We start from the raw sequence: 57671 nt of genomic DNA, 5'->3' as shown, positions 1-57671 counted from the left end.
CCGTGAGGAGAAAAAGGGCTTTACCCGCTTTAGTGGTGAGGCTGAACAACTCATCTTAGGGCACCGTTGGCCGGGCAATGTGCGGGAGCTGCAAAATGTCATTCGCCATGCGGTGGTGCTCAATGATGGCACACTGCTCGAAGCGGCTATGCTGCCGCCACCGGTCGGGGGCAGCATGGGGAGGCACATGACGGTGCCCCCCCAAAACAAGATGCTCCTGCAAGAGGGCGCTACCGATGATGAGATCCTGCCCTTGTGGGTCGAGGAGAAACGCATCATCGAGCGGGCCTTAAAACAGTGTGGGGATAATATTCCCCAGGCCGCCGCCCGCTTGCAGATTAATCCTTCTACCATCTACCGCAAAAAGCAGTTATGGAAAAGCCGTGAGGAGGAAGCGTAGCACACCCTTACGGGGGCAGAGCCGATTAGCCCTACACCAACCCCTTTACTAGCACGGTTCTTGCTAGATCTGTGTGACGTATCGGGTTTGGTGACGTGAATAAGGACGCTAAACTGGCAATGCAGGCGAGCCAGTTACAACGATTAGGGTGGATCCATGGTCAAGGGTAACAAGATTTTCATGCTGGTGGGTGTGTTGTGGATGCTGGGTATCCCCCCTGTCCAAGCACAACGCCCTGACCACTCTTCTGAGTTGATTTTTAAAGATGATTTTGAACGCACCGAGCTCAGCGGTGACGATCAGCAATGGTATATGACCCGCATGAGTGGGGTTGGCTGCGGTCGGGTCAATCCCGCGAGCCGTCCGGTGCAGGAGCAGGGGCAGGCGATCCTACAACCCCCGGTGCAGATTCGCGATGGTCAACTGTTATTAAGCGAAGCCTCCAGCGGGGCACCTGTACAGGCCTATCGGGTGATCAATCGTCCTGTACGACGCATTGGTTTTGAATTTACCCCACTCAATGTCATGGGCGGTATGGATGACCGTGCTTGGGTTGGTGCCCGCATTCAGTTTATGGACCGCAATAATGGGTTATTGGGCGAGTTATGGTACTACTTTTACAACCGCCATTATGAGCGCCCCTCCAACACCTCAACCCGTTATGCGGTGGCGGTCAAGGGCGCGTTTGATGGGGTCAAGCGCCGTCTCTCTATTGAGGTAGAAGAGCTCATTCGCCGCTATCTTAAAGGGGTTGATCCCGATCAAATTGCCCGCACATTGGTTATTTTTGAACTAGGGGCGGGCTGGTGTGGCTCAGAGGTGGCGGGCACCTTTGATAATGTCGAGGTGTTTGCGGGCCGGTCTGAGGAGTATACCTTAACCCAGCAAGAGGTGCTGGCGATTGGTCGTTCGGTCATGCCCTCCTTTTTGCGGGATCATGCCTATTTTCCTGAAAACTGGATCCGCCGGGTACGGGCCAAATACCAAGCCAAACGTGTGGATAGATGGCTGGACGCCATTGAGCGTCACATGCAAGCCCACCCCACCGGCTTTGTCCCTTTGGTGGAACGCATGACCGGCGTCTCCGACAACCAGATACCGCAAACCGCTTTTGCGGTACGGGTGATGGTGGATAACCGCAAGTTGCCCGGTTTGGATGACCCCGTACAAGGCCCGATGACACGTATTGAAGAGGGCGAACCCACCACCATTGATCTCAACGCCGAACGCTAACCACGGCGCACGCCCCTGACCATAGAGCGGTCAGGGGCCTACTCCACAAACCTGACACACAGCCCAGCCCCATGGAACCAGCACCCAATCCAAGCGGCCCCTGGTGGGGGGGAAGGCTGCGGGTCTCTCTGCCCTAACCCCGCAAGCCGCGAAAAAAGGGCTCTAGCGCCGCTGCCCCCGCTTGGTCAAACAGATCCAGCGCCGCACTGCCCACCACAGCAATCTCTGCTTTACCCTTGAGATAGTCCACATCCTCGGCACTGCGCACCCCAAAACCCACCGCCAAAGGTACAGGGGTAGCCTGCCGACAGCGATGCATAAAGGCACCCACATGCTCATCAAAGGAGGTCTTGCTACCGGTCACACCCCGGCGGGCGACACAATAGACAAAACCATCCGCCGCCGCGCCAATCTTGCCTAACCGCTCATCCACGCTGGTGGGGGTCATTAACCCGATCCAATCCATACCCTTGGCCCGGCACTGTTCAATGGCTGCCTGTGCCTGCTCCAAAGGCAGATCGGGAATAATCAACCCTTTAACCCCGATGTCCGCCACCTCATCAATAAAACGCTCCACACCATAGGCCATGAGAATGTTGGTATAGGTCATAATCAAGAACGGAATATTAAACGCGGCCACCACCTCACGAATAAAGGCCAACCCCTCGCGCACCTTAAACCCCCCATCCAGGGCCGCTTGGTTGGCCCGCGCGATGGTGGGACCATCGGCGATGGGCTCGGAAAAGGGAATCTGCAACTCCATGAGATCCACCCCCCCCGCCACCATGGCACGGATCACCTCTCGGTTGGCCTGTAAAGAGGGGTAGCCCAACACAATATGGGACATCAGCAGAATATCCTGCTGCTGCAATTTATCTTTAATGTGGCCCTCCAGGGCGCTTTTGCGACTCATGACCGCTCTCCCTGTTCCGCTGCGTAGATGGCGGCTCGCTCCTGAATGTAGGTCTTCCATTTGGCATCGCCCAGCGCCTCAGCAATGGTGAAAATATCCTTATCGCCCCGCCCGGAAAGATTGATAATCACCACCGCATCCTCTTTAAGTTGGGGCAGCTCACGCAGGGCACCGGCCACCGCATGGCTCGACTCCAACGCCGGAATAATACCCTCAGATTTGACCATGCGCTTGAGTGCCTCCACCACCTCCACATCGGTCGCCGCCTCAAAGCGTACCCGCCCTTGCTGGTGCAGATCGGCCAAAATGGGCGACACCCCTACATAGTCCAGACCCGCCGCCACCGAGTGGGTATCACGCATCTGACCATCTTCATCCTGTAGAAAGCAGGTCTTATACCCTTGCGCAATGCCCACTGTGCTCTTGCCCGAGGCAATGCGCGAAGCGTGGTTATGGCCGGCCAAACCCAAACCTCCGGCCTCCACCCCAATCAGCTCAACCTGGGGATCCTCAAGAAAGCCCTGGAAAATACCCATGGCATTAGAACCCCCGCCCACACAGGCATAGACATGGTCTGGCAGACGCCCCTCCTGTTCCAAAATCTGCACCCTGGCCTCTTGCCCAATGACCGACTGAAACCAAGAGACCATCTCTGGAAAAGGATGCGCCCCACACGCCGTGCCCAGCACATAGTGGGTGTTATCCATACTGCCAACCCAATCACGCATCGCCTCGTTAACCGCATCTTTAAGGGTCTGCGAACCCGATGTAACGGGGATGACGGTGGCCCCCAGCTGCTCCATCCAAAACACATTGGGGCGCTGACGGGCCACATCTTTGGCCCCCATATAGATGGTACAAGCCAAACCCAACCGTGCCGCCATGGTGGCGGTCGCCACCCCATGCTGACCAGCACCGGTTTCAGCAATAACACGGGTTTTGCCCATGCGACGCACCAATAGCCCCTGCCCCATGACATTGTTGGCCTTGTGGGCACCGGTCTGGTTAAGATCCTCCCGCTTGATATAGATGCGCCGTTTGCCGTGGGCCAGGGAGAGGTTTTCCGCAAAGGTCAAGGGGGTTGGACGGCCCGAGTAGTTGCGCATAAGCTCAATATAGTGTCGCCAAAACGCCTCATCCGCGCGGGCGGTTTCGTAGGCCAGGGTCAACTGGGCAAAGGTTTCGTGCAAAATCTCAGGAATATATGCGCCGCCGAAGGCGCCAAAGTAACCCTTGGACATGATAGCTTCAAAGCCTCAAAATAGGAGAAATCTTCCGCTCCACAGCATAACCCCACCGACCATGAGAGCCAAGCTTTTCTGCCACATGGTACGTTGAACCTAACTTCAATGGCTCTTTTACCGATTTTTTATACCCGGCTCCCATTCCAGAAATCGCCCGGATACATAACCTTACATACCGGAGTGGGAAAACCGCCACCAACCGTTTAACACAAAAAATAAGGATGTCATGGCTTTTTGACAGACGATGCGTTATAAGAACCATGATTGTGGCCCATTTAGGGGAATCGCTTTAAGAAGCGTGATATACACGGTTAATATGTGTTATGCTGGGTTATCCCTGGTGATTGAAACACCCTAACTTCCTGTAAAGGAAAGGGGTGCGGGTATAGAGGATGATCTCTAAAGGCTGCTTTCAAGTTACGGGTAGGTTCGTACCTTCTGGCACAAACCCTTCGGTTTGGTCAGAGGGGGTGGCTTTTAGATCGTTCTGAGCATTTGCGAAGAGAGGATACTCAAGATGGCAAATAAAGTTGGTATGCGTTCCCTGTTGGCCGGTGCGGCTCTGGCTCTAGGTCTAATGAGCGGTAGCGCGGTTGCCTCTGAAATGCAGGAGATGACCTTTAAGGAAGATGTCTATCCCATCATCACCTACCGCTGTCTGGAGTGCCATGTTCAGGGCGGCCCCGGCATGGTCTACAGTGGCTTGGACCTGCAAAGCTATGAAGGTCTCATGCGCGGCACCAAGCATGGTCCTGTGGTGGTAGCCGGTAAACCCATGTTGAGCAACCTGCTGGTTTTGGTGAGCGGTAAGGCGGGTATTCGTATGCCCCACAACCGTCGTCGCCTGACCAAGTGCGAAATTGACATCATTAGCAAGTGGATTCAACAAGGCGCCAAAAATAACTAAAACGCCACGTTTGAGCCAAGAAATAAGCACCCATAAAACGCCTCGTACCTTGTTACGGGGCGTTTTGTTATCTATGGTCTATTTATGGTGATGGTTTTTTTGCGCCATCGTAAACCAACATAAGGATAGATCATGATGAAGGTTCGTAAGGCCGTTTTCCCCGTAGCAGGCTTAGGTACTCGGTTTCTACCCGCCACCAAGGTGGTCCCAAAAGAGATGCTCTCGGTGGTGGATACGCCCCTGATTCAATATGCCGTGGAAGAGGCCTGGGATGCAGGTATTGAAGAGGTCATTCTCATTACAGGACGTGGCAAAAGCCTGTTAATGGACCAGTTTGACCACATGTATGAGCTGGAAGATACCCTGCGCCGCCAAGGCAAAGAGGTGTTGCTCAGCGTTTCTCACGAACCCATTCCGTTTCCCGGTACGGTGGTCGCCACCCGCCAGCAAGATCCCTTGGGATTGGGCCATGCCGTATGGTGCGCCCGCTATCTGGTGGGGGATGAACCCTTTGCCGTTATCCTGCCCGACGATCTGGTACATGCCCAAAAACCGGTGCTCAAGCAGATGGTAGAACGCTTTGAGGAGCTGCAATCCAGTATCGTAGCGGTCATGGAGGTCGCCCCAGACCAGACCAACAAATATGGTATTCTGGACAGCGAACCAGAACAAAATGGGGTGTGGCGCATTAAGGGGTTGGTGGAGAAACCGGATCCGTCCGTGTCACCCTCCAATTTAGCCATCATTGGGCGCTATATTCTCACCCCAGAAATCTTCTGTCTGCTGGAATCCATTCCTCGTGGTGCAGGTGGTGAGATTCAGTTGACCGATGCCATGGCAGCCTTACTCAAACATCAATCCATCTACGGCATGCGCTTTGAGGGCACCCGTTTCGATTGTGGTGATAAAGCAGGTTTTCAAATGGCTTCATTGGCACTCAGCATGGAACGCCCAGAGTTGAAAGATCAAATGCTGGCCTTTATTCAGGAAAATCTGCCCAAATGGCAAGCTTAACCGCCATGTCAACGAGCAAACCAGCTCCGGCTTCCCATTGGATTCAGTATGGCTGTGGTCTGGATGCCCCAGCAGGGTGGCTTAATTTTGATGCCAGCCCTACCCTGCGTTTACAGCGGCTGGCCCTAATAGGGGCGCTGTTTCAGTACCGCACGCCATTTCCCCCCACTGTGCGCTATGGGGATATTGTGCGTGGCCTACCCGTGGCGGATGCCTGTGCAGAGGGTCTCTATTGTTCTCACGTGTTGGAACATTTAAGCGCCGACGATGTGGCAACGGCCCTCCGTCACAGCTACCAGATTTTACGTCCGGGGGGCACCTTTCGTCTGGTGCTGCCCGATCTAGCCCATATGGTGCGTGGCTATTTGCAGGCGACAGACGCCATGGCCTGCCAACAGTTTATGCGGGATAGTGGCGTGTTGATCAACAAGCGCAGCCATGGTCTAAAAAGCTTTCTGATCACCTGGTTTGGAAATAGCACCCATTTAAGCCTATGGGACTATGCCGGCATGGCCCATATGTTGGAACAGGCGGGTTTTATGGAGATCCGTCCTGCCCGTTGTGGGGACAGTGGCCTCACCCAGTTTAATCAGGTCGAAAATCCAAACCGTTGGGAAAATGCCCTCGGTATTGCCTGTCGTCGCCCTACCCATCGGTAACACCCCCCCTTATATGGGGGCTAACGCCGTGTTAGCCCCTTTTGTCTATCAGTGTCAATCGTGACATCCTGTTCATAATATTAAAATTTTATCCATATTTTCTTACGCTTGAGTCGCATGCATCCAACATTTTTCATCAAGGTGTCACCCCATATGCATGGGTCTGTAGATAATGGACATGGAAAAGGTACACTTCCAGCCATTGAGACCGGGCCGCGCTAAAGGTATGTTAACTGCATACACGCCTCAGCGTATCCGTCGGTTTCACTGCGAGATCGATGTAAGCTTACCCTTCAACTAAAACGAGTAGAGTCGCCATGCGCATCACCATGATAGGTACCGGTTACGTTGGCCTGGTTTCCGGGGCCTGCTTCTCCGAGTTTGGGGTGGATGTCACCTGTGTAGATAAGGATGTCTCCAAGATTGAACGCCTCAATAAGGGAGAAATTCCCATTTTTGAGCCAGGTTTAGATCAACTGGTGGTGCGTAATAAGGATGCCGGTCGCCTGCACTTTACCACCGACACCAACACCGCCGTGGCCAACAGTGATGTGGTCTTTATTGCGGTGGGCACACCAGAGCGGCGTGGCGATGGTGCCGCCGACCTGCGCTATGTGTTCGATGCCGCGCGGGATGTTGCCCGCGCGATGCAGGGCTTTACGGTGGTGGTGACCAAATCCACTGTCCCGGTGGGAACCGGGGCACGGGTGGCGGAAATTATTCGTGAAACCAAGCCCGATGCCGATTTTGCCATGGCCTCCAACCCCGAATTTTTGCGTGAGGGGTCTGCCATTGAAGATTTTATGCGGCCTGATCGCGTTGTGGTGGGGGTGGATTCTGACCGCCCGGTGGCCCTGCTCAAAGAGCTTTACCGCCCACTCTATCTGATTGAGACCCCCATTCTGTTTACCAACATCGCCACCGCAGAGTTGACCAAATATGCGGGCAACGCTTTTTTAGCCACCAAGATTATGTTTATTAATCAGATTGCTAACCTGTGTGAAAAGGTGGGCGCTGATGTGCATGATGTGGCCAAGGGCATGGGCTTGGATCGCCGTATTGGCCGTAAATTTTTACACCCTGGCCCAGGCTATGGTGGCTCCTGTTTTCCCAAGGATACCGCCGCGCTGGCCAATACCGCGCGGGATCACAACACCCCCATGACCATTGTGGAGAATGTGATTGAGGCCAACAAATGGCAAAAGCAGCGCATGATCACCAAGATTCGCGATGCCATGCAGGGCAAATTACGGGGGAAAACCATCGGAGTGCTGGGCCTGACCTTTAAACCCAATACCGATGATATGCGTGACTCTTCATCCCTAACCATTTTGCCGGCGTTGGCCGGGGATGGTGCCCGCATCCAAGCCTTCGATCCCGAGGGTATGCATGAAGCGAAACGCATGATGCCCGAACTGCACTATTGTGATGACGCCTATAGCGCCTGCCAAGGGGCGGATGCGGTGGTGATTTTGACCGAGTGGAACCAGTTCCGCAATTTGGATCTGGACCGTATTAAAGCGGGTATGCAGACCGACAGCGAAGGGTTGTATCCCTTTTTTGATCTACGCAACATCTATGTTCCGGCTGATATGCGGGCCCAGGGATTTGCCTACGTTGGGGTGGGACGATAACACCATGACCTTTGCCCCCAGTCACATGTTTCGTGAGTATGATGTTCGTGGTATTGCCCACAGTGAGCTATCGGAAGAGGTGGTTAAACATTGGGGTGCGCTGTTTGCCGAACGCATACGTGATGCATACAAGGGCAAAAAATTTATGCCCCATGTGGTGGTGGGACGGGATGGTCGGCTCTCCTCACCCGCCTTGGCCAACGCCCTGATGGCAGGCTTGGCCGAGGCAGGTGCGCGGGTCTCGGATGTGGGGTTATTGCCCACCCCGGGGCTCTATTACGCCTCCCACGCGCTGCATGCCGATGGGGCGATTATGGTGACCGGTAGCCATAATCCAGCTGAGTATAATGGCATGAAGATGATGTTGGGGGGATTATCCTTTTTTGGACAGGATATCCAAGATCTGGCCCAACGCTTAATGCTGGGGGAGCGGCCCATGCCACGGATGGGGGGCTCCGTTAGCCGGGTCGAGCTGCGACGCGACTATATTAATCGGCTGGTGGCCGATTACCGTCCGGGTCGCCCCCTCAAGGTGGTGCTGGATTGCGGCAATGGCGCGGCGGGGGCCGTCGCCAAGGAGCTGCTACAGGCCCTTCCTGGAATCGAGGGCGAAGTGCTGTTTGCTGAGGTGGACGGCACCTTTCCCAATCATCATCCCGATCCAACGGTGCCGGCCAATCTGGAGGATTTAAAAAATCGGGTGCTGGCCTGGGGGGCCGATCTGGGCATCGCCTTTGATGGCGATGGCGACCGCATCGGGGCCATTGATGGGGATGGTCGGGTAATCTGGGGAGATCGCCTGATGATACTCTTCGCCCGGGAGATTTTGGCCGAGCATCCTGGGGCCTCCATTCTGGGGGATGTCAAATGCTCTCAGCAGCTCTTTGATGCGGTGGCCGAGGCAGGTGGCAAGCCGATCATGTGGAAAACCGGCCATTCGCTGGTCAAGAGCAAGATGCGTCAGAGTGGTGCCCTTTTAGCGGGTGAGATGAGTGGGCATCTCTTTTTTGCGGATCGCTATTATGGCTACGATGATGCCCTGTATGCTGCGGTGCGACTGATTAGCCTACTGGCTGCTGAACCCACCTCTTTGGCGGCACGCTTGAGCTCATTGCCCAAGGTCTATGCCACACCAGAGTTGCGCATTGAGTGTGCCGACAGCCGCAAATTTCGCGTCATGGACCGCATCAAACGGCAGGTTTTGGATGGGGGTTTGGGTGAGGTTTCGGACCTGGATGGGGTGCGTGTCAAGCAGCCTGGGGGGTGGTGGTTGGTGCGCGTCTCCAACACCCAACCGGCGTTGGTGGCCCGGGTTGAGGCCGACTCCTTAGAGCGCCTGCAAGAGATGGCAACCGCCCTAGCCAAGATGTTAGAGGGGGAAAATGTGGTTTTCCCCGAGTGGCAGCTGGTTTAAGGTTGCATGCGCATATGGCTTGGCCCTAACCACAGCTCTGTGGGGACTCTGCACCATTGGGGGTGACACCCCCCTCCTTGGCACATTTGAGAGAGGCGTTCTATCCCAAACCCACCCATCTGCCGGTTTGGGGTAGGGGTTTTCCCGTGCAAAGCATCATCTGCGGCAGACACTACGGGTTTTCAAACCCCAAGCGGGCTACTCGGTCCGTTAACACATTCACCCGCACCGGCTTGGTCAGCACATCATCCATGCCTGCCTCACGACAAGCCAGCAGGGTCTCCTTCAGCGTGTCGGCGGTCAAACCCAACACCGGCACCCGCTCCCTGCCCTCGGCCTGCTCGAACGCCCGTAACATGCGGGTCGCCGTAATGCCATCCATGCCCGGCATACGTATGTCCATCAAGACCAAATCATAGGAGCACTCCTGCGCCTTAACCAAACCCGACGCACCATTATCCGCAACCTCCACTTTGTGCCCCGCACTCTCTAACAACTCTACCGCAACCATCTGGTTGACCGGATCATCCTCTACCAACAAAATACGCATGGGTAAAACCTCATGGACCAATTCACGCCCCATTGCCTGCCCTGGCAGATGTTCGACCAACGCTAAGGTAAGGGTAAACCTAAAGCTGCTACCCTGTCCCTCCTGACTCTCCGCCCAGATCTCCCCGCCCATCGCCTCCACCAGCCGCTTGCATATGGATAGCCCTAAGCCCGTGCCTTTATAGCGACGATCCAGCACCCTGTCTGCTTGGCAAAAGGGATCAAAAATCCGACCCATATCCTTTGCCGCTATGCCCACTCCACTATCCACCACACCAAACCGCATGGAGACCCAGCTCGGTAAGGGTACCGGCTGCTGCTCCAACCCCCATAGATGGAGTACCACCTCACCCTGCTGCGTAAACTTTATGGCATTGTTGGTCAAATTAAGCATGATCTGGCGAATACGTACCGCATCCCCTTTTAAGCCCGGGGGTATCCACCCATGCGTCTCCAAGCGCAAACCAACCCCTTTGCCTTGCGCACGCTCTGACAAGCAGGCACACACATCCTCCACCAACTGTAACGGGCTAAAGGGTATCTGCTCCAAGACCAATTCACCGGCCTCAATCTTGGAAAAATCTAAAATATCATTTAATAAATCTAATAATAAATTGGATGAACGACTAATCAAGCCCACTTGCTCCTGCTGCTTGGCATCGAGCCGACTCGCTTGTAAGGCTGTTAATAACCCGATCATGCCATTTAAAGGGGTGCGTATCTCATGGCTTAACGTCGCTAAAAATTCGCTTTTCGCCCGATTGGCACGCTCTGCACTCTGCTTGGCCTGTATCAAGGCGTGCTCGGTGCGTTTACGGTGGGTAATATCAATTATCGCCCCTTCCAGATAGCCTCCTTCTGGATAATGGATGGCGCTTATCTCAGCATAAAATCGACTGCTATCGGGACGAACCAACTCAACATCCAAACACTCTACCCGCCCATCTCTCACTAAAATATCTATAAAATGTTCCCGCATTAGGGGATCCGCATAAGATTTTAGGGGATCATGTAGCGTCACCATCTCTTCTACACTGCTATAACCAAACAGCTCTACCAAGGCCAAATTGGCCAATAGCACCCGTCCACCATCCAACGATGAACGAAACAGCGGCACCAGTGCCGCATGGAATAGCGTTCGAAATCTTAGCTCACTCACCTCCAACGCCTGGGTACGCTCATCGACCCGCTGCTCCAGCTCCTGGTGTGCGTGTTGCAGCCCCTGCTCGGCATCCTGACGTTCAGCGACCTCCTGTTCGAGCCGCTTGGCTTGCAGGACCACCCGGCGTTGTAGGGAAAGATTCCACCCCACCCCAAGCAGCATAAGCACCATGATGATCCAAAAACCCGTACGGTACCATGAGGGCATCTCTGGCTTGCTGGCTATCCCTAACCAACGATCAAACGCCTTATGAAATGCCGAATCTTTATCCGCCTTCATCACCACCAAATCATGCTCAATGGCGGATAATAACGCCATATTTTTACCCTTGGGCACAGCCACCGTCACTTCGACTGGATTAAAAAGGATCGGTGTGCCGTAAAGTCCAAAACGTTGCTGCTCGGCCCCCCCGGTTAGACGGTTAACCACCCCCGCATCCACCTCGCCCTGCTTGATACCATGCAGCACGTAACTGTAACTGTCGTACCCAACGATCTCGATAGAAACACCAAATTTTTTGACCAGCTCGGCCAAGCGATGCCCATAAATATCCCCTTTTAGCACGCCAACCCGTTTGCCCTGTAGATCTAAAAAAGAGGCCACCTTGCGCTCTTCACGGGTATAGACCTGACCCCAGTTGACAAAAAAACTCTGCTTGCCAAAATCCATGCTCAAAGCCCGCTCATCGCTATAGGCAATGGCCCCCAGCAGATCAATTTCGCCACGTTGCAGCTGCTCAAGCAAGGCACTCCACTTGCCATAGCGATACTCCAACTGCCAGCCATGACGTTCGGCTATGATCCCTAAAATATCCTTATAGAGCCCCTGAACTTCACCCTTTTCATCGAGAAAAATCATTGGCTTGTTCTGATACACCCCAACGATGATCGGATCGGGTACTCTATTCGCCAACAGTTGCGCAGGCCACGCCAACACCACCAAACACACCAATAGCGGTGCCCAACCCCAGGGTAATTTGGCGTCATAGCCCATCGCGCGACCTTTTTGCCGGGTTATCTATCTACACAGTGTTAGGGAAAGGGGGTAAAATCTGGCGCAAACGTCGCGTTGCCTCAAGATCTTTGTGCATGCCAACGGGTAAGGGATCAAACCGAGCCGCTAATTGAGCCAACGAATAAGGATGCTCAGGATGGCGCCACGCTGCGGCCAACTGGGCCATGGGTAGGGCAACAAAGGGCCGCGCCAACCAATGGGGGTCAGGGATGCGTAACAGGGGTTCATCCATGATTTGGCTACCCATCAGGGCGATGTCCAGATCCAAGGTGCGCGGCGCATTGGGATTGTCGCCCCGTTCGCGCCCCTGTTCAGCCTCGATCTGGCGCAGCAAGGCGCGCAGTGCCCAAGGCTCTGGGGCCTGTTCCAAGCGTACCGCGCCATTAAGAAAAGGGGGGTCCCCCACAGCCCCATTCACGGGTCTGCTTTGGTAGACATCGGAAATGGCGACAATGCCCAACAGCGCGTGCAAGCGTCGCAAGCCCAACTCCAGATGATACAGCGGGTTAAGGCTGGCCCCAAAGGCCACCAGCACAGGTCCATCGCATGGGACCATCGCCATTTGTCCCACGCACGGGCCCTGCTTAGCCATGCTGGCCCCGAACCACCGTCACCCCCACCGAACGGGCAAAACGTAAGGCCCCCGGTTTTTCTACCGTAACCTCACACTGTTTAACGCGACGATCTTGTAAACAGAGCTCGGCGATGGCCTCGGCCATGGCCTCCACCAAAAAAAATGCCGAGCCTTCCACCAATTGGATAATATTTTTATTTAACGCTTTATAATTAACCGTATCGGCAATATCGTCGGATAGCCCCGCGCTGCGTAGGTCCACATGCAGGGTGCAGTTGATCACCACATCCTGCAAGGTGGTACGCTCCCACTCCAGGATGCCGATGATACAACGGAGCAGCAGATCTTTAATGTGAATACGGTCCAGCGGTGGTTGATTGTGCATGGTCATAAGAGATGCTCACCTCCATCAATACAGATCATCTGCCCGGTGACAAAACCATTTTGAATGAAATAGAGTACCGCATCCGCTACCTCTTGCGGTGTTCCACTCCGCTGCATAGGAGTGGCGGCAATCACCTTAGCAAACTGCTCCAACGGCTCACCGGCCGCCGGTAAAATGGGTCCCGGCCCCACACCATTGACCGTAATATGCGGTGCCAGTTCCCGCGCGGCGACGCGGGTAAGGCTCCATAGCGCCCCTTTGGCGGCATTATAGGCCAGATGCCCAGGGGGCGGTGCCAACACCCGGCGATCTAAAATATTGACGATGCGGCCCGCCCCATCGGGGGGCTGGTCGCTTTGCCACTGACGCGCAAAGTGCTGCATCAGCAGCATAGGTGCCTCCAGATTGATGGCCATATGACGGCGCCACTGGGCTTGGCTTTGATCCACAAGGTCACTGCGTTCAAAAATGGCGGCGCTATTGACCAACACCCGCACCGGCCCCATCTGCGCCACCACCCGAGGCAGCAGCGCCTCGGCTTGCGCCCAATCGCTTAGGTCGGCTTGAAAAGCGCAGGCCCGCCGCCCCATCTTGGCCAGCGCCGCACAGCTCTGCTCAGCCCCTTGCGCTGAACCGCTGTAGTGTACCGCCACATCCATGCCCGCCTCACCCAAGGCCAAGGCGATGGCAGCCCCTATGCGACGCCCTGCCCCCGTCACCAGCGCTCGGCAGCCTGTGGTATCCATCGTTATGCCACGCTAAATGGAAGCGTGAGAAAAGATATCATGATTGTTCCACCCCAGCAGATCCAGGGCAACCCGGGTTGGCAGAAAACGCATAATCTCATCAGCGAGCTGCAAACGCCCCTCCCGCGCGAGCATTTCGACCAATCGCGCCCGGATCTCCACCAAATGGATGACATCGCTGGCGGCATATTGTAGCTGCTCTGGGGTCAACTGCTCGGCCCCCCAATCCGATGACTGCTGCTGTTTATCCATCACCACGCCCAGCAGCTCTTGGCTGACATCCTTCAGTCCATGGCTGCCGGTGTAGGTGCGTACCAGTTTTGAGGCGATCTTGGTGCAAAAAACCGGTTTGATCTCAATATCTAACCAGCGTTTCATGGTAGCGAGGTCAAAGCGGGCAAAGTGAAAAATCTTTTCCACCTCGGGGGCCTCCATAAGCGCCTTTAGCCGTGGTGCCTGATAGTTGCGTATCTGCACCACACTGACCTCACCGGTCACATCGCACATCTGCACCACACAGAGCCGGTCACGGTTAATATCCAGCCCCATGGTCTCCGTATCCACCGCCAAAAAAGGGCTTTTCATATAGCGTTGGAACTGTGCTTCATCCAGATCATCAATAAATGTATGAATGGTTAATGGTGCGGTACCCATGCTCTTGTAACCTTCTCTGTTAATGAGGTAGTGGTGATGGTAAGAATTTGCGTTGACCCTGTTTTTTGGTATTAATCACATTTTTAACCGGTACACTGTGCGCAATTTTTGCATTCATTCCGGTTGATCTGCTACCCTGTTTGATGGAAAGTTACCATAATGTAGCTATGATCGCATAGGGGCGTTTGCCATTATGTCTCCCGGTCGCGGTAGCTTATCGACTTTTTTGCCCATACTCATCATCATCTCTTACGGTTTGGAAGGTTGAGCCACATGGCACGGGACAACTTTACCCAGAAGCAACTGGATAACATTAAAAGCCAATTGGCTAAAACTCTGGGGGATCAGTCCAGCACGGCCCTGGAGAATCTGGATAATCGTTTCACGGCTCGGGAGGAAGAGGTCATCATTGAGGCCAATCCCGATGTGATGGATGATCATAGTGCCACAGGTGGCTTTAAACCGGGTGCTAAAATTGACGTGGACGAGGTGATTGCCGAGGGCAAATTGGGTCCCATGCTGGGCACCCTTGGCCCGCTGGTAAAGATTGAGGAGAAAAAGGCCGATCTGCGGCGTATGGTTGAGGCGATTATAAACCATCCTGAGATCAAGGCTTTTAATTTGGTTGAAGCATTGACCCGGGTTCGCAAAAACAGCGAGATGGTGGGTTTGTTGGTGGATCAGGTGGTGGCCCGCAAAGGGATCAATCCTTTGATTGATTCGCTCAAGGTCTCGGGTATCAATAAGCCTGCCATGCAGAAGCTGGCGGCGGGTATCGCTGAGATGGGTACCATCAACCATTTGCTACGGGCCATTGCCTCCTGCCCCAAAAATCAGGAGGAGGTGGAGATTACCTTGACCATGGAGGTTATTGGCAAGGGGGCATTGGAGCAGATGTTGGAGGCCATTAAGCTGATTGATCCCATGAGTCCTGGGGCGGTGGTATTGGCGACGGGTGTGGCCAACGTTAAAAATCTACCGGTGGAGCCCTGTGTACGGGCTTTGACAGCGGTTAAGGATAATGAGGGTGGTGCGCAGATATTGGCGAAGCGGCTGGTGGAGATGGTGGAGGTTCCGGCGCTGGTTTCGTTGTTGGAGAAGTATGTATCTGAGACCACTCCAGCGGCCCATGTGGTGGTGACGCAGCTTATTCACAAGGTGATGATTCAGCCTAGCCGCAACAAAGAGTTGATTAAGGCGACCAAGGCGGTACGGGGTGACTCTATGCCTGCCCAGATGCTTGCCACGGCGATTGTTAAGTTTTGTGATAAGGATGATTGGGAGCGCACCTTTTTACGGGTTGCGGGGCACAATTCCAAGGTGATTTTGGCCTGTGCGTATGGCAAACAGGGGGGTATGTTTGGCACCATACGCAAGTTGGGCAAGGCGGGATATGATATGAGCAAGAACGCAGCCGAGGCCAACAAGCTGATGAAGGAGGCATGGGATCGCTGCACTGAGGTTGCCCGTGATGTGCTCCAGGTCGAGCTTGGCAAAAGCAGTGATGACGAGTGATATTATCTCTTGATAGGGCGGCCTTGGCCGCCCTATCAAGGGGGTGTATACCCTATTCAGCCCCCGCCCCTAGCAGCCCCACCGCCCTAGGCTCGTGGTTCCCCCTAATGGTTCAAACCGTGCCGGTGCATGCAGAGATCATAATCGTGCGAACGCATCCTCTACGCGCTGTCTTGGCCTAGGGTAATCCCTTGTATTTTTATCGGAAGATTACCGACCCTATCCAGAAAAGTTACCAGAAAATTCTATATTTTAGGTGGGATCACCATTACCAACTTGCCCCTACCTACATCTCATTAGAGAACTGCTGGTTCTACTGGTGCTGACTTAGTAGCCATTTGAGCGGCTAACTGTAAGCGTGTCCTGTTACGCTCATTTAATCTAAACACCCCCAAACTTCTGGCCATAGTATCGATCAAGGCCCCTTCTCCTTGGTGCTCTTTAGCAAGGGTCATTAGCTCTTGAATGGCTATTTCATCTGGTCTACGTGCTTCACGCTCACCTTGTTGCGGATAACGAATCTCCGACCAACGTAAGCGCCCATTTATCCCCAGGGTTCAGTTTGATCTGAAGGTATGTCACGCTTTCTGAAATTCAAAATTTTAGGAGGCGAACATGGAAGACAAATCAATTGAGGCGTCTGTGCTGAGTGAGAAGCAGCGGTACTGGCTGGATCATTTACGCAGTTGTCGTTCTGAGGTCGGCACCATTAAGGAGTACGCTGAAGTCCATAAGCTGAGCCTTCCATCGTTGTATTTTTGGAAGCGCAAGCTGACGCAAATGGGTTTTCTGGAAGAGTCAGGATCAGGCAAGCGACGTTTTCAGCGATTGGAATTGAGTTCAAAGTCTTCAGCAGGGGTCTGCCGGATTCAGTTCCCAAATGGTATGACGGTGGAGTGGTCAGGGAATGGTGGCGAGAGCTTGCTCTCTGTCCTGCGATCTGTGGCAGCCTTGTGATGATGCGCCCATCGCCGGATATTTCTGTCGTCCATCTTTGTTTGGAGCCGGTGGATTTCAGGAAGGGGATCAACGGACTGGCTGCATTGGTGGAGGCAGAACTGGAGTTGAATCCCTTTGATGAGGCTCTGTTCGTGTTTCGCAATCGATCATTGGACAAGGTGAAAATCCTTTACTGGGAACGTAATGGCTTCTGCCTGTGGCAAAAGCGGCTGGAAAAGGACCGATTTCACTGGTTGCGCCAGGGAGGTGCCGCAGAAATCCAAATCACGGGGCGGCAGCTGAATTGGCTACTTGATGGCTACAACCTGGCGGCAATGAAGGGTCACAATAAACTGCATTTTTCTTCGATTGTATAGAGTGTTAAGGCGGTTTTTTTGGTATAATTTCGGCTATGAAAACGCTACCAAAGACACTCCCTGATGACCCTGCCGCTTTGCGGGAAATAATACTTTCCTTGCAGGCTGAAAATGTCCTTTTACAGGACAAAAGCAAGCGTATGGAGCATGAAGCCCAGCTTCTGAGGGAGAAGCTGAATATTCTCATTGCCAAGCGGTTTGGGCGTTCCAGTGAGAAGAGCGATCCCCGTCAGTTGGGTCTGTTCGATGAGGCAGAAGTGACGGCTGCCGAGGAACCTGAAGAGGATGCCGAAGAGATCCAGGTTCCTGCCCATAGCCGCAAAGTGAAGTCCAAAGGGCGCAAGCCATTGCCAGAGTGGCTACCCCGGGTGGATATCATTCATGAGTTGCCTGAGTCGGCATTGGTTTGTGGCCTGGATGGTCACCATTTGGTCGAGATTGGCCGTGAGACCAGCGAGCAACTGGATATTATTCCGGCCAAGGTGCAGGTATTGCGGCACATCCAGATCAAATATGGCTGTCCTCATTGCAAACAGGGCGTGAAGACGGCCCCTACACCCAAACGTCCCATTCCCAAGGCGTTGGCTACAGCTGCTCTATTGGCCCATGTGGCGGTATCCAAGTATGCCGATGGGTTACCGCTCTATCGACAGGGCGCCATTCTGACCCGTGCAGGGATTGATGTCTGTCGAACCACGCTGGCCAATTGGATGATCCAGTGCGGCCAACTGGTGCAGCCGTTGATCAATCTGATGCGGGACAAGATGCTGGATTACGATATCCTGCAGATGGATGAAACTACGATTCAAGTGCTTAAGGAAAAAGATAAAGTTGCAGCCAGCAACTCCTATATGTGGGTACAGCGAGGTGGTCCCCCGGGTAGTCCGGTGATTTTGTTTGATTACGATCCCACACGCGGTGCCGAGGTTCCGAAACGGCTGTTGGCGGGCTATAAAGGCTGGTTGCAAACGGATGGGTATGCAGGTTATCTGGGTGTGGGTGCGCAGGAAGATGTGATCCTGATGGGGTGTTTTGCGCATGCCCGTCGTCAATTCGACGAGGCGATCAAAGCGTTGGGAAAATCCAAAAAAGGCGTAAGCGCCCATTTATCCCCATCAACTACCCTGCCGGTTCAGCAGCAGATTTCAAATTCCACGGGAGCAACAAGTCGAACTCATCCACGGTTTGCGCTGTGGCGAGGCCCTCAAAGACCTTTGTGAGATAGACGAAGGGCTCCCAACCATTGGCTTTGGCCGTTTCAATCAAACTGTAGAGGTTTGCCGAGGCCTTTGCACCTCGAACAGAGTTGCTGAAGAGCCAATTTTTCCTGCCAATCACAAAGGGGCGAATGGCGTTCTCGGCTCTGTTGTTGTCAATTTCCAGGCGTCCATCATCAAGATATCGAATCAGAGAGGACCACTGATTGGTCAGATATCCCATCGCTTCGCCGAGTTTGCTTTTCGGTAACACCCCTGCTCGATTATCTTCCAGCCAGGTTTTCAACTCATCGATAATGGGGCGGGAACGCTCCTGGCGCACCTTGTAACGTCGCTCTGGAGTAGCCTCTTCCTCACGCAGATCCTTTTCCACAGCGTACAGTTTCCGGATCAGCGACAGTGCCTGCCCAGCCTTGCCTATCTTGCCTTTTTTGGATTTTCCCAACGCTTTGATCGCCTCGTCGAATTGACGACGGGCATGCGCAAAACACCCCATCAGGATCACATCTTCCTGCGCACCCACACCCAGATAACCTGCATACCCATCCGTTTGCAACCAGCCTTTATAGCCCGCCAACAGCCGTTTCGGAACCTCGGCACCGCGTGTGGGATCGTAATCAAACAAAATCACCGGACTACCCGGGGGACCACCTCGCTGTACCCACATATAGGAGTTGCTGGCTGCAACTTTATCTTTTTCCTTAAGCACTTGAATCGTAGTTTCATCCATCTGCAGGATATCGTAATCCAGCATCTTGTCCCGCATCAGATTGATCAACGGCTGCACCAGTTGGCCGCACTGGATCATCCAATTGGCCAGCGTGGTTCGACAGACATCAATCCCTGCACGGGTCAGAATGGCGCCCTGTCGATAGAGCGGTAACCCATCGGCATACTTGGATACCGCCACATGGGCCAATAGAGCAGCTGTAGCCAACGCCTTGGGAATGGGACGTTTGGGTGTAGGGGCCGTCTTCACGCCCTGTTTGCAATGAGGACAGCCATATTTGATCTGGATGTGCCGCAATACCTGCACCTTGGCCGGAATAATATCCAGTTGCTCGCTGGTCTCACGGCCAATCTCGACCAAATGGTGACCATCCAGGCCACAAACCAATGCCGACTCAGGCAACTCATGAATGATATCCACCCGGGGTAGCCACTCTGGCAATGGCTTGCGCCCTTTGGACTTCACTTTGCGGCTATGGGCAGGAACCTGGATCTCTTCGGCATCCTCTTCAGGTTCCTCGGCAGCCGTCACTTCTGCCTCATCGAACAGACCCAACTGACGGGGATCGCTCTTCTCACTGGAACGCCCAAACCGCTTGGCAATGAGAATATTCAGCTTCTCCCTCAGAAGCTGGGCTTCATGCTCCATACGCTTGCTTTTGTCCTGTAAAAGGACATTTTCAGCCTGCAAGGAAAGTATTATTTCCCGCAAAGCGGCAGGGTCATCAGGGAGTGTCTTTGGTAGCGTTTTCATAGCCGAAATTATACCAAAAAAACCGCCTTAACACTCTATACAATCGAAGAAAAATGCAGTTTATTGTGACCCTTCATTGCCGCCAGGTTGTAGCCATCAAGTAGCCAATTCAGCTGCCGCCCCGTGATTTGGATTTCTGCGGCACCTCCCTGGCGCAACCAGTGAAATCGGTCCTTTTCCAGCCGCTTTTGCCACAGGCAGAAGCCATTACGTTCCCAGTAAAGGATTTTCACCTTGTCCAATGATCGATTGCGAAACACGAACAGAGCCTCATCAAAGGGATTCAACTCCAGTTCTGCCTCCACCAATGCAGCCAGTCCGTTGATCCCCTTCCTGAAATCCACCGGCTCCAAACAAAGATGGACGACAGAAATATCCGGCGATGGGCGCATCATCACAAGGCTGCCACAGATCGCAGGACAGAGAGCAAGCTCTCGCCACCATTCCCTGACCACTCCACCGTCATACCATTTGGGAACTGAATCCGGCAGACCCCTGCTGAAGACTTTGAACTCAATTCCAATCGCTGAAAACGTCGCTTGCCTGATCCTGACTCTTCCAGAAAACCCATTTGCGTCAGCTTGCGCTTCCAAAAATACAACGATGGAAGGCTCAGCTTATGGACTTCAGCGTACTCCTTAATGGTGCCGACCTCAGAACGACAACTGCGTAAATGATCCAGCCAGTACCGCTGCTTCTCACTCAGCACAGACGCCTCAATTGATTTGTCTTCCATGTTCGCCTCCTAAAATTTTGAATTTCAGAAAGCGTGACATACCTTCAGATCAAACTGAACCCTGGGGATAAATGGGCGCTTACAAAAAGGCAAGATAGGCAAGGCTGGGCAGGCACTGTCGCTGATCCGGAAACTGTACGCTGTGGAAAAGGATCTGCGTGAGGAAGAGGCTACTCCAGAGCGACGTTACAAGGTGCGCCAGGAGCGTTCCCGCCCCATTATCGATGAGTTGAAAACCTGGCTGGAAGATAATCGAGCAGGGGTGTTACCGAAAAGCAAACTCGGCGAAGCGATGGGATATCTGACCAATCAGTGGTCCTCTCTGATTCGATATCTTGATGATGGACGCCTGGAAATTGACAACAACAGAGCCGAGAACGCCATTCGCCCCTTTGTGATTGGCAGGAAAAATTGGCTCTTCAGCAACTCTGTTCGAGGTGCAAAGGCCTCGGCAAACCTCTACAGTTTGATTGAAACGGCCAAAGCCAATGGTTGGGAGCCCTTCGTCTATCTCACAAAGGTCTTTGAGGGCCTCGCCACAGCGCAAACCGTGGATGAGTTCGACTTGTTGCTCCCGTGGAATTTGAAATCTGCTGCTGAACCGGCAGGGTAGTTGATGGGGATAAATGGGCGCTTACGTTCAAACCGTGCCGGTGCATGCAGAGATCATAATCGTGCGAACGCATCCTCTACGCGCTGTCTTGGCCTAGGGTAATCCCTTGTATTTTTATCGGAAGATTACCGACCCTATCCAGAAAAGTTACCAGAAAATTCTATATTTTAGGTGGGATCACCATTACCAACTTGCCCCTACCTACATCTCATTAGAGAACTGCTGGTTCTACTGGTGCTGACTTAGTAGCCATTTGAGCGGCTAACTGTAAGCGTGTCCTGTTACGCTCATTTAATCTAAACACCCCCAAACTTCTGGCCATAGTATCGATCAAGGCCCCTTCTCCTTGGTGCTCTTTAGCAAGGGTCATTAGCTCTTGAATGGCTATTTCATCTGGTCTACGTGCTTCACGCTCACCTTGTTGCGGATAACGAATCTCCGACCAACTAGAAAGATCTACCCCTCGTTTCCACAGAAAATTACCCACCCCTTCTTCATGAGTCACTTCTGCTGTCTCTTCAACGATCTGCATGACGCGCTCAACGATCAGCCGACCTGACCGTTTGAACCCATGAGCCTGTGCGATACGTCTAATGAGCAAGTCTTCGCGGATAGGTGACTCAATCTCAAGGATATGCTCAACCATCATGCGCACCGTTGGCGTGTAACTATATTCATAAAAGAGATCAGGATTAAGTTTCAGATTTAATTTCTCAAAAGTGGCAATCCTATAGTAACTACGATCTTCTTTATCAGCCTGCATGGACCGGACTTGTAACACCTTGGCATCGGTAGTACTTGTTTGTGAAAGCTCGCCTATTGTAGCGGATTCAGCCTTGAGCTTTGCACCATTCTCTTCAAAAAGGGCAGCCGTAGCGGCTTGCTTAGCTTGATAAAAAGCTTCCTCCGCCGTTTTTCTGATCTCCTCTTCCCTCGCAATTTGTATATCCACCTCTGCTAATATAGCTTGGATGCGCTGATCTAATTTTTCTAACGTATCTTTGGGGTTTACCCACCAATCTAAGGACCAAACACGCACCAAACGCCAGCCTAAACGTTCAAGAATGGCTTCTCGTACTTTGTCCCGGTCTCTAGCAGTAGCCGAACTATGATAGGTTGCACCATCACACTCAACACCTACAAAATAGTGACCCTCTCTTTGGGGATGCACAATCCCCAAATCTATTCTAAAGGCGGAAACACCTATCTGTGAATGGACCCGCCACCCTTTACGGGTTAATGCTTCGGAAACTGCTTCCTCAAACGGAGAATCATAACCACCAATAGATCCATGCGATACCTCATCCAGAGCCATTTTCCCACGATCTGCGTATCTGAGAAAATCTTTTAAATCAACAACGCCATTAGCCTGAGTTCGAGATAGATCCATTTGTTCAGGTTTTAAAGTTGAGAATACAATCAATTCACTACGCGCACGGGTAATGGCTACATTTAACCGCCGCTCTCCACCCTGTTTGTTCAGTGGGCCAAAATTCATGGTCATATGACCTGCTCGATCTGGGCCATAGGTTACACTAAATAGGATTAAATCACGCTCATCCCCTTGTACAGATTCTAGATTTTTTACAATCACCGGTTCTAATTGTTCATCCGCGAAATAGGGTTCTAAAGCTGGATCATCACGACGTGCACGATCCAACAGGTCTTCAATTAATCTTTGCTGTTCACTATTAAACGTCACCACACCTATGGATTTCCCCGCCCCGGCAAAATTGGGATCATTTAAGCGACGGACCACCTCTGTAACAATTGCTTCGGCTTCAGCACGGTTATGCCGCGCGCCACCCCGATCATAGTAACCCTCTACCGTCACCAATCTAAGTGCCCTGTCAACAGTGACAGCCGATGGAAATGTGATTAGTTTATTCATATAGTAGCGCTGGTTAGAAAAGGCTATAAGGCTTTCATGCGCGCTTCGATAATGCCAGTTAAGATGTATCTGAGGTATACTACAACCCATCATTTCATCCAGAATGGATTCTAAATCGGTGACGTCCCCAGTGTCATCGCCCTCATCTTCCGCTTCACGTCGTCCAAAAAAGCTGGTTGGAGGTAACTGTTTTGGATCTCCTGCAATGACTACTTGCTTGCCACGAGCCAATGATCCAATGGCATCCCATACTGTTATCTGCGATGCTTCATCAAAAATAACCAGATCAAAGTTCTCTTTTTCCGTTGGTAGATATTGAGCAATAGAAAGCGGACTCATCAATAAACAGGGCGTCAACTGCTTCACGACATTAGGAATCTCTCTAAACAATTGCCTAACGGGTTTGTGGCGAATTTTTTTGTGTAGTTCACGTTTTAAAACCCCATACTCCGAACTTTGGGTAACACCACTCTGGTCTGGAATATTCGCACCCTGCTTGGCACAGATATATTCTCGTGTTAGCTCACTGAATCTTTCATCCAACATTCTGAAGATGCGTATTTTATCCTCATGCTCAACTGCTGAAAATTGGCGTAAATCTGGTTCCTTTGCAAAAACAAGATGAATCCACCACCGAGCATAGTTAATCTCAAAGACCTGCTCGGCTTTGCCCGTCTTACACAACCCCTTTTCCATAGCCTCCACCAGAGGCCGTAAACCTTGTGCACACGCCTCTTTACGTACAGCTTGCCAGCGGCACCATGTGTTAAGTTTCGACTCGTTTTGAATCAGCGTAGCTGCATAGGTTTGGGCTCGGCCAAACAGAACGCCAAGGGGTAAAAATTCATCAACTTCACCACCCGTTAAACTTATCACGCGGTTGTATGTTTCCATCAATTGCTGGCGTTGCTCTTTGACCCTAGCTGATAAGGTCAGTAATGTTCCATTGGGGGCCAACAAGGTATTACTCTCTATGAGCCATCTTTGTACCACGGTTTGCAGCGTCACAAATTCTGTTGGTGTTGGCGCAATTTCCTGAATCCGTGCCTTAACCTGTTGACCGCCCTTTACCAATCTTTGGATCACCGCTAAATCACTCTCCAAACCTCGCCAATGGCGTACGCAAGTGTTTACTGCGTCTAATTCTTGTAATTGTTGGTACTTTTTCTTCATTTGTTTGATGCGTGGCAGATCGCGATGAGGTTGTGGTTGACCCACTGCCCCCCCCATATATTTAAGGGCTTTGTTCACTCTACGTTTAATAAACCATCCCCGCAACCACCATGCCTGCTGTGATTCTTGCCACTGCTTAGTCAAAGCATCAATATCCAGTGCTAGCAGCCCCTCCAGCTGATAACAACAACTCAATTGATCTTGCTCGTCTGTAAACTCCTGAACACAACGCATCCCCACATCCAATTGCTGCACAATTTGGGTAGTGTTGGGTTCAAACAAAAAACTGGCATCCTGTTCATACAAATCTTGCATGGTACCAATCAAGGCTAACAAGGGCTCCAATATTGTTATAGAGTGGTCTGGGTAACCAAAGAGAAGATATAGATCCTTTATGGATTGCTGAAACCTATCTGCCTGCTCTTTGAGCAAATGCGCGCTGGCCAAAAGATCTTTTACCCATTGTGGTGTCCAGTCATCATGGGTGACAAAGGCTAGTTCATGCGCAACAACGCTACCCAGATCTTTACTGTATAGATCCATTTTATGGCATAGCTCAGTCAGCGCTACATAGTCTGCGTGATCATGGATATCGGCATGGGCAAAGCTTAGCTCTAACTGAACAACTGTGTCCCCAAGTGCAATTTTTCCGATGGCTTGATAGGGTGTCATGCCATGGCGGCTTGGCTGATGCATGGCCTGCACATAACGATTTAAGCCATCCCTAGTCTCTTTAAGTCGGTTTGCCTCTCTTTGCCACTCCACCTGCGAAAAGCTGCTCTTAGACCTCCATGCTTGATCAAACTGATTAAGAACCTCCAATTTACGGGCTTTATTGGAGTGTAATTCTAGACAAAACTCTCCAAGGCCCTGTTCTTTTAAACGGCGGTAAACCACATTCAATGCCGCCGCTTTTTCTGATACAAATAAAACCGTACGCCCTAGTCCCAGATTGTGCGCAATCATATTCGCAATGGTTTGTGATTTTCCAGTCCCTGGTGGACCTATGACAATAAAATCTTTCCCCTCACCAGAGGCCATAACAGCCGTTTGCTGGGAAGAGTCTGCGGGTAGCGGGGTTAATAGATCCTGGGGTTTTACCTCATTATCTAGATTACGAGGCTCCCGAAAGGAAATGTCCGATGCATAGCTCTGTTGAGGCGTTTCCAATAGGTGGCGAACAACTCTATTTTCTTTCAGTTGTTCCGTACGATCGACTAAATCTTTCCACATTAAATATTTTGCAAAAGAAAAATTACTTAGAGCAACCTCCTCAACCACCTCAAACCCCTCAACGTCTCGTACATGGTGCCGCACTTTATGCCAAATTCCATGCACATCCACTCCGTGGGTATCGGTGGGCAGCTCCCCCTCTAATCCTGGAATTTCTAACCTAAAATCTTGGCGTAACATCTGCAAAAGCGTGGTATTAAAACGGGGTTCATCTTCATGTAACACCATGCGCACCCCAGACTGAATACTTTTGCGCTCTAGGGTTACAGGAATCAAAATCAACGGAGCATAATATTTTTTGTTTGGATCATTGCTGCGCCACCAGATCAAAAATCCTAAGGCTAAATACAGCGTATTAGCGCCCCCTTCATCTAGGTCAGCCTTGGATCGACGAAAGAGAGAGGTCAATCTTTTATCGAGAGCCTCTTTCTCCTCTTGTACGTAAAGCTGATTTTTTTCTAGCGCTTTAGTAACGAACTCTTCAATTAAACCACCACCTGTACGTTGTGTGTGCAACTGGGCATCTCGCCCATTATTGGATGAACCCATCTCTGGTAGGGATTCTATACTCAACTTCATCTTTTGCGCTAACTTATCTTCCAACAAGCCTGGATCTGGACAGATAAGCACAAGAGCGCTGGAACCATTTAATTTAAAATTCAATAATTTATTGCGCAGTGATAGATCCAGTAGTTTTTTCTGCCACAGCTCCAAGCGTCCAGAAGCTGTCGTAGGTTTTAACGACTCCTGCTCTGGTATTACCCCTTGATCTGAAAATTCCAATAGATCAACGCCCATGCTGCTGACTTGCTCGACATTGAGCTGATCTTTGCTTGCACATTGATCCTCCCAATAGAGAGGGCGAATTTGATACATCCGCGCACGTTGCACATCAATAGCCATATAAAACTGACCATGCTCTTCCAACTGCGCTCTACCCTTTTTTACCGCCTTGTGGAATGGTACTGGGTTGGTTCGGCTTGTGGCAAATGTTGATTCAAATACCAACAATTCTTGAAGGTCAAACCGTTTCCGAATGTCTAAAGCAGTTTTTATTAGAACCGTTGGAAATGTTTGAGGTTTTAACCAAACTCCTGGAAAGGCATGATCTTGCGTGATGATAATCAAACTATTAAGCCCAGCTTGCTCCATGGCCGAAGCGAACAATAGTGCGAGATCCAAACACGTGGCTAATCCAGTTTGCTTAATGATGCTAGGCAAACGGATTTTTTGACCGTTCTGTTCAAAGCTTGCTGGGGGTTCCGCATAAGTGATACCCAAGGCTGCGATGGCGCTCCAAATGGCCGAAACAACCTCACCTACCCGCACGGAGGAATCTTTCTGATAACCATCAAGACCACTCTCCAAGCCATTTTTTTGCAATAGGCTGGATGCACTTCGTAATATTTCTGCAATAAACGTATCATTTGGTTCAATAAATGCTGCCAACATTTCAGGCATAAATTGGCTACCACCCCACTGATGGCGTGCTAATAATTCAACTTCAATATTTTTCTCTACTAGTAGCAGATCGTCTTGATAGAGCTCCACTCTGAGATCCCCGCGTAGCGACTCGTGGAGACTCATTAAAAGCCCTGCATCCAGACGAATATCACGGTCACTCACTGTCAACCGCAAACCCGGTTCTAATTGATCCAGATGCCATGTTTTTCGAACGAGAAAGACTGGATTGCTGGTTAAAGTTAAACGTAAATTTGCTACACTCTCTTGGCCTATATTTTCAATGCTAAGTTCACGTAAAATGGGGACCGCATTTTGTTGAGTGGCAAAATTGATTTTTTCTTGAACCGACACATGTAAAATTAAAGTATCCATTATATTTCCTTATGGGGTTTTTCTGACTTAAACCTTTTCCATATACGAATTAGTATGAGCAACCGCACAACAAATAATGCTTCCCAGCCCCATGAAAAATCGATGCCGGCAGGACAAATCAGCACACACCCTCAAACCCAACCTTTGACAAAAACTTTATTCTGCGCTCACAGAGCTCGCAACTTCGACCCCTATATTTTCTACCACATCTAACCGATATTTATAAAGCATATTAAACCCTTGTACTATGCATAAATGATCCATGATGTTCACGCCGTCCGTGCACCCGCTCGTTAGCCTGCCTGGGAGCCTGTCGGCGGCTTACCCCTGTGGCATGGCACAAAACCCTGCTTACACCCACCTAGCCCATACCCCCTGCTTTTTTTTCTCCCGTTTCAGCTTGATTTCAGCTTACTGCTCTATGCTGCTCCCCATAACTCACCCTTATGGAGAGACCCTATGCAGACCGAAAATCAAACCCTACCCGTTTGGGACCTCTGGATCAGACTCTTTCACGCTAGCCTGATCCTGCTGGTGCTCACCGCTCTGCTCAGTGAAGATGAGTGGCTCAAAATCCATGTGGTCGCAGGCTTTGGCCTCTGCGGGCTGCTGCTGTTTCGCCTAATATGGGGCTTTATTGGGTCCCAACACGCCCGCTTTCGCGACTTTATCTACCCCCCTAAACAGGTCATCGCCTACCTACGCACCCTGTACCAAGGCAACCCACCCCACCACCTGGGACACAATCCCGCCGGCGGTATGATGGTCCTGCTGCTGCTGATCACCCTTACCCTGCTGGGATTAAGCGGTTTGCTCACACTGGGTGCCAGCCAAGAGACAGGCTTGCTGCATAACATGGCCGCAGCCCTCCCCCCCTCCACCGTTAAACCCATAGAATCCCTGCATGAAGGGCTGGGAGAACTGTTGTGGGCTTTGATCGCCCTCCACCTTGGGGGCGTGCTGCTGGGCATGTGGCAGCACAAAGAAAATCTCATCAAAAGCATGATCCACGGCAACAAGCAGGCACGCTCATGATATGCCTACCCCATAGCCTACGTTACGCCCCGCTGTTGTTGGGGCTACTCTGGAGCAATGGCACTCTGGCTGCTGAACCTGCGGCCAACCTGTTAGCAGGCCAGCAACTCTGGTCACAACCGGGCATTACCAAAAATCAGCTGCAACGCCGCTGCGCCACCTGCCACGGCACCAACCTGACCCAACCCGGGCAGCATATCCTGACCGGTAAACCACTGGCCCCTATGGCCGCCTCGGTTTCACCAGACCGTTATCAGGATATGGAAAAAGTAACCCTATGGCTCAACCGCAATTGCCAATGGACCTTTGGCCAGCTCTGCACCCCCCAACAACAGGCGCAATTGTTGGCCTATCTGAAATCCCTTTAATAAGAGGTGTCTACAATGCTCAATAAACGTTTTATAGTGGGTGGTCTGCTGTTTGTAACCCTGCTGGGTGGTGGCGTGATGCTGGGCGTAAAAACCGTGCTCAGTGATGATTTTCGCCGTGGCTACCAAGAGCATGCCCATGAAAAATATGAACAGGATAAAGAACACAAAAAAAACCACCCTGATCGTCATGGCGCAGCCCTTAACCCCACCTATGTTAAAGCATGTGGCAGCTGTCACTTTGCCTTTCAACCCCGCTGGCTAACCGGGGCAACTTGGCAACACATGTTGGATGGACTGGAGAACCATTTTGACGAAAATGCCCAGCTTGACCCCGCCACAACCCAACAACTGCGGGACTATCTCAGCCAACACGGGGCCAAGGGCAACCGCTCATTGGATCCCGCCTCCATGCGCATTACCGACACGCGATTTTTTCGCCATGCCCACGACGAAATCCCCGCCAAGTTGGTTAAAGATAATCCCAAAGTGGGCTCCTGGAGCCGCTGCGATCTCTGCCATAGCGATGCCCAACAGGGTAAATTTGATGAAGATCGTGCCCGCATTCCTGGCGCTGAGCACCGCGATGACTAACCGGTTAAACCGCCCCATCGTCCCGCTTTTGCTGCTTCCTCTGCTCATGGCTAGCCCAGCCTATGCTGGGGATGATGTGGATCATGAGCAGGCTTATGCCCTGGTACAACAGGGCCGCATTCTACCCCTGGCCGAGATTTTAGCCCGCCATCCCCAACTCGCCCAGGTTAGACTTCTAGAGGTGGAGTTGGAACAGAAGCATGGCCGCTATCTCTACGAACTTTCCTTTGTCACCCCCTCGGGTCAGGTGCTTGAATGGAAGCTGGACGCCCAGAGTGGCACACGTCTAACCCAACCAAGGCACCACTGACCATGCGTATTCTTGTTGTCGAGGATCATGCCAGCCTGGCCGCTGGTTTAAAAAAAGATCTCGGTGCCGCAGGCTTTGTGGTGGATTGGGCCGCCAATGCCGAGGAGGGCGCCTTCATGGGCCGAGAGGAGCCCTATGACGCGGTGATCTTGGATCTTGGTCTGCCCGATGACTCAGGCTTAAACGTCTTGCGGGGGTGGCGTGCTGCGGGGGTGGATGTTCCAGTGATCATCCTCACCGCATGGGATGCCTGGCACCAACGGGTCGACGGCTTGCAAGCCGGTGGTGATGACTATCTGGGCAAGCCCTTTCATATGGAGGAGTTGATCGCCCGCCTTAATGCCCTCATTCGCCGTCGCCATGGTGTGGTACGGCCCGCCTTGACCCTAGAGGGCATCCACTTAGATGAAACCGATCAGCAGCTCAGCTTGGCCAATGGAGAGCTCCACACCCTCACCCATACCGAATTTCGTCTGTTGCGCTACTTGATGCTACACCCTGACCAACTGCTTTCCAAAAGCCAGTTAACCGAGCACATCTACGCCTATGATGAAGATCGCGACAGCAATGTGATTGAGGTCTATATCAAACGTTTACGTCGTCTGCTTGGGCAACAGCGCATCGAAACCCGACGGGGACAGGGCTATCGACTGCGGAGTAAACCATGAGCCGCTCACTCTACGCGCGCATCAGCATTCCACTGGTGTTAATCCTGCTGTTGGTCATGGGCTTGCAGTGGTTAGTGGTCCATCTTGCCTTGCATGGTCTGGTCAAAGAATATGTCGCCAGCCGCTTGGATCATGATGCGGATAATCTGTTGGCCCAGCTTAGCATCACCGCCCAGGGCGTTCACCTTGCGCCGGAACGGTTGGACCCCATTTTTTATAAACCGTGGTCTGGACACTATTTTCAGATCGAAGTGGGTGGCCAAACCCTACGTTCCCGCTCGTTATGGGACAAGGCGCTGGTTTTGGAAAAAGTACCGCCAGGGGGGCGTCTGCTGCGTCAGCAGCGTGGACCCGATCAGGCCCCCCTGCTGGTATTAATACGCGGATACAGCAAACAAGGTCAGTCTGTTAACATGGCATTGGCAGAAGATTTTCAGGCCGCTACACAGATTGTCACCACCCTGCGCCTGTTTTATGGTGGCCTCTCCCTGGCGGCGCTGCTGCTGTTACTCTTCTTGGTACGCCACCATCTACGCCGGGCCTTAATGCCCCTAGAGAGTGCCGAAGCGCAGTTACACGCACTGGAACATGGCACCTTACAGCGGCTTGACCCCACCGCCATGCCCCTGGAGCTGCACCCGTTTGTCCACCAAATTAATAGCCTGCTGGCGATCTTGATGAACCGTTTACAGCGCTCTCGCCAAGCTGCGGGTGATCTGGCCCACGCTATAAAAACCCCTTTGGCACTGCTCAACCAGCTTGCCAACGATGCCCCTTTTACCCAACACCCCAACCTGCAACACGCACTGCGCACCCAAATCACCACCATTGCACACTTGAGTGAACGCACCTTGGGATTAGCCCGGCTCTCTGGAGGCCAAGGGCACGGGGTGTGGCTGGATCTCGCCCATGAACTGAACGGTTTGTTGGAGGTGATGCGGCAACTGCATCGTGACCGTGGGCTGACCTACCATGTTGAGCCCCTTGAGCCCCTTAAAATCCATATGGATCGTGAAGATCTGCTCACCCTGCTGGGCAATCTTTTGGATAACGCCAGCCGTCATGCCCGTCACCAGATCCATTTTGGCGCACAAACATCAGCCCAGGTTCTGCAACTTTGGGTGGCCGATGATGGCCCTGGTATCCCACCCCAAGCCCGTGAACGGCTGCTGCAACGAGGCATCCACGGCGATCAACCCCAGCATGGCCATGGTTTGGGGCTGGCCATCTGCCAACAAATCGTGCTCGATTACCAGGGTACCCTAACCCTCAACCAAGACCCTCAACTGCTGGGCTTGCAGGTGATGCTGGAACTACCCGCCCAGCTTGCCCACCTGGCCCCATCCACCCCCACCACCTAACCCTCACAAGCCAGCCGGGAGCACCACCACGAAGAACTTAGCATAACCCTTTTGCTCGGGCCTTCGACCTTGTTCTTGAAAAAACCTTTTAATCGTAACCTTTTATACTGTTTTATGTGCCCAGTGAAACCGTTCTTAACCTACCGAATCCAACATAAGTATGGTAGGATTGCGGTTTGGTTAGAGCAAAGCACATTCCAGCCTGCACGTTTCGCCTTGGTCACTGTTTATCACTTTGTAATACTACGTATAAAACTGTACCATGCCCAATTTGCATGCTTGTTAGCCAACGCGATTGGCGATCGGCAGCCTGGCAGGGGAACAGGTCTCAACCCTGACCCTATTTTGTGGGAGAGCATCACCGTGAATATTAAAAAGACCCTCGTTCTGACCAATGGCCTGCTGGCTGCAACCATTGCGCTCATCTTGGGGATCATTCTGTGGACCACTGCGGAACAACAGTCCGACAGTGTGACCATTAATATGGCAGGCCGTCAACGCATGCTCAGCCAGAAAATCGCCAAAGAGTTCGGGCTTTATCTGGCCAATCCAAACCAAACCGAAAAATCGCTCCTGCTCACCTCAGTCTGGGCGTTTGATACCACCTTGCACGCCTTGCTGACCGGTGGCCAAGCCCCAACCAAACTGGACCGAAACACCCCTGCTCTGGTACAAATTGGTCATCCCAACGATGAGATCCTAACCAAGCTCAAGGCTGTTCAAGCCCTTTGGCAACCCCTCGCCCAGCAGTTTAAGGCTTTAGAGAGCAACCCAACCGATTTAAACGGGCTAGCCAAACTCGTCACCACCCAAAATATGCCTCTGCTCAAAGAGATGAACAGCGCTGTCACCATGATGCAAAACCAAGCCGAAGGCAAAGTGTCGCGCATTATTAACACTGCTCTGTTCGGTGCCCTGCTTGGTCTGGTGATCTTTGCCTTGGCCCTTTACCAAACACGTCTCTTGAGCCAACGCTTAAAACGTGCCTTCGGCACCCTTGAACACATCTCGCGGGGATCGTTGGATCATCAACTGAGCGCCGATGACCCAACCCATGAGGTGGATCAAATCGCTGAAAAAATCAATATCATTGTCAATCAGCTCTCCACCTCGACCCAGCTGGTCATCTTGCAATCTGACTCGGTGGCGGCGTGCGCCAATGAGCTGCTCAAGCTGCGGGATATGTTGAATGACGATTCGGAGATGACTTCCAAAGCCATGGCCGCGGCCTCGGAGAAATTATCCGAACTCGAACAAGCCATCGTCTCTATCCAAGATAAAATTGGCGACGCAACCCACTCCATTGAAAACATTGCCGACTCTTCTACCTATTTATCGTCGGGAATTACCACCATGGCCTCTGCTGCTGAGCAGGCCAGCCAAAACGTTTCGACCATGGCGGCCGCTGCGGAAGAGATGACCTCTAACCTAAGTGCCGTCAACAGCAGCATTCAAAACGTCAACCAAGCCACTGGTAAAATTGGCGGCTCGCTAGATGAGATGATCTCAACCCTAGAGGATGTCAGACAGCGGTGCGTGGTTGCCAGCCATAAGTCACAACAGGCCAACCAGCATATTCACTCCACCCTCAAGGTGATGAACGAGCTCTCTAACTCCGCCAACGAGATTGACCGCTTTGTCGACCTTATCAACAATATTGCGGAACAGACCAACATGCTCGCCTTAAACGCTTCCATCGAAGCCGCTGGGGCGGGTGAGTCGGGCAAGGGCTTTGCGGTGGTCGCCAACGAGGTTAAAGAGCTGGCGCACCAAACCTCGGAAGTCACCACCTTGATTAGCGGACAGATCCGCATTATCCAAGATCACTCTAAAAATGCCCAACAGGCGACCGAGGGCGTCTCTGAAATCGTCACCGCCATCAACCAAGCCAATGATGAGATCACCTATGCGGTGGACGATCAAAACCATGCCATTCATGAGATTTCCAGCTCCTTTAACGCGGTTGTGCAAGCCTCGCAAGAGGTCACGCGCAACGTCGATGAGCTCTACCAAGCGGCCAACGAGGTCTCCCGTGCCGCACTGGATGCCGCCTCAGGCACCAATGAGATTGCGCTCTCTGCCAATGCCTCGGCGGACTCTGCGCAAAAGGTCTCTGAAAACGCCCAGATGGTCCATCAATTGGTGCAGGCTATTTTCACCGAGACCTCCACCACCATTGCCGCTGCGGAAGTAACTGAAAAGAGTATTCAAACGGCCAGCCAACGGGCCACCTATATCTCAGGCACGGTACACAACTTTGTGATCCTCATTGATGTTCTACAGGCTGCCATGGAGGCGCTTCGCGCCGCCCAGGCGGTTTATAAAACCGGCCACAAATCCTTTGATGTGCGCACCATTAAAGAGGGTCATCTGGCTTGGTTGCGTGAGCTGGAACAGGCGGTGCACGGTCGCTCTGTGCTCGATGCCAAAGAAGCCGCTAACTATCGGGGCTGTGACTTTGGTCTGTGGTACTATGGTGATGGGCAACAGCGCTATGGCAATGAGGCTCTGTTTGTCGAGCTTGGTACTGTTCACCAAAAGGTGCATGAGGCCGCCTTTGAAGTGGTTAATTTGGTGCAGTCGGGCAGTGTGGAGCAGGCCTACAAGAGCATGGACCGCTTTAAACAGCTACGCAAAGAGCTGTTTATCCTGCTCGATGGCATCTACTTTTCTGGGCTTACCATTAACGACCAAAAAATGATCGACTGGGAAGATGCGCTGGATGTCGGCGTCAAAGTTCTCAATGCCGACCATTTGAAACTGATGAATTACATCAATGATCTGCATGCCGCCATGCGGGATGGCAAGGGTAAGGATAAGCTGGCGACCATTTTAGCGGGTTTGATTGAGTTCACCCATACCCACTTTGCCCGTGAAGAGGGCTTGATGAAAAAACATGGTTATGATCGCTACGCTCAACAAAAAGAGGAACATGTTAACCTGATTGCCCAGCTTGGCGAGAAGAAAAAGCAGTTTGATGAAGGCTCGGCCACGGTGGCGCTGGATCTGCTGGCTTTCCTGCAAAATTGGTTGATCGACCATATCAAGGGCGAAGATATGCGCTATAAAACTTTCTTCCAGAGCAAAGGTGAGCTTTGACGGTTAGGGGGGCTTATACCCCCCTTGTGCAGAGCATTAACCCCTACTCTTGGCTCACCACCACCTGCTGCCCATCCTGTAACTGGTCCCGGCCCATGATCACAATGGGCATATCTGGGGTAAACAGGGACAACAGCTGGGCGCGTTGCCCCGCTTGAGCATGGGGTAATGCCACAAAATGGGCCACCTGCTGGTCGTCCACAATAAACAAGCCCAACTTGTTGTTGCGCTCAACCAGCAGATCTGGTTCTATCCAACGCTGCTCATCCTGCCACACCAACTGCCCACTGCTCCCTGGCAACGGCTTGTCACGGTCAAAACGAAAACGCACCCGCAACGTCTGAGTTGTCTCCTCCTGCCTGGGTAAGATGTTCTCCAATTTAACCTCTACCTGCCCACTTGCATGCACAAAATACCAACGCTTGGCCATCTTCATGGACTTGATGGATGCAGCAGGAATCGTCGCCTCCAGCATAACGCGTACAGGATCGACCAATTGAAACAAGGGGCTCCCAACATCCGACCACCCCCCCAGTTGAGCCTTTCGATCCAACACCACACCAGAAAAGGGTGCATGAATCACCCCCTTTTCCACCTGTTTGACCGCCTGCTCGACGGCGCTCTTGGCTTCGACAATGCGCGCCTCTAAAACCTGTTTCTCCCCACGGCGGCGCCCCATCAACGCCTCTCCCGTTGCCTCCTGCTCGCCCAGCTTTTCTACCTGCTCCAACTGCTGCTTGGCCAGCAGCAACTGACTTTCCAGCACTCCGAGAGCCGCCTTGGCCCGTGCGTGCTCTAGCCCTTGGGACCAAGTATCCTGGCGGGCCAATACGGCCCCCCACGCCACACGATCACCGGTCTCCGCATGCAACTCTAATATCGGCGCGCTCACCTGAGCCGCAACCCACGCCTCCCGCAGCGCCACCACGCTGGCCGCCGCCTGTTCCTGCTGCTCAACCAACAGCGCTGCAACCGGTTTAACCGTCACCACCTGCCCTAGCCCGGGTGTCACCTGGGCACCGAAGAGGGGTGCTTCAGGGGGGGAAAGAACAGCCTCAGGTGGCTGCTCAGGCTGCGTAACCTCTTGCCCATAACCCACGGCTGCTGCACTGGTCAGCCATGCTAAAGCGAGCCAAGTCAGACCAATTCTACCCTTAGAGATATACCTATCCATGCCACCACCTACCCATAAAAAAGGGCTGGAACATGCCCAACCCTTTTTTTCTAGCGCTTAGGTGCTTGAGGTGTAAAGCCTAGAGACCGTTACCCCTTGCGCCCTCCCCAAACATACCCGGCAGACCAGGCTGCATCCCCTCTAGGAACTGTGCCACAATCGAATCTTCGACAATCTCCGGGCGCATGCTCTGTAGATCGGATCGGCTAATTCCCCCTTTGCCATTAAGGATATCTTTAGCCACGGCATACAAACGACCATCCTTATAGTTATGCCCCAACACCACGGCATAGTTTTTGGCCTCTTGCTCCAAACCCAGTTTCAACGCGCTCAGCACCATACTAAACAGCGCCTCTTCGGTTTGCAGACTGTCACGAAATTCTGGATTATCCACAATCTCATTAAACCGTTTCATCGCCGCAATATACTCGCCCCGGTCAAAATAGTAGCGACCGACGACAATCTCCTGCTGAGCCATACGGTTACGGCAGAAGTCCAACATTTTTTGGGCCTCCCACGCATAGTCAGACTCGCCAAAGCGGTTGATCACTTCGTGGAATGCAGTAGCTGCCTCTTTGGTGCGAGCTTGATCTCGGTAGGGATCTTTAATCTGCCGATAGTGGGCAAGACCAATCATATAAAAAGCATAAGAGACCTCGGGATGGCGTGGATGCAGACGGATAAACCGTTTGGCATGCCCCACCGCCTCATCAAACTCATCCTGCTTATAGGTTGCAAAGATCAGATTAAGCTGCGCACGCACCGCCCACGGCGAAAAGGGGTGTTTCTGATCCAGATCGGTAAAGATGGTCGCCGCGCTCTTATAGTTTTTCTTTTGTACATGGTTGACCGCCATGCGATACATCACTTCCGGTGCCAAATCGGGCTGGACATCCTTCTCTTCGGTGCTGCTGCAACCGCTCAAAAGCAGCACCAACATGACCATCATGCATAACCGTTTCATGGTTCGCTTCTCTCCATCTCTCATACCCTACCCGCCCTCAGCGGGGGGTAAAAATTGCTTGGGCAGCCTGCCGACCACTCTGCACCGCCCCCTCAATGGTCGCAGGCAGACCGGTTGCGGTCCAATCTCCGGCCAGATACATATTGTGCCACGGCGTGCAACGACCGTTCGGTCGCCAACGGTTTACCCCTGGCCAACTGGCAAAGGTGGCCCGCTGTGTCTTAATCACCCGACCTTGGGGTTGCATCCCTGCCAACTGGGGCTGTTGCGCAACCACATCCTGATGCACCGCATCAATCAAACGCTGGCTCTGCCAGCTTACTTCCCGATAGGCGGCACTTATGGCGGCGCTGATGCGCCCCTCGCCCGCCGCCATGGGCCATTGGCAGAGCCACTGACTGACCGAACCGGGCATGCCCACCATCGGTGCAGGCTGTTTGACCGCCCCATCGTAGCGCAAATGCACCGCAACAATGGGTGCCGCCGGCCACTCAGTCCACCCCTGCTGCTGGGCCCATTGGGGCAATAGGCTGGCTAAGCTCCAGTGAGGTATGGCCAGTACTACCGGTAACCCAGCGGGCAGATGCCAAGTAACCCCCTCTGTAGCGCTATGCAAAATCAACGCCGTGATCTGTTGCTGGCTCTGCTCTAGCCCCTGCAAACGTAACCCCGTGCGAATAACCCCACCCCGCTGTTCTATCCAACGGCGGGCGGGTTCCACCAGCAGGCTACTTAAATCCTGAGTCGGGTAAAGAGGCTGTGCGTCAGCACTGTTCCATAAAAAGAGTCGACTGAGTACACCGGCAAACAGGTGGGCATCGGCACTGCCGGGTCCTTCGTTCAAAGTCGCCAGACAGAGCGGCTCCCACAGCCGTTCAAAGAGCTGCGGTGGTGAACCAGCCCGCTGCAACCATTGGGTGACGGTTAGGGCATGTGCTGCGCCCCTAACGTGTTCCCTCCAGAGCGCGGGCAGCAGACCCCGCAACGACCACAGCTCTCCACCACTCAACCCCGGTAACTGCGCCAACCCCCGCCCTAACCGCCAAGCCGCCCAACCCGGCCCTAACGACAGCTTATGGTGCCCATGTTGAGGGGTGTAAAAATGGTAGGCCGTGCCCCGTTGCAACCCCTCCTGCACCCCTAGTTGGGCCAACCAAGCCAGGGTCTCCTTATACGCCCCCACCAGCAGGTGGGGACCATTATCCAAAACACAGCCCCAACGTCGATCCCAGTGGCTGGCCACCCGCCCCCCTAAACGGGGTGCGGCCTCCACCAGCAGCGGACGGCGGCCCTGGCGCAGCGCCTCGCTGGCACAGGCGAGTCCCGCCAAGCCTCCACCAATGATCACCAGATCCAGCGGCCCCTCCCACTCAAAGGGCATCATACGCCCGCAACCAGCCCACCCGGCTGGCCAACCAACAGCGCAGACAGAGCCACAGCTTATAACTTTTACTCAACTGGGCTGGCTGCTGATCAACCCGATAGCCAGCGGCCCGTATGCGGCGCAACCGGGCATGGTAGACCGCGCCCATCGAACGTGCGGCAGTAAGCTGGGCAAAGTGCTCGCCTTGCACCAGCTCACGGGCTTGGGCAAAGTGGCTCTCAATACGCGCATCAACCTCCTGCAACGCGGCTACCAACGCCGGCTGCCATTCCCCGTCCAATATCCCTTGATGTTGAACCCCGTGGGCCTGCAACACGGTTTGCGGCAGATAAACACGCCCCATCTGCCCATCCTCGAACAGATCTCGCAGAATATTGGTCAACTGCAAAGCCATGCCAAGGTGATGGGCAAACTGCTGCGCCCGCTCCCCCGTTACCCCAAAGACCGGCAAAGCCGCCAAACCCACCGCCACCGAAACCTTATGGCAGTAGCCCTCTAGCTCCTGCCAGTTCTCATAGTTTCGCGGTTGCAGATCCATCTCCATACCCTGCAAAATCTCTATAAAGGGGGCCATTTGCCACCCATATTGATCTTTTAGGGCATGCAATGCCCTAGCGACAGGGTGACGGGGCTGACCGGTAAAAACCTCCACAATCTCCTCGTGCCACCACGCCAGTTTCATGTGCGCTGCACGAGGATCCAATTGCCGATCCACAATATCATCCACCTCACGGCAGAAGGCATAGAGGGCAAACAGACCCCGCCGTTTGTGCGCCGGCAACAGCCGCATGGGCCAATAAAAAGAGCTACCACTGCGTTTTACACGCGCCTGGCAATAGAGATCTGGCGTCATCGACACACCCGCCCTAGGCCCCGCAACAAGCAGCCCATTTTGGCACGTTTATCCAGGGAGGGCCGCTCCCGCAAGGTATTACCCCCCAACTGCTCAATCCGCTCCAAGACCGCCATGCCCCCCGCCCAGGTCGCCCCCAGTTCGAGATTAAGGGGCCAGGACACTTTGGTCAGCAGGGGCTCCCCCTGTAGATAGAGCGCCCGCGTCTGCGCAATTAGGTGCATCATCAGCTCGGCGGCGGCGGCTGAAAAACGCCGCTGTAAGATATCCGCCTCCTTGACCCCAAAACGGGCCATCTCCTCCCTAGGAAGATAGAGGGGACGCCCGTTCCACGGATCCTCACCCAGATCCTGCCAATGGTTGGTCAGTTGCAAGGCCGTGCAAATGGCGTCGGCATAACCCATCAGGGTTTCATCCCGATAACCCGCCAGCCGCAGCACAATGCGCCCCACCGGATTGGCCGAATATCGGCAATACTCCAGCAACTCTTGGGTGGTATCATAATGTTTGCAGGTAATATCCATACGAAACGCCATGAGCAGATCCCGTAGGGGATCAATGGGCAACTGCATCTGCTGCATGGTATAGGCTAGGGCGCGAAACACCGGATGATCGGCCTCTCCACGCTGGGCGGCCTCTAAACGGCGCTGCCAATCATCCAACTTTTGTAACTTCTCCTTAGGGCTACCCTCACTGCTATCGGCAAAATCATCGGCCATGCGAGCATAAGCATAAACCGCATGGATATGGGGCCGTAAACGCGCCGGTGCCAACAAGGAACCCACAGGAAAATTTTCACTGTTGGCACGCACCACCCGCTGGCAGTAGTCAAAATCCTGCAACAGATGGTAGGGTATGGTGGGACCTGTAAACCAGGACATAACGTTCCTTTAACTGGTGGCCTGACTGTCGGATGCTGGGGTTGGATCCGCCTGGATAACGCAGTTACGCCCCCCGCTCTTGGCCCGATAGAGCGCCTGATCGGCACGGTGGACAAAGGCTTCGTTGTTGGCATCCTGGCTGGCCCCATCATCCAATTGGGCCACCCCAAGGCTGGCGCTGATGCTCAAACTCTCCCCTTTTAACTTAAAGCGCATGGCCGCCACACTTAGACGTATCTGCTCGGCCTTCTCCATAGCTTGCGGCAAGGTGGTCTCTGGCAGGAGCGCCACAAACTCCTCACCCCCATAGCGGGCCAGGGTGTCGGAGTCCCGTAGGAGGGCGCGGGCATGACCTGCGACCTCTTTTAACACCCGATCCCCCACCGGATGACCATAGGTGTCGTTGATCTTTTTAAAATGGTCCAAATCAATAATAATGAGTGACAAGGGCTCCCCATAACGGCGGGTACGGGCGGTTTCGCGGGTTAACGACTGGAACAGCGCGCGACGGTTAGCCACCTGGGTCAAAGGATCGGTAAGGCTCTCCTCCTTGGCCTTTTTTAGGTCGTCCTGTACCTGCTGGAGCTGCTTACGGGTGAGATCCAACTGGGCCTGACTCTCCGATAAGGAGGTGGCTAACGACTGGGTTTGGCTACGCAGGGCTTCGGCCTCGGTGACGAGGGCACCGCGCAAACTTTCCAAATCCCCCAAGCGGGTGGTGGTGCGAATGCGGCTGAGGGTCTCATCCAAACGCCCGGTGGCACCGCTGGCATCCTTACGCATAACCCGCATACGGTCGGCGATCTCGGCAATGAGATCCACCAGCGCTTTACGGCTCTCCTCCCAGCGTTCAAAGCTGGAGACACCCGCCTCGCGAATCTCACTGCAAAAGCTCCCCAAGCGCTCCCAATAACCCGGCGGCAATACCCCTGACTGCTCAATCAACATTAAGCTCTGCTCTTCTGCCCACGCCTCGCCCCGGGTTAGGGTGTGCACCGCTTGCAGAATATCTGGCAACCAACGAATGGCCAGATGCATCCGGTCACTCTGTCGGGTCGAAAGCTTGCCCAGACCCGCAATCAGCGCCCGCAGCTCCTCCAACAGCGGTTCAGACTCCTTTTTGTGCTTGCCCTGTTTGAGATCCTCAACCACGCGGTCGACCCGCCCCTGCATCTCGGCATCCCCCAGGTAGGCAGGCTTAAAACCGTTGACTAAGGCGCTGACCAACAGACGAACAGCAGGATCTTTCAAGGGATCGGGACCCATGGCTTCCTGAAACACCCAATCCCGCAAAACACGCCGAGCACCATCCCGATCTTCGTGTTTTTCTTCGAGAAAGTCTAACGCATACTGGACTTTTACCGGCTCTTCGCTGAGCGATTTCTTCTTTTTTCTAAAAATCATAGCCCATCCCAATCCAAAAGCTGCTCACGGGTTACGGCAAAAACACCGCTGGCCTCAAAATGAAACTGTAGCCAATAGACCGGTAGATCTGGCCACCGCTGTTCCATGATCTCCTGGGTATCATCCCCCACTTCACACAACAGGATACCACCCGGTTCAAGGTACTCTGCTGCTTGCTGTAAAATGGGAATGACCAAATCCAAGCCATCCCCCCCCGCCTCTAGGGCCATTTTTGGTTCCCGATGGTACTCTGCTGCCAATCCAGCATAGATGCGCGTCGGCACATAAGGGGGATTGGTAAGGATCAAATCGTAACACGCCCCCGTTAACTTTTCGAATAGATTAGAGCGCACCAAACGCACCCGTTCGGTCACCCGATGACGCTTGACATTTTCCGCCGCCACCGCCAGTGCATCGGCAGAAAGATCGACCGCATCCACCTGCAACCAGGGGTAGTGCAGCGCCGCCGTAATGGCCAAACAACCACTACCCGTACAGAGATCCAACATGCGCTTAAGCGGGCGGGCGCCTTCCATTAAACCCAGCAAACCATCGGGATCATCCAGCACATTTTCGATGCGTGATCGGGGAATGAGCACCCGCTCATCCACCACAAAACGGTGGCCCGCAAACCAAGCCTCGCCGGTGATATAGTTGACCGGTTTGCGCTGCTCGATGCGCTGCTGTAATAGGGCCTCCATATAGGCGGCTTGGTCAGGGCCAACCTGCTGGGTTTTATGCCGCTCCAACTGCTCTAAATCCATACCCATGGCATGGGCCAGCAGATATTCCGCCTCCCACTGGGGTTCTTGCAGACCATTATCATAGCTAAGCTTGGCCTGTTTTAAACGGGCGGTACTCCGGCGCAACCAGCCATCCACACTATGGGCTGGATCGGTTACGGTGCGCGCAGGAGGGTTTTTTTGGCCCCCTCTTTGGGGTGCGCCTGGGCGACCTTTATCGGTCCTTTTTTTAGTGCCATCCGTCTGGTTGGCCCGATTTTTGTATTTACCCGACATGGAGGTCGTCCTTACAGAAGGGTTCGATAAGCCACTGGTCCAAGGGGGTATACCCCACATGAGCCCCTGTTTATAAGGGGGACCGACATAAAAATATAGGTTACGACTGGCACGTGTAAGAAAAACGTAACAAAACCCACATGACCGCTTGTTGTGGAACGGTGGGTGGCGTACTCTTGTGTTGGATTTTTGACGGGGCGTTAAGATCCCATAACTCCACACAGAGGCGTCAAAGAATAGACGTCGATTTTCTGACACGCACCCGTTTCAGGCGGCTCACCCCTGTAGGGAACCGCCAAAGAAGATGCAGAATAGACACATTTTCAGCATCTTGGGGAGTTTATTCGCGATGCGAATCTCGGCACACGTCACGGGCCGAGTGGCTTTGCAGGTTAGTGTACACTAAAACCGTGTGCCATGCGCAGCCCCTTTACCCGTCACGTTTGGCCACCGCATGGCACCGTCCAAGGATGGACGGATCACCGATTTGACCCAGCGGATGGTTTAACCATCGGCCTTAGGAGGGGACGTGAACGGTATTATTGGCAGCGCACCGGCAATGCGCAAACTGTTCAAGCTCATCGAGCGGGTAGCTGCGGCGGATTCCACCGTCCTTATCCATGGTGAGAGCGGTACTGGTAAAGAATTGATTTGTCGGGCTATTCACAATACCTCTCCCCGTCACAATGGCCCGTTGATTGCGGTCAACTGTGGTGCGATTCCCGAAGATTTGTTGGAATCGGAGCTGTTTGGTCACGCCAAGGGCTCGTTTACGGGGGCGGTGCGGGATCGTCCCGGTAAGTTTGTCACCGCCAACAATGGCACCATTTTTCTGGATGAAATTGGGGATATGTCCCCAAAACTCCAGGTTAAAATGTTGCGGGTTCTGCAAGAGCGTATTGTGGAGCCGGTGGGGGCACTGCGCTCGGTTGAGGTCAATGTGCGGGTGATTGCCGCCACCCATAAAAATCTTTCTAAAGAAGTGGAAGAGGGGCGCTTTCGCGAAGACCTTTTCTACCGTCTTAATGTGGTACCCATTCAGGTACCGCCTCTGCGTGACCGTATAGAAGATGTATCCTCGCTGGTTGAGCATTTTATGGAAAAATGCGCCGCACGCAGCAACTGTCCTCCTGTCAAAATTGGTGCCCAAGTGATGTCTATTTTTCAGCGTTACAGCTGGAAGGGCAATGTGCGTGAGTTGGAAAATTTGATGGAGCGGTTGATTGTGCTGGCCGACGATGAGGTTACGTTGGACGATCTGCCGGAGAATATGTTGGACACCAGCAACCATACCGAACCCCGTGCGCAAGAGGAGCGCATTCCCGTGCAAGCCTTTAGGGTCGCCTATAACGACGACGATGAGGATGAAGGGGATGGGGAGATGGTCTTGGATGATCGTGAGAGTGTCACCGACTTTAACCATCAGGTTGAGCAATACGAAAATCAACTCATTTTAAATGCCCTTAATCGAACGGGTTGGAACAAAAACAAAGCGGCCCAGCTATTAAAGCTTAATCGCACCACGCTGGTGGAGAAGATCAAGAAAAAGGGGCTGGAAGACGATAAACAGAGCGAACAACGGAGCGGCTAATGAACGCCCAGCCAAACAAACGGACCAAACCTTGGGCAGTGCCTGGGTTATTGCTGTTGGTGATGGTGCTGTTCATACCGGTACGGGGTTGGGCTTTTTCTACCGAGTTACAACATGAACCTTCACCTTCCGGCAAAGGGGACACCCTTAGCTTCGAGCTGCCGAGCAACGACCAGTTGCCCAGTTGGGAGCTGATTCGCCCTAAGGTATTGCGCTTGAAGGTGCCCAATTTGCTGGCGCTACCGCACACCCGTATTGATCCTAAAACCACCCGTTATATTCGTAATATCGTGGTTGAAGAGATTGCCGGTGAGTTGGGGCTTTATATCACCTTAGAGCTCAAGGTGCCGTTATTGACCTTTCGGCATCAAGTGACCGAGGCCAAACGGCGGCATCCTTCTCGCTACATTCTCTATATTGAACCCACCCCCATGCCTAACCCGCAGGATGTCACGCGCATTCGTGGAGCGCGTATTTTACCAGGGGCCGAGGGCACCTTGGTGGTGATTGACCATGTGGGTAGCGCTGAGATCAAAGATCAGAATATTGACCATGCCCAGCACGCCATCCGTTTGCAGTGGCAGGGTGCGGCCATGGATAAATTTTGGATCGCGCCCCAACCAGCGGGTTTGGTCACCGCCATTCACACCTACACTTTTAGCAATGACCTGTTGGAGATGGAGATTGCCTTTCATCCCCGTACGGGCAGTGTTGAGCTGCATCAAAATCCCAAGAGCGGCACGCTCATTATTGAATTACGTACCCAAAACATGAAGGATGTCAAACGCAAGCAGGATATTGACACCATTTTGACCAACCGTTTGCAAGCCGTTGCTGAAGGGCTGCCCTTGCCCTTAAACCGCATTACCCCGATCTTCAAGCCGTCGTCCGAGGTGGTTAAGTTGGCGGATCAAGAGGTGACGGAAGAGTATTTTATGAACAATGCGCTGGCGGCGGAGAAGGACCACCAGTATGGCAAGGCGCGGGGGTATCTGGATGCCATCTTACGCACCTTTCCCCAGACCCAAAATCGGGAGTTGCTGGCCTTTTATAAGGTTGATTTGGGCAAAAAAATGCAGTGGGAGAAGGCGGGCTGGTTGTTGGAGGAGCTCACCGGCGTGCTCAACACCTACCCCAACCACTATCGCTATCCTGAGTATCGCCTGCTACAGTTGCAGTTAATGAATGGTGCCCACCAATCTGAGCGGGCGTTAGCCGCCATGAACGATCCCAACTTGCCCATGAATGATGCACGGGTGGTGTTGGAACAAGCGCGTGCCGAAAAGGGTATGGGGCATGATGTGGAAGCGCTGGAGCGCCTTTACTATCTGCTGGAAAAAATGCCCGACGCCAATGTGCGTGAACGGGCGGGTGCCTATTTTGAATTGGTGGATCTAGAGACCCAGCGTAACCATTTGGAGAAGGCGGTCAAGATTTTAGAAGAGATTCCTGATCCAGAGATGACCTTCTTGGCCAATGATCCAGACCGCTACATTCAGTTGGCGACGGCTTACTACAACCATAATGATTTTCCCAAGGCGTTGGATCTCTACATACGCATTTTGGATGCCTATCCAGACACTCCGGCGGTTACACCTTGGGCGATGTTACGGGCCGCCATGTGTTACCGTTTTATGAACAAAGAGGATGAGGCCAAGCGACTGCTGGACCGTTTGGGATTGATCTATCCCAACTCTGGTGCGCAGTTATGGGGGCGCATTTTCCGGGTAGAGATGGATGGCAAGCGGGATGTTAAAGAGCGTCTCCAGGAGTTGGATGAAATTATTGCGAGCAACCCACGGGGTAAAGCGATCTTTGAGGCCTATTTTGCCAAATCGCAGTTACAGGGGGATTCTGGGGATCATGAGTCCAGTTTAAAGACCCTTAACTATCTGCTGACCATGTTGGATATTGGTTTTGAGCGCAATCGTGCCAACTTGTTACGTCGTCGTTATCTCCAGGCTGGTATGGAGCAGGCGTTGACCCAACGTCAACCAGAGTACGCCATGTCTTTAGCGGAGACCTATGGCGAGGATTGGCGTCGTTTTAATCTGTTTGTGGTGCCTCGTACGCAGCTGAGCGAGGCATTAATGCGGTTGGGTCAATATCGTGAAGCGCAGCCGCTGTTGGCGGTCAATGATGATGTTGAGAGCAAGCGTTTGCACAAGTTGGCCGATGATCTGGCCAATGGCATCTACCCCAAGGTTGATCAAGATCGGAGTTTGGTCAATGAGCGCGAGGCTCGGGTGCGGGTTGCAGAGGCAGAACGCCGCCGCGAGAAAGAGGATTGGGTGGCCATTTTGGATCTTCTTAACCGTTTACCGATAAAAGGGTTAAGTGAAGGAGAGCGGGATGAGCGGCTGCGTTTGTTGGCCAAGGCCGAATCTGAACGGGGACGTTTTCCGCAGGCGGTACAAAATCTAGAAGATTTGCTTTTTAATCGACCTATGGGTGACGGCAAGGATTATTACTGGTACGCTACGGTACAACAGGCATGGCGCGGTGATGAAAAGGCGCTACCGGTTTACCGCAAGGTAGCGGATGAAGCGGAGAAGGTACAATTCAAAGCCTTGGCGTTGATGCGTATCGGCGATATTCTACAGAAACAGCGAAATTTAACGGAAGCCAAACAGGCTTTTGAAAAAGCGGCGGAGCTGGATCCACAAGCCTCTTGGGCGCCCATGGCGCGTGAGAATGCGAAACAGCTCGAACTGGTACAGGAAATGGCACCCTGAAGACCATGAAGGATCAGACTGAAATCATTTTGCTGGGACGGTCCGATAGCGCCCTGAACAGCTTGGCGATGCAGCTTAAGTCGTTGCAATGCCAACCTGTGCTTATCGCGGACGTTACCAAGGCTAAAACCTATCTGCGCAGCCACCAGGCTGGGCTGGTCATGATCGCCATGGAGGGGGTGGATGAACCACTGGATCTACTCAAGGAGCTAACCTTTTTATTCCGTGGGTTACCTCTGTTAGCCATCGCCACACGGGGCAGTGTGCATGAGGCCAAGCAGACCATTGATGCGGGTGCGGCAGATTATCTGCTGTTACCGGTGGACAATGAGGTGCTGTCGGCACAGATCAAGCGCTACAACAATCAGTTTTTTGATCCTGAGTTGGGTCGTGGACGTCGTTTGGTGACGGCGGATCCGGCCATGCTCAAACTGTTGGGTCAGGTCCGACGGGTTTCCAACTCCAACGCGACGGTGTTGATTCAAGGGGAGAGTGGTACGGGTAAAGAGCTGATGGCGCGGTATGTTCATCAGGTTTCTGATCGGGCTAATGGCCCTTTTGTTGCCATTAACTGCGCGGCCCTACCGGAAAATTTGCTTGAATCTGAGCTGTTTGGTCACATTAAGGGGGCCTTTACTGGCGCGACCAGTGACCGTAAAGGCAAGTTTTTACAGGCCAACGGAGGTACCATCTTTTTGGATGAGATCTCCGAGATGACCCTAAACCTACAGGCCAAATTGCTACGTGTGTTGCAGGAGAAAGAGGTTGATCCGGTGGGTGGTAAACACCCTATTGCGTTGGATGTGCGGGTGATTGCCTCCACCAACCGGGATCTTAAAGAGTATGCCGCAGATGGGCTGTTTCGCGAGGATCTCTATTACCGGCTCAATGTCTTTCCGGTCTTTATTACGCCGTTGCGCCAACGTCCTAAGGATGTTGTGCTGCTGGCTGATCTGTTTCGCCAGCGTTTCATTAAAGAGCTGGGGCGTAATGATATTCCCTTTGATGCAGCGGCCATGGATGCCTTGGTACGCTACCGTTGGCCGGGCAATATTCGGGAGCTGGAGAATGTGGTCCAGCGAGCCCTGTTGATCGCCGAGGATGATGCGGTGAGCAGCCATGATTTGATGATTGAGGTAAGCGGTTCGGCGGCTCCCTCGCCCAGCATGACACGGGATGCGGATGAGATGGGTATGGCGCTGGATGGGGACCATATTCACATGCCGGTGGGTACCACGGTACGGGAGATGGAGGAGATCCTTATCCGCCGTACGTTGGATGAGGTGGACGGCAACCGTACCCGAGCGGCGGAGATTTTGGGTATTTCCATTCGCACGCTACGCAACAAGCTTAATGAGTATGCGGGCCGGATTCCTTAAATAAGAGGGTCTGTTCAATCGGTTTATAAAAAAGGCAAGCTTTCGAGCTTGCCTTTTTTATGGGTTAGGGCGTGGGGCGTTGAGAGCGTATCTCCAGAGGCACTCGTTACAATTCGCTAAAAAAGGTGAAATATCGTTGATAAAGCATGTATGATGGTGGGGTTTATTTCGCGGTTAGGTTATGAAAACGACGGTTATTGGTGAAACGCTTGGTATGGAGCGTTGTGGGGTGAGCTATTGTGGTTAAATGGCGCACAGAGGGGGTTTAAGGGGGGCGTTGGTGGAAGCTACGGTGGGCAGGACAAGCAGATTGCACATAACGGCCCCCATGCTTGTGTGGGGGGGTATGGTTGCGGTTTTGCTGGTATTGGGGGGCTTGCTGTTTGTACCGGTTGGTAATCCTGATTTACCCCCACAGGGCCTATGGTTACGGGCGCAGCATCGGTTATTGCCGGGGCTTTACTGGCAGCGCCGTTTGCTGGCGGCCCAGCAGCGGCTTGAACAGGCGCAGCTGGTGTTGGATGGTGCCAAGGCGGATTATCGGCAGGTGGTACGTGGGCGGCGCCAACAGATTGAACAGGCGCGACGGTTGGCTCAGCAGGAGCAACGCAATCCCGTTACGGCGCATCGCGCGGTGGTGGTGGCGTCTCGGGCGCGTATTCATGATTTACGCAAGCAGTTGCAGGGTGCGCAAGCACAGTTACGTCGACAACAACGTCAGTTGGAAACCATTCAACTGTTAAAATTGCAAGAAATGGGTCTCTACACTGCGGTTCCCGCTGTGGAAAGTGCAGGTCTTAAACCCGTTGGGGCGGAGTCGCGATAGCTATGGATTATGGATCGGTCACATTCCGGCATCTTTTTCTTATTATTTCCATCATTATTGCGCTGTTAGATGCCGCGTTTGTATGGCTGAACTATACGGCCGACAAGCGTGTATTGTGGCAAAATTTATCCCGCAGGGCCAATAACCATAGGGATGTTTTCAACCATACCCTAATCAGTACGGCGGGGCACATGCAGCAGATATCCACACTGCTTGCCAATACACCGGAGGTCCGTTCACGCTTTTTACAGGGTCGCTTAGCGGTGGATCGTGAGGGTGGCGGTGCGGGTGGGGTGCAAGCTGCGCGTATACGTAAAGAGCTGTATAATTTTTTAAAGCCGGGTTGGCAAGCGGTTCAAAACAGTTATGAGATTCGTCAATTACATTTTCATTTAGCTCCTGGGGACATCTCTTTTTTAAGGGTACACAAGCCGGATAAGTTTGGGGATGATCTTTCGGCGATTCGCCATACCATTGTTCACAGCAATCGTTTTCGTGAGCCGACGCAGGGGTTTGAGTCGGGGCGGGTTTATGCGGGCATCCGGGGTGTGGTGCCTGTGATTATGGCGGCGGGTGAGGATAAACCTGAAATGCTGGTGGGGTCGGTGGAGAGCGGCACCAGCTTTGTAGAGTTATTGCAAAATTTAAAGGGGCAAATGGGTGCCGATTATGCGGTACTTTTGACCACCGAGTATGCGCGTAACACGTTATGGCCCAAGGTTTATCAAAAGATGGTGACGGAGGGTCCTACGAACACGCATTATGTGACGGAGGCGACCACCAGTAATAGTTTGGCGGAATTATTTAAGGATGATGCGTTATTTAGCGATCAAGAGGGCATGTGTCGTTTACAGGTTGTACCGTTGGGGGGGCAACCGGTCGCGCTTACATGTTTTGATTTATTGGATTTTCGCAATATGCAGGACCCCCAGAGCAAGCCTGTTGGCAAGGTGGTGGTTTGGAGTCAGGCGGGTGCGGAGATGTTGGCGTTTAATGCGAAGTTTCGCGACAATATTCTTTTTGCCATCAGCACCTATTTAGCGGTGGAGTTACTGGTATTTATTTTATTACGCATGGGTACGGGGCAGTTTCGTCGTGAGGTTTTGGAGCGCACGGTAGCATTACATAAGAACAACCGGCAGTTAGCATTGGCCAAGCGTGAGGCAGAGGAGGCCAATGCGGCGAAGAGTCGGTTTTTGGCGACCATGAGTCATGAGATCCGCACGCCGATGAATGCGATTGTGGGCATGGCAGATTTGCTCAAGGATACACCGTTGGATCGGGAGCAGGCACGTTTTGTTGCGACTTTTCAGCGGGCTGGTGATCAATTGATGGATCTTTTGAATGATATTTTGGATTTATCCAAGGTGCAATCGGGGCAGATTCATATTGAGGTCGTTGAGACGGACATACGTACATTATTGGATGATTTGTCGGCGATGATGGTGGCCAAGGCGCGGGTTAAGCAGGTTGATTTATTATTTAATCCGCATCCTAATTTACCGGCTCGGGTTGGGGTTGATCCGTTACGTTTGCGTCAGGTGATGATCAATTTACTGGGCAATGCCATTAAGTTTACGGCCAATGGTGAGGTTGAGTTACGGGCGTATTTTACCAGCAGTTCTGAGGTCCCGTATGGGTTAGGTTTTGAGATTTCTGACACGGGAATTGGGATTGATGAAACCCGGTTAAAGGCGATTTTTGAAGCGTTTACGCAGGCGGATTTATCGGTAACGCGGCAATTTGGTGGCACGGGATTGGGGTTGACGATTAGTCGTCATTTGGTGGCGTTGATGGGTGGGGATATTCAGGTTGAGAGCACCATCGGTCAGGGCAGTCGGTTTTGGTTTGAGATACCCATTGACGAGCCGGTGCAGAGGCAGCCACTTTCGATTTTGGAGCCGCGTCCTGTTCTTTATTTAAATGGCATGTCGCCGAATCATGCAGAGGTTTTGCGGCATCAATTACTGCATCACTGTGAGGAGATCCGCTATTCGCATGGTGAGGGGGAGTTAGGGGCGCAGCTTATGGAGGCTGCTCCTGGTTCGGTTGTTTGGTTGGAGAGTGGGCATGATCCTACGGGGGCTTTTCGTTTGTTAGAGTCGTTACGCGGGCAGTATGGTAAGAGGGGTTTTCATTGGATTGTTGCGGGTTGGGAGTCTGTTGAGAAGTGTTTGGAGCAGGCTAATTTCTTGGGTAGTCATTATATACAGAAGCCGCACAGCATGGGGCAGGTATTACAGTTATTGATGGATGTGTTGGGTATGCAGCGGGTGGTATTGGCGCCGAGGGTTGATATGGATTTACAGACGCCGATTACGATTTTGTTAGCGGAGGATAGTCCGGACAATGTGTTATTGGTTGAGCGTTTTTTAAAGAAGACGGCGTATCGATTGGATGTTGTGGGTAATGGTCGTGAGGCGTTGGAGTCGGTGAAGAAGCATCATTATGATTTAATTTTGATGGACATTCAGATGCCGGAGATGGATGGGTTGAGTGCGACGCGCACGTTACGTTCGTGGGAGCGTGAGCAGGGGACGCCGCGCACGCCTGTATTGGCATTGACGGCGCATGCGTTTCGTGAGGATCGGGAGGCGAGTATTGAGGCGGGTTGTGATGGGCATTTGACTAAGCCATTTAAGAAGGATGAGTTATTGAAGACGATTCAGCGGCATGCTTTACCGCACATGCAGCGGTCTTAGGTAGGGGCTGATGGGTTAGCGGTGATCTTTGCGTGTGTTTGAATGCCCTTATGTCCAGGGAGTCTCATTATTAAAAGGGATTGGGGGGAAGCTCTGCTTGCCCGCCCAGCGGGGTTCGGGTGAAGCCCTGAGATCTTTTGATCTTTTGTAAGGCCCCGTACCGATGGAGCAATATTCGAGTGATCTTGAATGCCTTTATGCCCAGGGAGTCTCATTATTAAAAGGGATTGGGGGGTCTGGGGGGAAGCTCTGCTTGCCCGCCCAGCGGGTGCAGGGCGGCGCCCTGCCGGGTCTGGGCGGAGCCCAGTGGGGTTCGGGGCGAAGCCCTGAGATCTTTTGACTTTTTTAATCTTTTGCTCTTTTGATCTTTTGTAAAGCCCCGTACCGATGGAGCAAGGGTGCAGGGGTCTTATTAAGAAAGCACGGGCTGTGTAGGAGCGCGGTACGGGGCATAGGGTAGCGATGTCACGCGCCAGCGTGGCGGGCGGTTAGGCTCACGGGCGCTGGGGGGAAAACTTGGGCTCACGGGCGCTGGGGGGAAAACTTGGGCTCACGGGCGCTGGGGGGAAAACCGCTCAACACCCCCAACCACAGCCCGGAACGACCCCCCCTGGGGCATTTGGCATTCCCTAATGGGGGAACATTGAAAAAAGACTCAATGTTCCCCCATTAGGGAATTAAAAGGCTGGCTCGCTGGTCGCTAAGCTGCAAAAAGCCGCAGCTTAGCTCCCCTAGCGAAGGGCGAGCCTAAAAGCAAAAAAAAGTCAAAAGATCAAAAGATCAAAAGATCAAAAGATCAAAAGATCAAAAGCAAAACCCTGGGGGGAGACAGAGAACTTCTCCCCCCAGACCCCCCTCTAACCTTTTTTTAATCATAAAAACCATACCGTTCAGTGCCGATCCTTGAGAACATGCAAAAAAAATCAAACGATTAAAACAAAAACCCTATACCAAAATCTCAATACTCCCCCTCCCCATCACACCGAACGATTCAACAAAAATAGACTCTACCCCTAAGCCCATAGCCCCCTCATCCAATTTACGCTAAATTAACACACTAAAACCCTAGCACCCTCGATCCCCCAGGAGACCCCAATGCACGCCCGCATGCACGTCACCATCATCGGTACCGGCTTCGCCAGCATCGCCGCCATTAAACAACTGCGGAAACTGGATGCCCTAAAAAAACTACAGATCACCGTTATCGCACCCAAACCCTGCTTCGTACACCTGCCCAGTATGATCTGGATCCCCTCTGGACTGCGCCGCGCCGAAGATGTCACCGTCGATCTAACAAACTTTTTTAAACATATGCAGGTTAACTATATCCCCGCAACCGTCGCCCAAATTACCCATAAAGGGCGTACCGTCATCACCACCCAAGGGGAACATATCCCCAACGATGGCCTTATCATCGCCAGCGGCGGTACCTACCTGCAAAAAGCCCCCGGTATCGAATATACCCTCAACCCCTGCACCGGCCTAACCGCCTCCGAACGGGTGCGCGACCGCTTGCAAAAAATGCCCGGCGGTACCATCGCCTTCGGCTTTGCCGGTAACCCCAACGAACCCACCGCCGTACGCGGCGGACCCATGTTTGAGTTCCTATTCGGCATCCATACCCAACTCAAACGCGAAAAACGTCGCCAAGATTTTAAACTGATTTTCTTTAACCCCATGCTGGAACCCGGTAAACGGCTCGGCCCCAAAGCCGTTAAAGGTATGCTCAATGCCATGCAACAACGCGGCATCGAAACCCACCTCGGCCACAAAATTAAAGCCTTCGGCCCCGATTTTGTACGCACCGAAGGCGGCGAGTTCGCCGCCGATATGACCCTGTTTATCCCCGGTATGCGCGGCCTGCCCCTCTACGAACAGAGCGACCTGCAACTCTCCCCAGGTGGATTTATCCAAGGCGACCAATATTGCCGCGCCGAAGGCGTGATGCGTACCTACGTGGCTGGCGATGCCGCTAACCTACCCGGCCCCGATTGGAAAGCCAAACAAGGCTATGGTGCCGGTATGCAAGCAACCGCCGCCGCCTCTAACCTGTATGACGAATTGCTGGGCCGTCCCATCGGCGCAACCTACCGCAATGAACTCCTCTGCGTGGTCGATACCCTCGATCGCGGCATGTTTGTACAACGCTCCCCCAAACTTAACCTTATCCTCCCCCCCATGCGCAGCATGCACTACATCAAACAGTTCATGGAGTGGAAAAATATCGCCCCCCTGCGATAAATCAACCAACATGTCATGCCATAACAAGCCCCGCCAACAACGGCGGGGCTTTAACACCCCGCCAAACGCCAACCCAACCACCCTACCTAGTTAACGAGCAACTGGTGCACTGCGGTGATCATCCAACAGCCCCTCATCAACGCCTTGGCCATCCGTATACTCGCCATCCCTGATAGGCTGCCTATGAAATCAGACCCCTAACAGAGCATGGATAGACTTTTACCAGGGGCTGCTTTAGAGTACCGCCTTCGCTAAAGTATGGGCCAAGCACCAGACGCGATAAAAAAAATGTGCCCGGCCCCATTTTTTTTTGCCCATGGGGTTGCAATCCCAACCCGGCATCACTACATATGCAACAACAGCGAATCAAAACCGGTTCCATGGGAACCGATCATATAGATGTTAAACTGGATCTTTCGGAGGCAATCACATGTCGATCAATTTTCGTCCGCTGCATGACCGTGTTGTTGTAAAGCGTACCGAGTCTGACGCCAAAACGGCTGGTGGTATTATTATTCCCGATACCGCTAAAGAGAAGCCCGTTCAAGGCGAAGTACTGGCCGTGGGTAGCGGTGTGGTGAACGATGCAGGAAATGTCCGTCCCCTGGAAGTCAAAGTGGGCGACAAAGTGCTCTTTTCTAAATATGGTGGCACTGAAGTTCGTATCGATGGCGAAGAGCTGCTGATTATGCGCGAATCCGACATCGTGGGTATCCTGGGCTAAGCCCAACACCCTACCTGAACCCATACTAAAAAAACGCGCCTTGCGCATTTATGAAATCGGTAAGAGGAAGCAACCATGGCTGCCAAAGAAGTAAAGTTCGGCGAAGCTGCACGCGCCAAAATGCTGAATGGTGTTAATATCCTGGCTAACGCTGTTAAAGTCACCCTGGGCCCCAAAGGCCGCAATGTGGTGCTGGACAAATCCTGGGGCGCCCCCCGCATGACCAAGGATGGCGTCTCCGTTGCCAAAGAGATCGAACTGGAAGATAAGTTTGAAAATATGGGCGCACAAATGGTGCGTGAGGTCTCCTCCAAAACCGCCGATGTGGCCGGTGATGGTACCACCACCGCCACCGTGCTGGCCCAAGCGATCATCCGCGAAGGCATGAAAGCGGTTGCCGCTGGCATGAACCCCATGGATCTGAAGCGCGGTATTGATCTGGCTGTCGAAGCCGTGGTTGTGGGTCTGAAAGGGATCTCCCGCGAAGTGGCTAACTCCCAAGAGATCGCCCAAGTGGGCGCGATCTCCGCCAACTCCGATAAAGTGGTAGGCGACATGATCGCTGAGGCCATGGATAAAGTTGGTAAAGAGGGTGTTATCACCGTGGAAGAGGCCAAAGGCCTGGAAACCACCCTGGATGTGGTGGAAGGTATGCAGTTTGACCGTGGCTACCTCTCCCCCTATTTTGTCACCAACGCCGACAAAATGTTGGTGCAAATGGAGAATCCCCTGATCCTGTTGGTGGAGAAAAAAATCTCCAACCTGCAACAGATTCTGCAAATCCTGGAAGGCGCTGTGCAATCCTCCCGCCCCCTGATGATTATCGCCGAGGATGTTGAGGGCGAAGCCCTCGCTACCCTAGTGGTCAACAAGCTGCGTGGCGGCCTGAAAGTGTGCGCCGTCAAAGCCCCCGGCTTTGGCGACCGTCGTAAGGCGATGATGGAAGATATCGCAACCCTAACCGGTGGCGTGCTGGTTTCTGAGGATGTGGGCGTTAAGCTGGAAAATGTCACCATGGATATGCTGGGTATGGCTAAATCCATCGTCGTGACCAAAGAAGACACCACCATCATCGACGGTGCTGGCGACCACGAAGCCATCAAGGCCCGTGTCAACCAGATCCGTGCACAAATTGAAGAGACCTCCTCCGATTATGACCGTGAGAAGCTGCAAGAGCGTCTGGCCAAGTTGGCTGGCGGTGTCGCGGTAATCAAGGTTGGTGGTGCGACTGAAGTTGAAGTGAAAGAGCGCAAAGACCGTGTTGATGACGCCCTGCACGCCACCCGCGCCGCTGTGGAAGAGGGCATTGTTCCTGGTGGTGGTGTGGCCCTGCTGCGCGCCCGTGAAGCCTCCCTGACCAACCTGCAAGGTGCCAACCATGACCAACAGGTGGGCATCAACATCGTGACCCGCGCCCTGGAAGAGCCCCTGCGCATCATCGCTTCCAATGCCGGTGCTGAGGGTTCCGTGGTGGTTAACCGTGTGGTTGAGACCAAAGAGACCAACTTTGGCTTCAACGCCGCCACCGGCGTGTATGAAGATCTGGTCGCCAGCGGTGTTATCGACCCTGCCAAGGTTGTGCGTCATGCCCTGCAAGCTGCGGCTTCCGTTGCTGGCTTGATGATCACCACCGAAGCCATGGTTGCTGAACTGCCTAAAGATGAGCCTGCCATGCCCGGCGGTGACATGGGCGGTATGGGCGGCATGGGCGGTATGGGCGGCATGATGTAAGAGCTGGTCCGATCCAACCTGTGATCGCATTTGAGTAAAAAATGCCCTCAACCCTCTGGTTGGGGGCATTTTTTTTAAACCTAGGCTGGCAACAGCCCACTACGAGGTGTGTTATGGCGTCGATTATGTTGGTATGCAGCGACCTGCTCAACCGCGTACAGCTGGAATCGAGCTGGAAAGCCGCAGGCTTGGCCATGGTTAATGCCAGCCAAGGGGAAAGCCCCCACATTATTGTTTTGGATCTCAGCCCAGAACAAGCCCTGCACCAGATTGCCCCCCTTAAAGCCAGCCATCCTGATGCCCAGTTGGTTGCCTTTGGCCCCCACCTCCAGGGTGAACGCCTACTAGCGGCTAAGCAACAGGGAGCCGACCTGGTGGTGGCCCGTAGCAGCGTGGTGGAGCGGGTAATCAAATTGGCGCAAGCCCACGCCCAAGCTTAATCCAGCCACTTTAGCGGCCATTTTGGTAGATCTGCCACATCTGCTCCCAAGCCTGCATCAGATCTGTGGCCATTAAGGGCGCATCAAACAGGGGGGAAGCCAGCACCTGCTGGCGCAAACCGTGTCGCAGTTGGGCCAAGGCGGGCAGATCCTTGGCAAAGGCGATCACCTTCTCCACATAGGCGTGGCGATCTTGGGCGATCCAGTGGGCCAACCCGGCATGCTGAAGAATACTCTCCCCTTGGTGAGCCATAAAGCGGTTGCCCTGCAAGGTTACCAGGGGTACCCCCATCCATAACCCTTCGACACTGGTGGTACCACCCGGAAAGGGAAAGGGGTCCAACGCCATATCCACCCGATGATAACAGCGAAAATACCCCTCTCGATCCGATCCCCCCTCCAAAATCAACCGCTCTGCGCCAATGCCTAGGGCCTGAAAACGGGCGTAGAGCTGCTGGGCAACCTCAGCATTGGCATAGATCCCCTGTTTAAGGTAAAGACGGCTGCTCGGTAATCGCTGAAGAATCTCCGCCCAGCAGCTTAGTACCTCATCGTTGATTTTGGTAAGCTTGTTAAAACAGCCAAAGGTCACAAAGCCCTGCTGCAAGGCTGGTAGAGCATTGACCTCTAGCTCAAGATCGGGCGGGGTAAAACAGAGATGACTATGGGGTAG

45 protein-coding genes and 2 pseudogenes (2 of these 47 cut by a window edge) are annotated in these 57671 nt (G+C 53.1%); 28 read left to right on the top strand and 19 right to left on the bottom strand.

Going from position 1 to position 57671, the window contains the following annotated elements:
• Both MMC1_RS01780 and MMC1_RS01775 read left to right on the top strand, forming a co-directional pair.
• Positions 1-400, top strand: the 3' portion of a protein-coding gene (locus MMC1_RS01780) for a sigma-54-dependent transcriptional regulator (protein ID WP_011712036.1). It extends 1013 nt beyond the left edge of the window; only the last 400 of its 1413 coding nucleotides appear in the window; its start codon lies beyond the left edge, outside the window; its stop codon occupies positions 398-400.
• Between the two features lie 156 nt (positions 401-556).
• On the top strand, positions 557-1633 hold the full coding sequence (locus MMC1_RS01775) for a hypothetical protein (protein WP_011712035.1): 1077 nt from the start codon (positions 557-559) through the stop codon (positions 1631-1633).
• 133 nt (positions 1634-1766) lie between these two features.
• On the opposite strand, the gene trpA is transcribed toward MMC1_RS01775, so the two are convergent.
• Complete coding sequence (trpA, locus tag MMC1_RS01770; protein WP_011712034.1) at positions 1767-2546, bottom strand: tryptophan synthase subunit alpha; 780 nt, start codon at positions 2544-2546, stop codon at positions 1767-1769.
• Positions 2543-3787, bottom strand: coding sequence for a tryptophan synthase subunit beta (gene trpB / locus MMC1_RS01765; RefSeq protein ID WP_011712033.1), 1245 nt, complete (start codon positions 3785-3787; stop codon positions 2543-2545). Before trpB ends, trpA begins: the two co-directional genes overlap by 4 nt.
• A 520-nt stretch (positions 3788-4307) precedes the next feature.
• Here trpB and MMC1_RS01760 point away from each other — a divergent pair.
• The 5 genes from MMC1_RS01760 to MMC1_RS01740 all read left to right on the top strand — a co-directional run bounded on the left by MMC1_RS01760 (position 4308) and on the right by MMC1_RS01740 (position 9418).
• Positions 4308-4697 carry a c-type cytochrome domain-containing protein gene (locus MMC1_RS01760; RefSeq protein WP_011712032.1) on the top strand — a complete coding sequence of 130 codons (390 nt, stop codon included), beginning with the start codon at positions 4308-4310 and terminating at the stop codon, positions 4695-4697.
• Between the two features lie 135 nt (positions 4698-4832).
• Positions 4833-5711 carry a UTP--glucose-1-phosphate uridylyltransferase GalU gene (galU, locus tag MMC1_RS01755; protein WP_041640609.1) on the top strand — a complete coding sequence of 293 codons (879 nt, stop codon included), beginning with the start codon at positions 4833-4835 and terminating at the stop codon, positions 5709-5711.
• Positions 5712-5716: 5 nt separating this feature from the next.
• Positions 5717-6370 (top strand): class I SAM-dependent methyltransferase, encoded by a 654-nt coding sequence (locus tag MMC1_RS01750; RefSeq protein WP_041641695.1) that lies wholly within the window; start codon positions 5717-5719, stop codon positions 6368-6370.
• Between the two features lie 317 nt (positions 6371-6687).
• Positions 6688-8004, top strand: a complete 1317-nt coding sequence (locus MMC1_RS01745) for a UDP-glucose dehydrogenase family protein (protein ID WP_011712029.1) — start codon at positions 6688-6690, stop codon at positions 8002-8004.
• Positions 8005-8008: 4 nt separating this feature from the next.
• Entirely contained in the window at positions 8009-9418 is a 1410-nt protein-coding gene (locus tag MMC1_RS01740) for a phosphomannomutase/phosphoglucomutase (RefSeq protein WP_011712028.1), read from the top strand.
• Between the two features lie 172 nt (positions 9419-9590).
• Here MMC1_RS01740 and MMC1_RS19450 read toward each other — a convergent pair whose 3' ends face one another.
• From MMC1_RS19450 to MMC1_RS01715, 5 genes are read right to left on the bottom strand one after another with little or no spacing between them, the layout of a single operon-like run.
• Positions 9591-12122 (bottom strand): ATP-binding protein, encoded by a 2532-nt coding sequence (locus MMC1_RS19450; protein WP_011712027.1) that lies wholly within the window; start codon positions 12120-12122, stop codon positions 9591-9593.
• Positions 12123-12150: 28 nt separating this feature from the next.
• Complete coding sequence (folK, locus tag MMC1_RS01730) at positions 12151-12705, bottom strand: 2-amino-4-hydroxy-6-hydroxymethyldihydropteridine diphosphokinase (protein WP_160162644.1); 555 nt, start codon at positions 12703-12705, stop codon at positions 12151-12153.
• A gap of 22 nt (positions 12706-12727) precedes the next feature.
• Positions 12728-13108, bottom strand: a complete 381-nt coding sequence (gene folB, locus MMC1_RS01725) for a dihydroneopterin aldolase (RefSeq protein WP_011712025.1) — start codon at positions 13106-13108, stop codon at positions 12728-12730.
• Positions 13105-13848, bottom strand: a complete 744-nt coding sequence (locus tag MMC1_RS01720; protein ID WP_011712024.1) for an SDR family oxidoreductase — start codon at positions 13846-13848, stop codon at positions 13105-13107. Before MMC1_RS01720 ends, folB begins: the two co-directional genes overlap by 4 nt.
• 12 nt (positions 13849-13860) lie before the next feature.
• The gene (locus tag MMC1_RS01715) at positions 13861-14502 is read right to left on the bottom strand and encodes a ribonuclease D (protein WP_011712023.1); all 642 of its coding nucleotides are present in this window, start codon (positions 14500-14502) and stop codon (positions 13861-13863) included.
• A 273-nt stretch (positions 14503-14775) separates the two neighbouring features.
• Between MMC1_RS01715 and MMC1_RS01710 the strand changes: the two genes are divergently transcribed.
• The 4 genes and pseudogenes from MMC1_RS01710 to tnpC (MMC1_RS01695) form a co-directional block, all read left to right on the top strand.
• Positions 14776-16017: a hypothetical protein gene (locus MMC1_RS01710; RefSeq protein ID WP_011712022.1), complete on the top strand. Its 1242-nt coding sequence runs from the start codon at positions 14776-14778 to the stop codon at positions 16015-16017.
• 615 nt (positions 16018-16632) lie between these two features.
• On the top strand, positions 16633-16974 hold the full coding sequence (tnpA, locus tag MMC1_RS01705; protein ID WP_011712018.1) for an IS66 family insertion sequence element accessory protein TnpA: 342 nt from the start codon (positions 16633-16635) through the stop codon (positions 16972-16974).
• Positions 16974-17333 (top strand): IS66 family insertion sequence element accessory protein TnpB, encoded by a 360-nt coding sequence (gene tnpB, locus MMC1_RS01700; protein ID WP_011712019.1) that lies wholly within the window; start codon positions 16974-16976, stop codon positions 17331-17333. The genes tnpA (MMC1_RS01705) and tnpB (MMC1_RS01700) overlap by 1 nt, the downstream gene beginning before the upstream one ends.
• Before the next feature lie 35 nt (positions 17334-17368).
• Positions 17369-18427, top strand: a pseudogene (gene tnpC, locus MMC1_RS01695) (IS66 family transposase); the annotation flags it as partial.
• Between the two features lie 25 nt (positions 18428-18452).
• Here the strand turns inward: tnpC (MMC1_RS01695) and tnpC (MMC1_RS01690) are convergent.
• The 3 genes from tnpC (MMC1_RS01690) to tnpA (MMC1_RS01680) are packed head-to-tail and all read right to left on the bottom strand — an operon-like array spanning position 18453 to position 20769.
• On the bottom strand, positions 18453-20033 hold the full coding sequence (gene tnpC, locus MMC1_RS01690) for an IS66 family transposase (RefSeq protein WP_011712020.1): 1581 nt from the start codon (positions 20031-20033) through the stop codon (positions 18453-18455).
• A 35-nt stretch (positions 20034-20068) separates the two neighbouring features.
• The gene (tnpB, locus tag MMC1_RS01685) at positions 20069-20428 is read right to left on the bottom strand and encodes an IS66 family insertion sequence element accessory protein TnpB (RefSeq protein WP_011712019.1); all 360 of its coding nucleotides are present in this window, start codon (positions 20426-20428) and stop codon (positions 20069-20071) included.
• On the bottom strand, positions 20428-20769 hold the full coding sequence (gene tnpA / locus MMC1_RS01680) for an IS66 family insertion sequence element accessory protein TnpA (RefSeq protein WP_011712018.1): 342 nt from the start codon (positions 20767-20769) through the stop codon (positions 20428-20430). Before tnpA (MMC1_RS01680) ends, tnpB (MMC1_RS01685) begins: the two co-directional genes overlap by 1 nt.
• Positions 20770-20842: 73 nt before the next feature.
• Between tnpA (MMC1_RS01680) and tnpC (MMC1_RS01675) the strand changes: the two are divergent.
• Positions 20843-21382: pseudogene (gene tnpC / locus MMC1_RS01675) on the top strand (IS66 family transposase); the annotation flags it as partial.
• Positions 21383-21593: 211 nt separating this feature from the next.
• Here the strand turns inward: tnpC (MMC1_RS01675) and MMC1_RS01670 are convergent.
• Entirely contained in the window at positions 21594-27515 is a 5922-nt protein-coding gene (locus tag MMC1_RS01670) for a DUF3320 domain-containing protein (protein ID WP_011712016.1), read from the bottom strand.
• Positions 27516-27974: 459 nt separating this feature from the next.
• On the opposite strand from MMC1_RS01670, the gene MMC1_RS01665 reads away from it, so the two are divergent.
• From MMC1_RS01665 to MMC1_RS01635, 7 genes are all read left to right on the top strand, one after another.
• Positions 27975-28550 (top strand): cytochrome b/b6 domain-containing protein, encoded by a 576-nt coding sequence (locus MMC1_RS01665; RefSeq protein WP_011712015.1) that lies wholly within the window; start codon positions 27975-27977, stop codon positions 28548-28550.
• A complete protein-coding gene (locus MMC1_RS01660) occupies positions 28547-28918 on the top strand; it encodes a DUF1924 domain-containing protein (RefSeq protein ID WP_011712014.1) in 372 nt (123 codons plus the stop codon). The genes MMC1_RS01665 and MMC1_RS01660 overlap by 4 nt, the downstream gene beginning before the upstream one ends.
• A gap of 15 nt (positions 28919-28933) precedes the next feature.
• On the top strand, positions 28934-29512 hold the full coding sequence (locus tag MMC1_RS19445; protein ID WP_011712013.1) for a diheme cytochrome c: 579 nt from the start codon (positions 28934-28936) through the stop codon (positions 29510-29512).
• Positions 29505-29822 (top strand): PepSY domain-containing protein, encoded by a 318-nt coding sequence (locus MMC1_RS01650; protein WP_011712012.1) that lies wholly within the window; start codon positions 29505-29507, stop codon positions 29820-29822. Before MMC1_RS19445 ends, MMC1_RS01650 begins: the two co-directional genes overlap by 8 nt.
• A 2-nt stretch (positions 29823-29824) precedes the next feature.
• Positions 29825-30490 (top strand): response regulator transcription factor, encoded by a 666-nt coding sequence (locus tag MMC1_RS01645; protein ID WP_011712011.1) that lies wholly within the window; start codon positions 29825-29827, stop codon positions 30488-30490.
• Positions 30487-31851, top strand: a complete 1365-nt coding sequence (locus MMC1_RS01640; protein WP_011712010.1) for a sensor histidine kinase — start codon at positions 30487-30489, stop codon at positions 31849-31851. Before MMC1_RS01645 ends, MMC1_RS01640 begins: the two co-directional genes overlap by 4 nt.
• A gap of 363 nt (positions 31852-32214) precedes the next feature.
• Complete coding sequence (locus tag MMC1_RS01635) at positions 32215-34950, top strand: bacteriohemerythrin (RefSeq protein WP_041640605.1); 2736 nt, start codon at positions 32215-32217, stop codon at positions 34948-34950.
• 43 nt (positions 34951-34993) lie between these two features.
• Here MMC1_RS01635 and MMC1_RS01630 read toward each other — a convergent pair whose 3' ends face one another.
• The 7 genes from MMC1_RS01630 to prmB form a co-directional block, all read right to left on the bottom strand.
• Positions 34994-36124 (bottom strand): efflux RND transporter periplasmic adaptor subunit, encoded by a 1131-nt coding sequence (locus tag MMC1_RS01630; RefSeq protein ID WP_011712008.1) that lies wholly within the window; start codon positions 36122-36124, stop codon positions 34994-34996.
• Between the two features lie 79 nt (positions 36125-36203).
• A complete protein-coding gene (locus MMC1_RS01625; protein ID WP_049757545.1) occupies positions 36204-37088 on the bottom strand; it encodes an outer membrane protein assembly factor BamD in 885 nt (294 codons plus the stop codon).
• A gap of 37 nt (positions 37089-37125) precedes the next feature.
• A complete protein-coding gene (gene hpnE, locus MMC1_RS01620) occupies positions 37126-38472 on the bottom strand; it encodes a hydroxysqualene dehydroxylase HpnE (protein ID WP_011712006.1) in 1347 nt (448 codons plus the stop codon).
• Positions 38459-39325 carry a presqualene diphosphate synthase HpnD gene (gene hpnD / locus MMC1_RS01615; protein ID WP_011712005.1) on the bottom strand — a complete coding sequence of 289 codons (867 nt, stop codon included), beginning with the start codon at positions 39323-39325 and terminating at the stop codon, positions 38459-38461. The genes hpnE and hpnD overlap by 14 nt, the downstream gene beginning before the upstream one ends.
• Positions 39322-40206: a squalene synthase HpnC gene (gene hpnC / locus MMC1_RS01610; RefSeq protein ID WP_011712004.1), complete on the bottom strand. Its 885-nt coding sequence runs from the start codon at positions 40204-40206 to the stop codon at positions 39322-39324. The genes hpnD and hpnC overlap by 4 nt, the downstream gene beginning before the upstream one ends.
• A gap of 9 nt (positions 40207-40215) precedes the next feature.
• Entirely contained in the window at positions 40216-41610 is a 1395-nt protein-coding gene (locus MMC1_RS19440) for a GGDEF domain-containing protein (protein WP_011712003.1), read from the bottom strand.
• The gene (prmB, locus tag MMC1_RS01600; protein WP_011712002.1) at positions 41607-42629 is read right to left on the bottom strand and encodes a 50S ribosomal protein L3 N(5)-glutamine methyltransferase; all 1023 of its coding nucleotides are present in this window, start codon (positions 42627-42629) and stop codon (positions 41607-41609) included. The genes MMC1_RS19440 and prmB overlap by 4 nt, the downstream gene beginning before the upstream one ends.
• A 529-nt stretch (positions 42630-43158) precedes the next feature.
• On the opposite strand from prmB, the gene MMC1_RS01595 reads away from it, so the two are divergent.
• The 9 genes from MMC1_RS01595 (at position 43159) to MMC1_RS01555 (ending at position 56998) form a co-directional block, all read left to right on the top strand.
• Positions 43159-44220, top strand: coding sequence for a sigma-54 interaction domain-containing protein (locus MMC1_RS01595; protein WP_011712001.1), 1062 nt, complete (start codon positions 43159-43161; stop codon positions 44218-44220).
• Positions 44220-46955, top strand: coding sequence for a tetratricopeptide repeat protein (locus tag MMC1_RS01590; protein ID WP_011712000.1), 2736 nt, complete (start codon positions 44220-44222; stop codon positions 46953-46955). Before MMC1_RS01595 ends, MMC1_RS01590 begins: the two co-directional genes overlap by 1 nt.
• Before the next feature lie 5 nt (positions 46956-46960).
• Entirely contained in the window at positions 46961-48334 is a 1374-nt protein-coding gene (locus MMC1_RS01585) for a sigma-54 interaction domain-containing protein (protein WP_011711999.1), read from the top strand.
• A gap of 346 nt (positions 48335-48680) precedes the next feature.
• Positions 48681-49160, top strand: a complete 480-nt coding sequence (locus MMC1_RS01580; RefSeq protein WP_011711998.1) for a hypothetical protein — start codon at positions 48681-48683, stop codon at positions 49158-49160.
• A gap of 2 nt (positions 49161-49162) precedes the next feature.
• Entirely contained in the window at positions 49163-51862 is a 2700-nt protein-coding gene (locus MMC1_RS01575) for a response regulator (protein ID WP_011711997.1), read from the top strand.
• A 1095-nt stretch (positions 51863-52957) separates the two neighbouring features.
• Positions 52958-54103 carry an NAD(P)/FAD-dependent oxidoreductase gene (locus MMC1_RS01570; RefSeq protein WP_011711996.1) on the top strand — a complete coding sequence of 382 codons (1146 nt, stop codon included), beginning with the start codon at positions 52958-52960 and terminating at the stop codon, positions 54101-54103.
• Positions 54104-54533: 430 nt separating this feature from the next.
• The gene (gene groES / locus MMC1_RS01565; RefSeq protein ID WP_011711995.1) at positions 54534-54827 is read left to right on the top strand and encodes a co-chaperone GroES; all 294 of its coding nucleotides are present in this window, start codon (positions 54534-54536) and stop codon (positions 54825-54827) included.
• A 75-nt stretch (positions 54828-54902) separates the two neighbouring features.
• Entirely contained in the window at positions 54903-56558 is a 1656-nt protein-coding gene (gene groL, locus MMC1_RS01560) for a chaperonin GroEL (RefSeq protein ID WP_011711994.1), read from the top strand.
• Between the two features lie 113 nt (positions 56559-56671).
• Positions 56672-56998, top strand: coding sequence for a hypothetical protein (locus MMC1_RS01555; protein WP_011711993.1), 327 nt, complete (start codon positions 56672-56674; stop codon positions 56996-56998).
• A 10-nt stretch (positions 56999-57008) separates the two neighbouring features.
• Here MMC1_RS01555 and MMC1_RS19435 read toward each other — a convergent pair whose 3' ends face one another.
• A protein-coding gene (locus tag MMC1_RS19435; protein WP_049757542.1) for a tetratricopeptide repeat protein crosses the window boundary here: on the bottom strand, positions 57009-57671 show its 3' end. Its footprint extends 1662 nt past the window's final position; only the last 663 of its 2325 coding nucleotides appear in the window; its start codon lies beyond the right edge, outside the window — the gene reads right to left on this strand; the stop codon is at positions 57009-57011.

Source organism: Magnetococcus marinus MC-1, assembly GCF_000014865.1.
Taxonomy (GTDB): Bacteria; Pseudomonadota; Magnetococcia; order Magnetococcales; family Magnetococcaceae; genus Magnetococcus; species Magnetococcus marinus.
This window is presented reverse-complemented; position numbering and strand designations above follow the sequence as displayed.

What these genes read in the sequence shown, in the direction of transcription:
- MMC1_RS01775 (WP_011712035.1), top strand. Translation starts at nt 557, where the DNA reads ATGGTCAAGGGTAACAAGATTTTCATGCTGGTGGGTGTGTTGTGGATG.
- trpA (WP_011712034.1), bottom strand. Translation starts at nt 2,546, where the DNA reads ATGAGTCGCAAAAGCGCCCTGGAGGGCCACATTAAAGATAAATTGCAG.
- trpB (WP_011712033.1), bottom strand. Translation starts at nt 3,787, where the DNA reads ATGTCCAAGGGTTACTTTGGCGCCTTCGGCGGCGCATATATTCCTGAG.
- MMC1_RS01760 (WP_011712032.1), top strand. Translation starts at nt 4,308, where the DNA reads ATGGCAAATAAAGTTGGTATGCGTTCCCTGTTGGCCGGTGCGGCTCTG.
- galU (WP_041640609.1), top strand. Translation starts at nt 4,833, where the DNA reads ATGAAGGTTCGTAAGGCCGTTTTCCCCGTAGCAGGCTTAGGTACTCGG.
- MMC1_RS01750 (WP_041641695.1), top strand. Translation starts at nt 5,717, where the DNA reads ATGTCAACGAGCAAACCAGCTCCGGCTTCCCATTGGATTCAGTATGGC.
- MMC1_RS01745 (WP_011712029.1), top strand. Translation starts at nt 6,688, where the DNA reads ATGCGCATCACCATGATAGGTACCGGTTACGTTGGCCTGGTTTCCGGG.
- MMC1_RS01740 (WP_011712028.1), top strand. Translation starts at nt 8,009, where the DNA reads ATGACCTTTGCCCCCAGTCACATGTTTCGTGAGTATGATGTTCGTGGT.
- MMC1_RS19450 (WP_011712027.1), bottom strand. Translation starts at nt 12,122, where the DNA reads ATGGGCTATGACGCCAAATTACCCTGGGGTTGGGCACCGCTATTGGTG.
- folK (WP_160162644.1), bottom strand. Translation starts at nt 12,705, where the DNA reads ATGGCGATGGTCCCATGCGATGGACCTGTGCTGGTGGCCTTTGGGGCC.
- folB (WP_011712025.1), bottom strand. Translation starts at nt 13,108, where the DNA reads ATGACCATGCACAATCAACCACCGCTGGACCGTATTCACATTAAAGAT.
- MMC1_RS01720 (WP_011712024.1), bottom strand. Translation starts at nt 13,848, where the DNA reads ATGGATACCACAGGCTGCCGAGCGCTGGTGACGGGGGCAGGGCGTCGC.
- MMC1_RS01715 (WP_011712023.1), bottom strand. Translation starts at nt 14,502, where the DNA reads ATGGGTACCGCACCATTAACCATTCATACATTTATTGATGATCTGGAT.
- MMC1_RS01710 (WP_011712022.1), top strand. Translation starts at nt 14,776, where the DNA reads ATGGCACGGGACAACTTTACCCAGAAGCAACTGGATAACATTAAAAGC.
- tnpA (WP_011712018.1), top strand. Translation starts at nt 16,633, where the DNA reads ATGGAAGACAAATCAATTGAGGCGTCTGTGCTGAGTGAGAAGCAGCGG.
- tnpB (WP_011712019.1), top strand. Translation starts at nt 16,974, where the DNA reads ATGATGCGCCCATCGCCGGATATTTCTGTCGTCCATCTTTGTTTGGAG.
- tnpC (WP_011712020.1), bottom strand. Translation starts at nt 20,033, where the DNA reads ATGAAAACGCTACCAAAGACACTCCCTGATGACCCTGCCGCTTTGCGG.
- tnpB (WP_011712019.1), bottom strand. Translation starts at nt 20,428, where the DNA reads ATGATGCGCCCATCGCCGGATATTTCTGTCGTCCATCTTTGTTTGGAG.
- tnpA (WP_011712018.1), bottom strand. Translation starts at nt 20,769, where the DNA reads ATGGAAGACAAATCAATTGAGGCGTCTGTGCTGAGTGAGAAGCAGCGG.
- MMC1_RS01670 (WP_011712016.1), bottom strand. Translation starts at nt 27,515, where the DNA reads ATGGATACTTTAATTTTACATGTGTCGGTTCAAGAAAAAATCAATTTT.
- MMC1_RS01665 (WP_011712015.1), top strand. Translation starts at nt 27,975, where the DNA reads ATGCAGACCGAAAATCAAACCCTACCCGTTTGGGACCTCTGGATCAGA.
- MMC1_RS01660 (WP_011712014.1), top strand. Translation starts at nt 28,547, where the DNA reads ATGATATGCCTACCCCATAGCCTACGTTACGCCCCGCTGTTGTTGGGG.
- MMC1_RS19445 (WP_011712013.1), top strand. Translation starts at nt 28,934, where the DNA reads ATGCTCAATAAACGTTTTATAGTGGGTGGTCTGCTGTTTGTAACCCTG.
- MMC1_RS01650 (WP_011712012.1), top strand. Translation starts at nt 29,505, where the DNA reads ATGACTAACCGGTTAAACCGCCCCATCGTCCCGCTTTTGCTGCTTCCT.
- MMC1_RS01645 (WP_011712011.1), top strand. Translation starts at nt 29,825, where the DNA reads ATGCGTATTCTTGTTGTCGAGGATCATGCCAGCCTGGCCGCTGGTTTA.
- MMC1_RS01640 (WP_011712010.1), top strand. Translation starts at nt 30,487, where the DNA reads ATGAGCCGCTCACTCTACGCGCGCATCAGCATTCCACTGGTGTTAATC.
- MMC1_RS01630 (WP_011712008.1), bottom strand. Translation starts at nt 36,124, where the DNA reads ATGGATAGGTATATCTCTAAGGGTAGAATTGGTCTGACTTGGCTCGCT.
- MMC1_RS01625 (WP_049757545.1), bottom strand. Translation starts at nt 37,088, where the DNA reads ATGAAACGGTTATGCATGATGGTCATGTTGGTGCTGCTTTTGAGCGGT.
- hpnE (WP_011712006.1), bottom strand. Translation starts at nt 38,472, where the DNA reads ATGATGCCCTTTGAGTGGGAGGGGCCGCTGGATCTGGTGATCATTGGT.
- hpnD (WP_011712005.1), bottom strand. Translation starts at nt 39,325, where the DNA reads ATGACGCCAGATCTCTATTGCCAGGCGCGTGTAAAACGCAGTGGTAGC.
- hpnC (WP_011712004.1), bottom strand. Translation starts at nt 40,206, where the DNA reads ATGTCCTGGTTTACAGGTCCCACCATACCCTACCATCTGTTGCAGGAT.
- MMC1_RS19440 (WP_011712003.1), bottom strand. Translation starts at nt 41,610, where the DNA reads ATGATTTTTAGAAAAAAGAAGAAATCGCTCAGCGAAGAGCCGGTAAAA.
- prmB (WP_011712002.1), bottom strand. Translation starts at nt 42,629, where the DNA reads ATGTCGGGTAAATACAAAAATCGGGCCAACCAGACGGATGGCACTAAA.
- MMC1_RS01590 (WP_011712000.1), top strand. Translation starts at nt 44,220, where the DNA reads ATGAACGCCCAGCCAAACAAACGGACCAAACCTTGGGCAGTGCCTGGG.
- MMC1_RS01585 (WP_011711999.1), top strand. Translation starts at nt 46,961, where the DNA reads ATGAAGGATCAGACTGAAATCATTTTGCTGGGACGGTCCGATAGCGCC.
- MMC1_RS01580 (WP_011711998.1), top strand. Translation starts at nt 48,681, where the DNA reads ATGGTTGCGGTTTTGCTGGTATTGGGGGGCTTGCTGTTTGTACCGGTT.
- MMC1_RS01575 (WP_011711997.1), top strand. Translation starts at nt 49,163, where the DNA reads ATGGATTATGGATCGGTCACATTCCGGCATCTTTTTCTTATTATTTCC.
- MMC1_RS01570 (WP_011711996.1), top strand. Translation starts at nt 52,958, where the DNA reads ATGCACGCCCGCATGCACGTCACCATCATCGGTACCGGCTTCGCCAGC.
- groES (WP_011711995.1), top strand. Translation starts at nt 54,534, where the DNA reads ATGTCGATCAATTTTCGTCCGCTGCATGACCGTGTTGTTGTAAAGCGT.
- groL (WP_011711994.1), top strand. Translation starts at nt 54,903, where the DNA reads ATGGCTGCCAAAGAAGTAAAGTTCGGCGAAGCTGCACGCGCCAAAATG.
- MMC1_RS01555 (WP_011711993.1), top strand. Translation starts at nt 56,672, where the DNA reads ATGGCGTCGATTATGTTGGTATGCAGCGACCTGCTCAACCGCGTACAG.